Origin of the sequence: Rhizobium sp. B230/85, assembly GCF_019355735.1 — a bacterium.
Taxonomy (GTDB): Bacteria; Pseudomonadota; Alphaproteobacteria; order Rhizobiales; family Rhizobiaceae; genus Rhizobium; species Rhizobium rhododendri.
In genome coordinates this window covers 288,357-346,027 of record NZ_CP072157.1, presented here as the reverse complement: position 1 = coordinate 346,027, position 57,671 = coordinate 288,357, and the positions used below count along the sequence as shown (strand labels likewise).

General features: G+C 59.7%; 48 protein-coding genes and 1 pseudogene (2 of these 49 cut by a window edge). 26 read left to right on the top strand and 23 right to left on the bottom strand.

Annotated elements, in window-relative coordinates; all coding sequences use genetic code 11:
- The 9 genes from J5289_RS19755 to J5289_RS19715 form a co-directional block, all read left to right on the top strand.
- A protein-coding gene (locus J5289_RS19755; RefSeq protein WP_209185938.1) for a methyl-accepting chemotaxis protein crosses the window boundary here: on the top strand, positions 1–828 show its 3' portion. Its footprint begins 1,140 nt before the window's first position; only the last 828 of its 1,968 coding nucleotides appear in the window; its start codon lies off the left edge, out of view; it ends in the stop codon at positions 826–828.
- Entirely contained in the window at positions 828–1,298 is a 471-nt protein-coding gene (locus tag J5289_RS19750; protein WP_209185937.1) for a chemotaxis protein CheW, read from the top strand. The genes J5289_RS19755 and J5289_RS19750 overlap by 1 nt, the downstream gene beginning before the upstream one ends.
- A 328-nt stretch (positions 1,299–1,626) precedes the next feature.
- Positions 1,627–2,553 carry a LysR family transcriptional regulator gene (locus J5289_RS19745; RefSeq protein WP_142832245.1) on the top strand — a complete coding sequence of 309 codons (927 nt, stop codon included), beginning with the start codon at positions 1,627–1,629 and terminating at the stop codon, positions 2,551–2,553.
- Positions 2,554–2,861: 308 nt separating this feature from the next.
- Positions 2,862–4,016: a TIGR03364 family FAD-dependent oxidoreductase gene (locus J5289_RS19740; RefSeq protein WP_142832244.1), complete on the top strand. Its 1,155-nt coding sequence runs from the start codon at positions 2,862–2,864 to the stop codon at positions 4,014–4,016.
- On the top strand, positions 4,013–4,834 hold the full coding sequence (phnX, locus tag J5289_RS19735) for a phosphonoacetaldehyde hydrolase (protein WP_142832243.1): 822 nt from the start codon (positions 4,013–4,015) through the stop codon (positions 4,832–4,834). Before J5289_RS19740 ends, phnX begins: the two co-directional genes overlap by 4 nt.
- Before the next feature lie 106 nt (positions 4,835–4,940).
- On the top strand, positions 4,941–6,083 hold the full coding sequence (locus tag J5289_RS19730) for an ABC transporter substrate-binding protein (RefSeq protein ID WP_247749406.1): 1,143 nt from the start codon (positions 4,941–4,943) through the stop codon (positions 6,081–6,083).
- Positions 6,084–6,088: 5 nt separating this feature from the next.
- Positions 6,089–7,006: an ABC transporter permease gene (locus tag J5289_RS19725; RefSeq protein WP_161991026.1), complete on the top strand. Its 918-nt coding sequence runs from the start codon at positions 6,089–6,091 to the stop codon at positions 7,004–7,006.
- On the top strand, positions 6,994–7,902 hold the full coding sequence (locus tag J5289_RS19720; RefSeq protein WP_209185935.1) for an ABC transporter permease: 909 nt from the start codon (positions 6,994–6,996) through the stop codon (positions 7,900–7,902). The genes J5289_RS19725 and J5289_RS19720 overlap by 13 nt, the downstream gene beginning before the upstream one ends.
- Complete coding sequence (locus J5289_RS19715) at positions 7,899–8,936, top strand: ABC transporter ATP-binding protein (protein ID WP_209185934.1); 1,038 nt, start codon at positions 7,899–7,901, stop codon at positions 8,934–8,936. The genes J5289_RS19720 and J5289_RS19715 overlap by 4 nt, the downstream gene beginning before the upstream one ends.
- 767 nt (positions 8,937–9,703) lie before the next feature.
- Here the strand turns inward: J5289_RS19715 and fhuB are convergent.
- The 6 genes from fhuB to J5289_RS19685 all read right to left on the bottom strand — a co-directional run bounded on the left by fhuB (position 9,704) and on the right by J5289_RS19685 (position 16,959).
- On the bottom strand, positions 9,704–11,668 hold the full coding sequence (gene fhuB, locus J5289_RS19710; RefSeq protein ID WP_209185933.1) for a Fe(3+)-hydroxamate ABC transporter permease FhuB: 1,965 nt from the start codon (positions 11,666–11,668) through the stop codon (positions 9,704–9,706).
- Entirely contained in the window at positions 11,665–12,549 is an 885-nt protein-coding gene (locus tag J5289_RS19705) for an iron-siderophore ABC transporter substrate-binding protein (RefSeq protein ID WP_209208009.1), read from the bottom strand. The genes fhuB and J5289_RS19705 overlap by 4 nt, the downstream gene beginning before the upstream one ends.
- 13 nt (positions 12,550–12,562) lie before the next feature.
- Entirely contained in the window at positions 12,563–13,339 is a 777-nt protein-coding gene (locus J5289_RS19700) for an ABC transporter ATP-binding protein (protein ID WP_247749392.1), read from the bottom strand.
- Between the two features lie 32 nt (positions 13,340–13,371).
- Entirely contained in the window at positions 13,372–14,301 is a 930-nt protein-coding gene (locus J5289_RS19695; RefSeq protein ID WP_374108303.1) for an alpha/beta hydrolase, read from the bottom strand.
- A gap of 135 nt (positions 14,302–14,436) precedes the next feature.
- A complete protein-coding gene (locus J5289_RS19690; RefSeq protein WP_247750850.1) occupies positions 14,437–16,503 on the bottom strand; it encodes a TonB-dependent siderophore receptor in 2,067 nt (688 codons plus the stop codon).
- A 120-nt stretch (positions 16,504–16,623) separates the two neighbouring features.
- Positions 16,624–16,959 (bottom strand): hypothetical protein, encoded by a 336-nt coding sequence (locus tag J5289_RS19685; protein ID WP_209185929.1) that lies wholly within the window; start codon positions 16,957–16,959, stop codon positions 16,624–16,626.
- Between the two features lie 186 nt (positions 16,960–17,145).
- On the opposite strand from J5289_RS19685, the gene J5289_RS19680 reads away from it, so the two are divergent.
- Positions 17,146–18,285, top strand: coding sequence for a hypothetical protein (locus tag J5289_RS19680; protein WP_209185928.1), 1,140 nt, complete (start codon positions 17,146–17,148; stop codon positions 18,283–18,285).
- Here J5289_RS19680 and J5289_RS19675 read toward each other — a convergent pair whose 3' ends face one another.
- Genes J5289_RS19675 through J5289_RS19660 form a run of 4 tightly spaced genes read right to left on the bottom strand, consistent with a single transcriptional unit; the run spans position 18,286 to position 22,988 of the window.
- Positions 18,286–19,812, bottom strand: coding sequence for a sugar ABC transporter ATP-binding protein (locus J5289_RS19675; protein WP_209208011.1), 1,527 nt, complete (start codon positions 19,810–19,812; stop codon positions 18,286–18,288). It lies immediately after the preceding gene.
- Positions 19,812–20,771 carry a sugar ABC transporter substrate-binding protein gene (locus tag J5289_RS19670; protein WP_209185926.1) on the bottom strand — a complete coding sequence of 320 codons (960 nt, stop codon included), beginning with the start codon at positions 20,769–20,771 and terminating at the stop codon, positions 19,812–19,814. Before J5289_RS19670 ends, J5289_RS19675 begins: the two co-directional genes overlap by 1 nt.
- 22 nt (positions 20,772–20,793) lie before the next feature.
- Positions 20,794–21,780, bottom strand: coding sequence for an ABC transporter permease (locus J5289_RS19665; RefSeq protein ID WP_219258877.1), 987 nt, complete (start codon positions 21,778–21,780; stop codon positions 20,794–20,796).
- 8 nt (positions 21,781–21,788) lie between these two features.
- Entirely contained in the window at positions 21,789–22,988 is a 1,200-nt protein-coding gene (locus tag J5289_RS19660) for an ROK family transcriptional regulator (RefSeq protein ID WP_209185924.1), read from the bottom strand.
- Positions 22,989–23,099: 111 nt separating this feature from the next.
- Here J5289_RS19660 and J5289_RS19655 point away from each other — a divergent pair, with 111 nt between their 5' ends.
- The gene (locus J5289_RS19655) at positions 23,100–24,341 is read left to right on the top strand and encodes an amidohydrolase family protein (RefSeq protein ID WP_209185923.1); all 1,242 of its coding nucleotides are present in this window, start codon (positions 23,100–23,102) and stop codon (positions 24,339–24,341) included.
- Between the two features lie 102 nt (positions 24,342–24,443).
- Here J5289_RS19655 and yghX read toward each other — a convergent pair.
- The 4 genes and pseudogenes from yghX to J5289_RS19635 form a co-directional block, all read right to left on the bottom strand.
- Positions 24,444–25,330 (bottom strand): annotated as a pseudogene (gene yghX / locus J5289_RS19650) (YghX family hydrolase).
- Between the two features lie 110 nt (positions 25,331–25,440).
- Entirely contained in the window at positions 25,441–27,417 is a 1,977-nt protein-coding gene (locus J5289_RS19645; RefSeq protein ID WP_209208012.1) for an alpha/beta hydrolase domain-containing protein, read from the bottom strand.
- Positions 27,418–27,678: 261 nt separating this feature from the next.
- Entirely contained in the window at positions 27,679–28,821 is a 1,143-nt protein-coding gene (locus tag J5289_RS19640; RefSeq protein ID WP_209208013.1) for a mandelate racemase/muconate lactonizing enzyme family protein, read from the bottom strand.
- Complete coding sequence (locus J5289_RS19635; protein ID WP_209185919.1) at positions 28,818–30,131, bottom strand: MFS transporter; 1,314 nt, start codon at positions 30,129–30,131, stop codon at positions 28,818–28,820. Before J5289_RS19635 ends, J5289_RS19640 begins: the two co-directional genes overlap by 4 nt.
- 111 nt (positions 30,132–30,242) lie before the next feature.
- Here J5289_RS19635 and J5289_RS19630 point away from each other — a divergent pair, with 111 nt between their 5' ends.
- Positions 30,243–31,142, top strand: a complete 900-nt coding sequence (locus tag J5289_RS19630; RefSeq protein WP_209208014.1) for a LysR family transcriptional regulator — start codon at positions 30,243–30,245, stop codon at positions 31,140–31,142.
- Between the two features lie 210 nt (positions 31,143–31,352).
- On the opposite strand, the gene J5289_RS19625 is transcribed toward J5289_RS19630, so the two are convergent.
- Positions 31,353–32,021 carry a GntR family transcriptional regulator gene (locus J5289_RS19625; protein ID WP_247749393.1) on the bottom strand — a complete coding sequence of 223 codons (669 nt, stop codon included), beginning with the start codon at positions 32,019–32,021 and terminating at the stop codon, positions 31,353–31,355.
- Positions 32,022–32,149: 128 nt separating this feature from the next.
- Between J5289_RS19625 and J5289_RS19620 the strand changes: the two genes are divergently transcribed.
- From J5289_RS19620 to J5289_RS19595, 6 genes are read left to right on the top strand one after another with little or no spacing between them, the layout of a single operon-like run.
- A complete protein-coding gene (locus tag J5289_RS19620; protein WP_209185917.1) occupies positions 32,150–33,067 on the top strand; it encodes an oxaloacetate decarboxylase in 918 nt (305 codons plus the stop codon).
- Positions 33,068–33,083: 16 nt separating this feature from the next.
- Positions 33,084–35,726 carry an aconitate hydratase AcnA gene (gene acnA, locus J5289_RS19615; protein ID WP_209185916.1) on the top strand — a complete coding sequence of 881 codons (2,643 nt, stop codon included), beginning with the start codon at positions 33,084–33,086 and terminating at the stop codon, positions 35,724–35,726.
- Positions 35,723–37,129: an MmgE/PrpD family protein gene (locus J5289_RS19610; protein ID WP_209185915.1), complete on the top strand. Its 1,407-nt coding sequence runs from the start codon at positions 35,723–35,725 to the stop codon at positions 37,127–37,129. Before acnA ends, J5289_RS19610 begins: the two co-directional genes overlap by 4 nt.
- On the top strand, positions 37,123–38,223 hold the full coding sequence (locus tag J5289_RS19605) for an ornithine cyclodeaminase family protein (protein WP_209208015.1): 1,101 nt from the start codon (positions 37,123–37,125) through the stop codon (positions 38,221–38,223). The genes J5289_RS19610 and J5289_RS19605 overlap by 7 nt, the downstream gene beginning before the upstream one ends.
- A complete protein-coding gene (locus J5289_RS19600; protein ID WP_209185912.1) occupies positions 38,208–38,744 on the top strand; it encodes a tripartite tricarboxylate transporter TctB family protein in 537 nt (178 codons plus the stop codon). The genes J5289_RS19605 and J5289_RS19600 overlap by 16 nt, the downstream gene beginning before the upstream one ends.
- Entirely contained in the window at positions 38,744–40,090 is a 1,347-nt protein-coding gene (locus J5289_RS19595; RefSeq protein ID WP_209185911.1) for a tripartite tricarboxylate transporter permease, read from the top strand. Before J5289_RS19600 ends, J5289_RS19595 begins: the two co-directional genes overlap by 1 nt.
- On the opposite strand, the gene J5289_RS19590 is transcribed toward J5289_RS19595, so the two are convergent.
- The gene (locus J5289_RS19590) at positions 40,073–41,152 is read right to left on the bottom strand and encodes an IS630 family transposase (RefSeq protein WP_219276603.1); all 1,080 of its coding nucleotides are present in this window, start codon (positions 41,150–41,152) and stop codon (positions 40,073–40,075) included. The genes J5289_RS19595 and J5289_RS19590 overlap by 18 nt on opposite strands.
- Before the next feature lie 92 nt (positions 41,153–41,244).
- On the opposite strand from J5289_RS19590, the gene J5289_RS19585 reads away from it, so the two are divergent.
- The 5 genes from J5289_RS19585 to J5289_RS19565 all read left to right on the top strand — a co-directional run bounded on the left by J5289_RS19585 (position 41,245) and on the right by J5289_RS19565 (position 45,650).
- Complete coding sequence (locus J5289_RS19585) at positions 41,245–41,412, top strand: hypothetical protein (RefSeq protein ID WP_209186719.1); 168 nt, start codon at positions 41,245–41,247, stop codon at positions 41,410–41,412.
- Positions 41,413–41,434: 22 nt separating this feature from the next.
- Positions 41,435–42,283, top strand: coding sequence for a tripartite tricarboxylate transporter substrate binding protein (locus J5289_RS19580; protein WP_209207553.1), 849 nt, complete (start codon positions 41,435–41,437; stop codon positions 42,281–42,283).
- 9 nt (positions 42,284–42,292) lie between these two features.
- On the top strand, positions 42,293–42,430 hold the full coding sequence (locus tag J5289_RS19575) for a hypothetical protein (RefSeq protein WP_209186721.1): 138 nt from the start codon (positions 42,293–42,295) through the stop codon (positions 42,428–42,430).
- 127 nt (positions 42,431–42,557) lie between these two features.
- Positions 42,558–44,237, top strand: a complete 1,680-nt coding sequence (locus tag J5289_RS19570) for a thiamine pyrophosphate-binding protein (RefSeq protein ID WP_209186722.1) — start codon at positions 42,558–42,560, stop codon at positions 44,235–44,237.
- Positions 44,238–44,276: 39 nt separating this feature from the next.
- Entirely contained in the window at positions 44,277–45,650 is a 1,374-nt protein-coding gene (locus J5289_RS19565; protein ID WP_209207554.1) for a DHA2 family efflux MFS transporter permease subunit, read from the top strand.
- 337 nt (positions 45,651–45,987) lie between these two features.
- On the opposite strand, the gene J5289_RS19560 is transcribed toward J5289_RS19565, so the two are convergent.
- The 7 genes from J5289_RS19560 to J5289_RS19530 form a co-directional block, all read right to left on the bottom strand.
- The gene (locus J5289_RS19560) at positions 45,988–47,109 is read right to left on the bottom strand and encodes a tyramine oxidase subunit B (protein WP_209186724.1); all 1,122 of its coding nucleotides are present in this window, start codon (positions 47,107–47,109) and stop codon (positions 45,988–45,990) included.
- A gap of 21 nt (positions 47,110–47,130) precedes the next feature.
- Positions 47,131–48,444: an enolase gene (locus tag J5289_RS19555; RefSeq protein WP_209186725.1), complete on the bottom strand. Its 1,314-nt coding sequence runs from the start codon at positions 48,442–48,444 to the stop codon at positions 47,131–47,133.
- A 1-nt stretch (position 48,445) separates the two neighbouring features.
- Positions 48,446–49,855, bottom strand: a complete 1,410-nt coding sequence (locus tag J5289_RS19550) for a glycerate kinase (protein WP_209186726.1) — start codon at positions 49,853–49,855, stop codon at positions 48,446–48,448.
- 185 nt (positions 49,856–50,040) lie between these two features.
- Complete coding sequence (locus J5289_RS19545) at positions 50,041–51,105, bottom strand: ABC transporter ATP-binding protein (RefSeq protein ID WP_209186727.1); 1,065 nt, start codon at positions 51,103–51,105, stop codon at positions 50,041–50,043.
- A 12-nt stretch (positions 51,106–51,117) separates the two neighbouring features.
- Positions 51,118–51,951 carry a carbohydrate ABC transporter permease gene (locus tag J5289_RS19540; RefSeq protein WP_209186728.1) on the bottom strand — a complete coding sequence of 278 codons (834 nt, stop codon included), beginning with the start codon at positions 51,949–51,951 and terminating at the stop codon, positions 51,118–51,120.
- Between the two features lie 2 nt (positions 51,952–51,953).
- Positions 51,954–52,877 (bottom strand): carbohydrate ABC transporter permease, encoded by a 924-nt coding sequence (locus tag J5289_RS19535; RefSeq protein WP_209186729.1) that lies wholly within the window; start codon positions 52,875–52,877, stop codon positions 51,954–51,956.
- Positions 52,878–53,026: 149 nt separating this feature from the next.
- Positions 53,027–54,283, bottom strand: coding sequence for a sugar ABC transporter substrate-binding protein (locus tag J5289_RS19530; protein WP_209186730.1), 1,257 nt, complete (start codon positions 54,281–54,283; stop codon positions 53,027–53,029).
- Positions 54,284–54,478: 195 nt separating this feature from the next.
- Between J5289_RS19530 and J5289_RS19525 the strand changes: the two genes are divergently transcribed.
- The 3 genes from J5289_RS19525 to J5289_RS19515 all read left to right on the top strand — a co-directional run.
- Positions 54,479–56,461: a cellulase family glycosylhydrolase gene (locus tag J5289_RS19525; protein WP_209207555.1), complete on the top strand. Its 1,983-nt coding sequence runs from the start codon at positions 54,479–54,481 to the stop codon at positions 56,459–56,461.
- Between the two features lie 86 nt (positions 56,462–56,547).
- Positions 56,548–57,267 (top strand): GntR family transcriptional regulator, encoded by a 720-nt coding sequence (locus J5289_RS19520; RefSeq protein WP_209186732.1) that lies wholly within the window; start codon positions 56,548–56,550, stop codon positions 57,265–57,267.
- Positions 57,268–57,325: 58 nt separating this feature from the next.
- Positions 57,326–57,671, top strand: the start of a protein-coding gene (locus J5289_RS19515) for a PLP-dependent transferase (RefSeq protein ID WP_257623451.1). 824 nt of this gene lie beyond the right edge of the window; 346 of the gene's 1,170 nt are visible here — the first part of the coding sequence; it begins with the start codon at positions 57,326–57,328; its stop codon lies off the right edge, out of view.

Sequence of the window (57,671 nt, the reverse complement as noted above, 5' to 3'; positions counted from 1 at the left end):
GAGGAGACGGCCGCAGCGCTCGACCAGATCACCACGAACGTGGCGAACTCTTCCAAGCGTGCCGAAGAAGCCCGTCACGTGGCGAAAGAGGCCAACCAGTCTGCCCGTCAGTCTGGTGAGGTGGTTTCGAATGCTGTGGACGCCATGCAGCGCATCGAACAGTCGTCGAGCCGGATCTCGAACATCATCGGCGTGATCGACGAAATCGCCTTCCAGACCAACCTTCTGGCGTTGAATGCCGGCGTCGAGGCGGCGCGGGCCGGTGAAGCGGGCAAAGGATTTGCGGTTGTCGCCCAGGAAGTGCGTGAACTGGCGCAACGCTCGGCCCAGGCAGCTAAGGAAATCAAGGAACTGATCCGCAACTCGGCTGGCGAAGTCAGCAACGGTGTGACGCTGGTGCGCGCGACCGGTGATGCTCTGAAGGCGATCGAAGGCCACGTCGTCACCATCAATGTCCAGCTGGATGCCATTGCCCTGTCATCGCGAGAACAGTCTGTCGGTCTCTCCGAGGTCAATATCGCGGTCAACCAGATGGACCAAGTGACCCAGCAGAATGCGGCGATGGTCGAGCAATCGACTGCCGCAAGCTCGTCACTGGCGTCAGAAGCCGTTCGCCTACGCCATCTGATATCGCAGTTTCAGATCGGTTCCGCGCAGGGCAATTCAGGCAATGGCCTCGGGAAGGCCGCTCGGACCCAAAGCAAGCCGACTGTCGTCGGCGAACAGCACAGGCCGGTTGCCTCGCCAGCACGGCGGATGGTGGCGCAAGTCGTCCGGGCCGTGAGTCAGCAGGCGGCCGCAAAGGCCGACAACTGGGAGGAGTTCTGATGCCGAATAATTCAGCCAATCCCGCATCTCTCGAGATCCTTGCCTTTCGGCTGCACGGACAGGAGTTCTGCGTCAGGACAACGTCGATCCGCGAAATTCGCGGATGGGCACCTGTGACGCCGCTGCCTCAGGCGCCAGACGAGGGCGTCGGCGTGATCAACCTCAGGGGAACCGTCATTCCCATCGTTGAGCTTGCCATCAAGCTGGGCATGGACGGTACCCAGGCGAACGAGCGCAGCGCCATTGTCGTTGCTGAGGTCAGCAACGGTGTTGTTGGCCTGTTGGTGGATGCCGTGTCAGACATTCTCACCGTACCCGCCGACCTTCTGCAGCCAGTTCCTCCTGCCACTGATATTGGTGCCGACTATTCCGATGGCATCATCGTCCAGGGCGCAGACATGGTTTGTTTTTTAAATCTCGACCGGATGTTTGTGCGGGATAAGCCCGAACAGTGGTCGGTGGCCGCCTGATACATAGCTTTATGGTACAGGGTCGAGGTTGCGTCTGCACGCCAGCCTCGACCCCATTCGTGAACGGTACCGCGCATCTTGCGCAAACGAAATTGAGAACGGGGCATATAATATTAGCATGCTATAAATCTTAGCGTCTAACTAAAAACGACGCCAACACAACTGGTGGAGGTCGCCTTGGACTGTGTTAAATTGCATAAGTCGCTTGAAGAAAAGATCTAAAAGCTGGTACGTAAGCGACACTGTCATAATTGATAACCTTCAGGTTCCCGCCCCAACGAGCACCGGAAACGCCGCGGGCATTTGCCGATATTGAGGGGTTCTTGCGATGGCGTCTGTCACATTGGCTCAGATGCGAGCCGTCGATGCGTTGGCTCGCACCGGAAGTTTTTCACGCGCTGCTGCGGCGGTGGGTGTCAGTCAGCCCACGGTTTCAACGCAAGTTCAGGCTTTTCAGGATCTCTGCAGCTCACGTATTTTCATCCGTGAAGGTCACGCGATACGGGTCACTCCGGATGGGGAGGCGCTTCTTGCGAAAATCCGAGTTGCGCTTAATTGCGTCGATGAGGTCGATCGGGCCCTTGGTGACAGCGGTCGCCTGGTCGGTGGACAGTTGTCGATCGGCTTCAGCGCCCACAGGCTGATCATGCCGGCACTGGCCACCTTCGTGCAGGCCTTTCCGAAGATGCGGCTGAGTACGCGTGGCGGACCATCGCTGGAACTTGCCGCTGCGGTCTTCAAAGGCGAGCTGGATGTTGCCTCGGTCTCGCAAGCGGGCCCCGATCCGCGCTTTGAAAATCTGGAACTCCGCCGGTGCGGCATCGTCATCTATGGGAAAAAGGGCCATCCGCTGCTCTCAACCGGCACGATTGCCGTTTCCGATCTGCACAGGCAGGACATGATCCTGTGGAACCGTGCGTCCGGTACCCGAATGAAGGTAGAAGCGCTGGCAGCCCAACATGGCGTTATCCTCAAGCCCGTGGTCGAGGTGGCAACGCTCGACGTCGCCTATGCGGCGGCAGCAGCAGGCATGGGTCTCGCCGTGGCGATCGAAGGGGAGGTGTCACAGGACGAGTATATCGACATCGCCCTCCTGTCCGACGCCGCGGCCAATATCGGCCACTATATCATCGCGCTGCCGAGTTGCACGGATCACCTAGCAATCGCCGCCTTTCTCAAGATTGCCGCCCAGCATCGTTTCGTCGCATCCGGCGCAACGCCCCGTGCGCAGGAGCGCGCACGCCCGAAACTGTGAAGGCGTGCGTGGTAGCGGCGCTCAATAGACACAAACGGGAATGATATAATTATAGGTTATATCTATATATATTGCTCATTATTAAAACTGTCACATAATCTGGCTAGCGTGGGTGCACTGCCAGATCAGAGCGGGATCGGACGCCCGGAAGAGCGCTCCACCCGCTTCTGGCGAGCGAATATCAAATTTAGTCAGCTTGCGGCCTTTGTTTTTCAAGATCGCGCGCCTTGCGGTACGCGGTGATCGCGCAACCGTGCCGGCGCTGCGCTTACGATGACGGGTCGAATGAGATTTTCAAGGAGCCGTGTGTGCCTTATTCGTATGACGTTGCCGTTGTCGGCGCTGGAATTGTAGGACTTGGGGCAGCCTTGGCCGCTGCCGCACAGGGCCGAAAAGTTGTCGTGATAGAGCGCAACCCGGCCGCAGTGGGCGCATCCATTCGCAATTTCGGCTTCGTCACGGTTACCGGGCAGCAGGCCGGCGCCCACTGGGCGCGGGCGATGCGAAGCCGCGACATCTGGAAAGACCTCGTCGTGCAGGCCGGCATCGCCGTGCATCATCGCGGCCTTGTCATGCCGGCCCGGCGAGCAGAGGCCGCTGCCGTACTCGAGGCTTTCCTGGCGACGCCGACGGGCGAGGATTGTCGCATGATCGGCAAAGCGGAGGCGCTGGATATCGTGCCGTCGCTGCGTTTGGACGGGATCGAAGCGATCCTCCACAGCCCGCATGAGCTGCGCGTCGAATCCCGCGAGGCCGTTGCCAAGGTCGCAGCCCATCTCGAGAATGCGTATGGCGTCGATTTCCTTTGGGGAACGGCGGCCCGGGCGGTGAGCGACCACGGCGTCGAGACCAGTCGCGGCATGGTCAGCGCAGATGCCGTTGTCGTCTGTCCAGGCGACGATTACTCCGGCCTCTATCCCGAACGGATCGCCGCCTACGGGCTCGATGTCTGCACCCTACAGATGCTGCGTGTAGCCCCTGCGACACCAGCGACGCTCGGTGCGGCTGTCATGTCCGATCTCAGCCTTGCCCGCTACGAAGGCTTCTCCGCCCTGCCCGAAGCCCAGGCCCTGGGTGCCCGCCTGGATCTCGAAGACGCCGAGAAGCGCGCGGCCGGTATCCACCTCATTGCCGTCCAGTCGGCTGACGGCTCCCTCGTCGTCGGCGACACCCATGTCTATGGCAACGCCCCGGCGCCCTTCAGCAGCGCGCGCTTCGATGACCTGATGCTCGACGAATTCGACCGCGTCTTCGACATGCCAGGCCGAAAGGTCATCGAGCGCTGGACAGGCTCCTATGCGCACGCAGCAGACAGGACAGTGCTGGTCGACGCTCCTCAACCGAACGTTCGCCTGGTCATTGTGACGGGCGGCACCGGCGCATCCACGGCATTCGCGCTTGGCGAGGAGGTGATCGCGGACCTCTACGGATCGGCACATTCACAACACGGAGTCCTCTCGTGACACACCTCAAGGCTGCAGTGTTCGATTGGGCCGGTACGGTCATCGACTTCGGATCGCGGGCGCCCATGGGCGTCTTCGTCGAGGCCTTTGCGAAATTCGACATCGAGGTCAGCGTCGTGGAGGCCAGGGAGCCGATGGGCCGGCCGAAATGGGATCATATTGCCGCCATGCTCGATCAGCCGCGCATCCGGCAAGTCTGGGCGAACAAGCACGGCACGGAGCCGACGAAGGCCGATATCGACCGCATCTACGCCGTCTTCGTGCCGATGAACGAAGCGGTCGTTCACAAGTTCGCCGATCTCGTTCCGGGCGCCCAACAGATTGCGGCCCGTTTGCGCGACATGGGCCTGAAGATCGGCTCCACCACCGGATATACGCGCTCGATCATGGAGCGGCTTTTGCCGCTGGCAAAGGCGCAGGGCTATGAGACCGACAATCTCGTCTGCGCGGGCGACCTGCCGGAGGGCCGGCCGACGCCGATGAACATGTATCGCTGCTTCATCGACCTCAATGTCTGGCCGGCCTCGGCCGTCGTCAAGATCGACGATACCGGTGTCGGTATCGATGAGGGCGTGGCAGCGGGATGCTGGACGGTCGGCGTCGCCCTCAGCGGCAACGAAGCCGGCGTCACGGTCGCTGAACTGGCAGCAATGACGAAGGCCGATGTCGATGCCCTGCGCGAAAAGGCAACGCGAACGCTGACGTCGCACGGTGTCGACTACGTGATCGATACCGTCGCCGATCTCATGCCGGTCATCACGGACATCGAAGCGCGACTTGCCCGCGGCGAGCGGCCGGGAGGCACAACATCCATATGACGGAGTGATCCGGCTGAGGCCGTGACTTGACCTGCAAGAATTTAACCATCGGGCCAACACCGACCCAAGGGTGCGGCCTTTTCAACGCCCAGGAGAAACCTTGACCATGACTCGTTTTCCGAAATCCCTTTCGACGCCGGCACTGCACCGCCGCGACTTCCTGGCCGGCGCGACGGTCCTTGCCGCCGGCGCAAGCCTCGGCCTGCCGCTCTTCGGCGCAAACGCTGCACGCGCAGCCGCCGATGCCGACTGGTCCGCTCCGGTCGATCTCGCCAAGGCAAAGATCCAAGCCGCTCAGTTCGATAGCTATGGCATGCCCGACAACTGGGCGAACTACGGCGAAGTCCTGAAGAAGATGGCCGAAGCCAACGGCTTCTCGTTGACCCACGTCGATACCGACATGAGCTCGCTCGAGGAGATCACCAAGTTCGACGCCGAAAAGAACAATCCAGTCGCGATCTCCGCCGATATCGGCATTCTCTTCGGGCCGGTTGCCGAAGCCCGCAAGGTGGTGCCCGACTATATGCCGCCGCGCGCAGCCAAGCTGCCGGTCGGCCTGAAGGGCGCCAATGGCGGATGGGTCGCGACCTACACGGGCGTGCCGGCCATGGTCGTCAACACCGACGTCATCAAGAACGTGCCGAAGACCTGGGATGATCTGCTGAAGCCAGAATATAAGGGCAAGATCAATGCGATCAACGCCGGTGGCTCCAGCGGCACCGATGTCGCCATGTTCATCGCATGGGCCTATGCCAACGGCGGAAGCGAAGTCGACATCGAAAAGGGTGTCGACTTCGCAAAGAAGATGCTGCCGCAGTTCTCGTCTGCTGCTTCGAACGCGCAAACGCTGGAACGCGGCGAACTGCCGATCCAGCTGAAATACGATTTCAACTGCATCGCCGCCGCCGAGACCGTGCGCGCAAAGGGCGTCAAGGCCGAAGTCGTCATCCCGACCGTATCGATCTACGCACCGTCGGCGTTGATGATCAACCGCTACAACACGGCTAAGATGAACGCAGGCAAGCTGCTTCTCGATTTCGTCCTGTCCGACGAAGCGCAGATCGCCTTTGCCAAGTTCGGCGCCCGTCCGATCCGCTGGGTGCTCGGCGAATTGAAACTTCCTAAGGAAGCAACGGCCGGATGGTTACCGGATGCCGACTACGCCGGCGTCAAGATCATTCCTGATTGGTCGAAGGTATCCGTCGAAAAGATCGCCGCCGTTTGGCAGGAACAGGTCGCGGAAGGCTGATCCCGATGACCGATATCGGCAGGTCTGTTTCCACCGCCGCATCGCGAGGCCCCACAAGGGCCTCGCCTTGGCGCATCATCAAGCGCTGGTTCGTCGACTGGTCGCTGGCTCTGCCGATCATCATCGTCGCCACTTTCATGCTGTTCGTGCCCTGTCTGGTCATGCTGCGTCAGAGTTTCGCGGACGCGACGGGAGGCGGCTTCACGCTTGCCAACTGGATAAGCGTCTTTTCTGCCAAGACGCTGCGCGCCGCGATGATCAACAGCCTGATGCTCGGCTTCACTGTCGCGACGATCGCGCTTCTCGTCGGCGCGCCGCTTGCCTGGATCGTGTCGCGCATGACCCGGCTGAACCGGGCGATCCATCTCGGCATCCTCAACGTTGCCACCAATTTCAGCGGCATCGGCCTCGGCTTTGCCTTCGTGGCGGCGCTCGGGACCTACGGCATGGTGACACTGTCGCTTCAGGCGCTGGGCTTGCCCGTGCAACCGCCCGCACCCAACACGTTCTGGGGGCTGGTCATAGCCTACGAATATAGCAACGTGCCTCTGTTCGTCCTTCTGTGCCTGCCGGCGATGAGCCTTCTGCGCGATGAATGGTGGGAGGCGGCACAAACCTGCTCGGCCTCCCGTCTGCAGTTCTGGAGCAGGATCGGATGGCCGGTGCTGCGGCCGTTCCTGCTCGCTTGCTGGCTTCTGATTTTCACTTGGTCTGTCGGCATGTACGGGGTGCCGGTCGCGCTTCTCGGTACATCGCCCACGGCTTTTCGTCTCGTCACCGTCGAGATGAGCCAGTCAATGCTGGGTTCGCTGTTCGGGTCGCAGCGCATGCCGGTTCTAGCCGTCATACTGATGCTTCTCGCGGCATTCAGCCTCACCCTTTACCGCATTATCGTTCGACGAGGGACGCAATGGCTGAGTTGAGCCTCCAAACCACACAATCGCCGCATGCCACGCCGACGGTCGCCGTTGTCGGTCTGCTGGCGCGAACGCGGCGGTTACCGGTTGCTGCCTTTCTGCTGCTGGTACTGACGATCGCCTATATCATGGTGCCGATGCTTGCCGTCTTTTTCTATGGCGTGGCCACCCGTTGGTCGACGAGCATTCTGCCGGACGGATATACGCTCGCCCACTGGAGAGACGCCTTCATCGACATGCGGTTTCTGTCCGTTCTCTGGCGTTCCGTATGGCTTGCCGTGCTTGTCGCTGCTATCGACGTGCTGCTAGTGGCGCCCGCGGTCTACTGGCAGAGGGTCCGCAATCCCGCGATCCGACCGGTCCTGGAACTTCTCGCAGCCATTCCCTTCGCGGTGCCGCTCCTCGTCATCGCTTTCGGCTTGCTGAAGGCAACCGGCGATAACGCACCATTCCTGCAGGGAACGGTCGGGCTTGTCGTGGGAGCCCATGTCGCGGTGGCTTTTTCCTTCGTGTACTGGGCCATCGACGGGTCGATGGCTGCTGCCAACGTTCTGGCGCTTACCGAGGCGTCCCGGACCTGCGGCGCCGACCTCTGGACGACGATCCGCCGCGTTATCCTTCCCAATATCGGCCCCGGCATCGCCAGCGGGGCCATCCTAGCCTTCGGCATCAGCTTCAACGAAATCGCCATCGTGCAGGTGCTGGTCGGCAGCCGCTTCGAAACCGTGCCGCTTTACACGCTCAACCTCCTGAAGAGCACGGATGCCGACTTCAATATTCTCGCCGTCATGACTATCATCACCTTCTTCATCACACTGGCGCTATCGATCGGCGTGGTCGCGCTCAAGCTCGGGCGCGCCTCGACCGTCGGCACCCCCATGCCGGGAAAGGCTGGAAAATGAGCACGATCACCATCGACCGCATCTCCAAACGCTATGGCGGCAAGATTGCCCTGGACGATATCAGTCTTCAGGTGGAAAGCGGCGAGATGATCGCGCTTCTGGGCAGTTCCGGGTGTGGCAAGACCACTCTGCTGCGTTGTATTGCAGGCCTGGCACAGGCGGACAAAGGCCGTATTCTGTTTGGTGGCGAGGACGTGACTGACCTGCCAACCCAAGGACGACCGATCGGCATGGTTTTCCAGGCCTACGCGCTGTTTCCAAACATGACCGTGCGCGACAATATCGCTTTCCCGCTTAAGGTGCGGGGAATGGCTCAGGCCAAGATCGCAGCCCGTGTTGACGAACTTCTCGCGCTTGTCGGTCTCGACGAACGCGCCGATCACCATCCGAACACGCTGTCCGGCGGCCAGCAGCAGCGCACCGCGCTTGCCAGGGCGCTCGCACCCGATCCTGCGGTTCTCCTGCTCGACGAGCCGCTATCGGCGCTTGATGCCGTCGTGCGGGATTACCTGCGAGACGAAATCCGCCGCATCCAGCAGAGCATTCGAACCACCGCCATACTTGTCACCCACGACCAGTCCGAAGCCCTGGCCGTCGCCGATCGTGTCGTCGTCATGCGCAGCGGTCGAGCCGAACAGGTTGCGACGCCTGCCGACCTCTACAATGCGCCGGCGACCGATTTTAGTGCCGGTTTCATCGGCAATAGAAACCGGTTTGATCTGCCGGTACGCGACGGTTCTGTCCAGTTGGGCAAGGCTCTGCTGTTTTCGGTCGGCGCCATTGGCGACAGGGCGCAGGTTTTCGTGCGTTCCGAGGACATCCGCATGATGCAGCTCGGTCAAGGCCATCCGGCGCGCGTCGATGCGCGTATGTTTCAGGGGCAGACAACGCGCTTTTATCTGCAGCTTGATCTGGAAGAGGGCCCGGTACGGCTGCGCGTCGATTGGCCGAGCCGTAGCTGCGCAGATGTTCAGGTCGGAAGCCTCGTTCATGTAACGATAGATCCGGCCGATGCACATGTATTTCCAGCCTGAGCCACGACCTCTTCGAGAGATTTTCCTAAAAGGCTGCCTTTCTTGAGATCACTTAAGACCGCTTATCTTGGGTATGCCGAAACTATCAATTCGTGCGGCAAATATTTTGATCCGGGATGGTTCTAGCTTCGGTGGCAGACCAGAATATCCGCAAGACTCGAGAGGTGTGTCCGTTCTCCAGACAACAGACAGGGCGTCAAGACGGATCCGCTTGTGCAGTTTGCGTCGAAGCGATTTCACTGAGCAGGCCATCGCGGCGCTCGAAGAGATTCGAACTGAATTGGAGCCGGCCGCTCGTCGCTTTCGTGGGAGCTATCCAGTCAAAGTATCCGAGTAGGTGGCATCCTCTGGAAATTGGCTGTCTGCTGACGCACCCACGGGCGGCTACGAGACCAACGGCGCCTCAGTGGCGACAACCTAGGCCGTCTTTGCAAGCCTTATCGCACTTGCCATGGCCATCGCCATTGCCGTTGAGGCCAAGAGCATGACAGCTGGATAGATATAGATAAGCCCATTTGAGCTGGTGGGCGCCTTGAGAGGATCTGAACCTACGGCCCACCAATTGAACGCGGAAATTATTTCCGGATGTTGCCGCGCAATGCGTCATTGCGCCGTGACGGTTTGGAACCGTCGACCACATCGCCTGCAAAGACACACTTGTAAATCGCTAAGTTTTTCTGCAGCTTGGAAATATGGCCGCCGCTCATCCGCTGAGCAGTCGCCAGCAGTGATACCGATTTCCCGCACGCAACGGCGCAAACCCTCGCCTAACGTCGTCTGCTCAACAAGAACATCAAGCAGGGAGCGCCGATAAGGGCCGAAACGAGCCCTGCCGGGATCTGATACGGCGCCGCGACCGTGCGGCCGACAAAATCTGCCGCCACGATCAGTCCGCCACCGATGAGGGCAGCGGCCACCATCTGCGGCGTTGCACGGGTCAGACCGGCTTCCCTGGCAAGATGCGGCCCCATGAGGCCAACGAAAGACAGCGGCCCGACAGTCAGGGTTGCTGCTGCGGTCATCAGACCAGCCAGCCCGAACAGCGCCAATCTCGATTTTGCCAGCGGTATGCCGATGGCAGCCGACGAAACCGGTCCGAGCGGCAGGATGTCCAGCCAGCGGCGTGCGGCAAATGCGACGGCAATCAGCGTGGCAGCGATTGCCACCTCCGCCGTGGCTGTCGCACCGGTCACCAGATAGGTTGAACCGCTCATCCAGCGCATCAGCAGGGCTGTCCTTGGGTCGCCCGTCGCGCTCAACACTCCGACGACGGCATCAACCATGGCGCTGAGCGCAATACCGGCAAGGAGAACCCGTTCCGGGGCAAAATTGGAGCGCCGCGACGTCAGCAGAATAGCGGCGAGCACGAGGATTGCGCCGGCGCCAGCGAACAAGAACTGGCTGAAAAACCCCGAAGAGACGGCAAACAGCGCGATAGCGAGGCCAAAGGTCGCGCCAGCGCTGATGCCGAGAACTTCCGGGCTTGCCATCTCGTTGCCGGTCAATCGCTGGAGGATCACTCCCGCCACGCCGAGCATGGCACCGGATGCGAGCGCGGCGAAAATTTTCGGAGCGCGGATTGAAAGGATGTCATCGAAGAATTCGCCGGACAATACAGTCCAGCCCCCCGGCCCGCGACCGACAAAAAGGCTGACACTCACAAGAATGAGGACGGCGACGATAGCAATGGCGACGGGCACCTCGGCACTCCATCGGCGCGGTCGATGCCATGATGCCAATTCTTGGATCCTGTGGCGTATCTTCATTCGCGGCAATAGCGCCAGCAGCAGGGGCGAGCCAAAGATGGCGGTTGCCGCACCGGTCGGAATAAAATCGCCAAGCGCGCCCGACGCCAGTTGCAGAATGGCGTCGGCGAGGAAGAGCAAGCCCGCACCGATCAATGGTGACCAGAAGATCAGCTGGACCGGCCGCCGCGCGCCGGCAAGCCGCGCAAGCGTTGGTGCAACCAGTCCGATGAAGCCGATGACGCCAACAGCGCTGGTGATGAAGGCGGCAAGCATCACCGCGCAGGCAACGACCAGGACACGAAGCCGGGCCAGCTTCACCCCGACGGCCGCGGAACTGCTTTCCCCCAGATCGATGAGCGAAAGCGGCCGAACCAGCAAGGCGCAGATCACTGCAATAGCGGCTATTTTCCAAGACAGCGCCATGGGAATGACCCAGCTCTGCTGGGCAAGCGACCCGGCGCCCCAGATGAACAGGCTCGCCAGATAGCGCTGGTTCAGATAGGTCAGGATCGCCGCCAATCCCCCGCACCAAAGGCTCAGCACCAGACCCGACAGAACCAGGGAATAGGGAGAGAAGCCGCGTCTGGCGCCGAAGCCGACGACAATTGCGGCAGCCGCGGCACTTCCCAGCAGGGCGACAATGTCGCGACCCGCACCGAGAAGGCCGGGCATGAACAGCGAGACCACCACTAGGGCGAGATTGGCGCCGGCCGAAACGCCGAGCGTTGTCGGATCGGCCAGCGGGTTTCGAAGCACCTGCTGGAAAAGCGCGCCGGACAATGCGAGCGCAGCACCGGCAAGCAAGGCCGTCGCCAGGCGGGGCAATGTCGAATAGCAAAGCACCATTCGCTGGATGTCGTAGCCTTGGCCCACCGCGCTTGACAGCGCCGGCGCTATCAGAAACCAGGACGCCAAGCAGCCGCTGCAGAGCAGCAGCAAGAGGACCAGCGCCGGTCCCCGGTTGTCGCGAAAAAATGCATTCATGGCTGTTGGTCCATAAGGTCGGTCACGATGCCGGCAAAACGCATCGCCTCGTTGACCATGCCGAACATCAGCGCCGGCGGAACGATTGACAGCTGGCCGGGCCGGGAGAACGGCAGCGCCTGCCACAAGGGGCTGTCGGCAAGTTTCGGCAGGACGTCGGCGGGGACGGGATCGAAGGCGATGAGCCGCGCCCGCGGATCGGTGACACTGGCAAGCTCCTCGATGCCGATCGTCTCGAAGCCCCAATAGTTCGATTGCCGCGTCCAGGCGTTGCGCAGGCCGATGCGCTCGAGCGTATTGTGAAACAGACCCGGCGCCGAATAGACGCGGGCATGGCGGGCATCCATGAAGGTCACCAGGACGACGGGCGGCATGGCTCGTCCCGCCAACCGCTGGCGGCATGCGTCGAAGAATGTTTCGGATCGCGCCAGAAAGAGCTCTCCCTCGCGTTCACGGCCGAGTACGGCAGCGAGCTTGCGCGTCGCCGCGATCACGGACGGCAGGATCGGGCCGGAATCGGGCGTGAAAATCTCCATTCGCAGCACCTTGGCAATTGGCTGGAGTCTCGGCAGCAGATCGTCAAGGTAGGGCGTCGTCAGGATGACGTCCGGCTTCAGCTGCATGAGGATCTCGAAGTCCACCTCGTAGGAACTGCCGATATCGACGACCGATAGCGGCATGGCGGGCTCGACGACCCATTTGTCCCAGTCGGCGCGATCCGACATCCCGACGGGTGGCAATCCAAGCGACAACAGCGTCGAGGCAAGTCCGTAATCGAGGCTGACGACCCTTTGTCCCGCGACCTCGGCCAGCAGTGGCGTCGAAGCAAGTATGGCTGCGGCAGCAGCGCCATGCAGAAATGCGCGTCTTGAAATGTCCATTTTCGACCGGGCCTCAGCAGGCATAGGCGAGCGGATGCGACAGGGTCGGAACGGCAATCACATCCATGTTGATCCCGTAGATGGCATGAAGCGTGTCAGGCACGAGTATTTGCTCCGGCGTGCCACTGGCCACGACCCGGCCGCCTTTCAGCGCGTGGATTCGATCGCAGAAGCGGGCAGCCATGTTGATGTCATGCAGGACGACGATGATGCTTCTGCCGCCTTCATGCGCCAGCCGCCGTACGAGCGACAGAATTTCGATCTGGTGCGCGATATCCAGAGCGGCCGTCGGTTCATCGAGCAGCAGGCATTGGGCATCCTGGGCGATCAGCATGGCAATCCAGGCCCGCTGGCGTTCGCCACCGGACAGTGAGCCCACGAGCCGCTCGGCAAAGGCCTCGATATGGGTGGCGGCAATGGCTGCCTCGACCTTTTCCCTGTCACGGCTGGAGAAACGACCGAGTGCCCCGTGCCACGGGTAGCGTCCGCAAGCCACAAGTTCGCGGATCGTCATCTCCGACCCCGTGCCCAGGTCCTGCGGCAGATAGGCGACCGACCGTGCAAAGTCACGTCCTTGAAAATGTCTGAGATCGCGACCGCCGTAAGCCACCGACCCGGCGGTCGGCGTCAGCTGCCGCGCCAGGATCTTGAGGAGACTGGACTTGCCCGACCCGTTATGGCCGACAAGCGCCACGACTTCGCCTGCAGGAAAACTGAGGCTGACGTTCGACAGGATCGCATTTCCGTCAATGGCAAGGTCGATATTCTCCGCCTCGAAAGCCTTCGTCATTTCCAACATATCGTGGCCAAGCTGCATTGAGATCACGCCGTCCCCTGTTCAGTTGCTGAGCGCGCGCCGGGAGCGCGGCTATCCCTCACCCGCGGCCCGCCGCTCCGAAATGCGATGCTGACGGCGCGATTGACTGCCGGCCCGAGCACAGACATATGGGTTTCGCCCATAAATAGTTCGAATTGCGTCTGAATGCCGTCTTCGGACCCGTTCAGACGATCGGCCATTTCCTGTGCCAACGCGACGGTCCGTTCGACTTTCCGCTTCTCCAGACGCGATGCAGCGTCGTCGTTCTGGTACTGGAAGGGGGCCAGTCTATCGCCCTCATATTCGCCGGCCGAGAGATGCAGGAAGGCCGCGTTGCCCGCCGGACGCTGGCGGCGCGCCTCGTTGTTCAGAATTTCGCTGCCTTCCCAATGGATGGAAGGGCTCGCCGCAATCCAGTTGGCAAACAGGCCCGGGCGTTCGAAAAGCGCGTAGAGGGTGAAAAGACCACCGAAAGAATGCCCGAAAAGCGACCGCCGCGTCGCGTCAAGCCGTACCATTCCGTCGAGATGCGGCAAGAGTTGCGTCTCGATGAAGTCGAGTAGTTCCCCCGTTCCGCCGATGCGGACAGCTGGACCGCCCTCAAAATAGGCCGGATAGGATTTGATCGGCGGCGGCCCCAGATCCCACGCTCGTCGGAATGCATCATAAGGCTCGTCCGACGGATAGCCGATTGCCGCGACGACGCCCCAGCCGACATTCGTGCCTGATGGAAAAGGCGCCTGCGTCACCAGGCTGGCAAAGGCGAAGGGAAAGGTCGCATTGCCATCGGTCAGAACCAAAAGCGGCCATCCCTCCGCCGGCGGCTCACCCTTCGGCCTAAACAGGAAGATCCGATAGGGCTCGCTGCCGGCAGTTGGTGCCAGGTCGAAATAAAGGGTCCCGGGCAACCCGCAGGCTGGTTCAGTCATATTCATCTCGTTGTCTTTTTTGAGCCAGGTGACACCGTATCAGACGGGAAGAGTCTCAATGCGCTCTTCCCGAGTAAGAAGTCGTGCTGCCTGGCCACAAGACGGCAAGGCGCGCTGTCCCCGGCGCCAGGATTCGGACAATCACCACTTGTATTTCAGCGTGGCTAAGGCCGTGCGGCCCTGGCCGAAATAGCAATAACCATCGTTGCAAACCTGTTCTTCGCGGTTGGCGAGGTTGGTTGCGCTGAGAGCAAGCGAAAGCCCCTTCAGGTCAGGCGATTTTACCCCGAAGTCGTAGGAGATCGACGCATCGAAATAGACGGCGCCGGCATTCTTGGCGGTGTTGTAATCGTCTGTGTAGGACGTGCTCGTGGCGCGGACACCGCCGCCGATGCTGACGCCGCTCATCGCCATGTCGTCAGGCACATCATAGTTGACCCACAGCGAAGCGACATGCCGCGGCGTCGTTGTCGGTGTGTTGCCGATGATGGCGCTGTCGAGATTGTTAGTGATTTCGCCATGGGCGTAGGTATAGGCAGCGATAAAGCTGATGCCGTTGTCGAAGCTCTTGCGGCCTTCGAGCTCGAAGCCCGTAAAGGTGTTTTCACCGGAGTTCTCGTAGATGTAAATCGGACCGGAGGCACCCGCATATTGCGGTTTACCCGTCTCCACGAGGCGGTAGACCGCCGTGCTGAGGGAGAAATCTCCACCGTCTGGCTGGTACTTGATGCCTGTTTCTATCTGGCGACCCTTTGTCGGATCGAGCACGCCCCCGTTAGCGGAGCGCTGTGTCGAGGGCACGAAAGAGGTACCGTAGCTGACGTAAGGAGCGATACCATTTTCAAAGTGGTAAAGAAGGCCGACCTGGCCCGACAGAGCACCATCGCTTTTCTCGGCGCCGGTGTCTGCAACCTTGTCGGTGGTCTCTTGATGCAGCCAGTCGTAACGCAGGCCGCCAACGAAGCGCCAGTTTTCGATTGCTGCCTGTTCCTGCGCATACAGGCCGGTCTGCCGCAGATCATTGCCGGTGAAGCCGGTGAGCTCCGGGCTCGGCGCGCTGCGGATATCGCCCGGCAAACTAGAGCCATAACCGTCGGCGAAATCGGAATTGACGGCTGTGTAGTCGAGCCCACCAAGCACGGTATGGGATATGGCACCCGTGTCGAACTTGGCTTGAAGCTGATTGTCGATCTGGAAGGCGCGCACGTCGTCAGTAACCGCCGCGGTCGGCCACGCTGCGGTCGGGTCACTGAACATCGTCGTGCGGTCGGCATACCGCGCCTTCAGATGCAGATCGCTCACCCTTGCATTCTGCCGGAAGGTCAGGCCATCGTCGAATTCATGTTCGAACTGATAGCCCAGCTGGTACTGCCGAACTTTCTGATAATCGTATTTAGGATCACTGACGCGATAGATCTTGTCGTCGTTCTTGAAGGTCCAGGCGCTCGCGTCGGTTTCCGTATTCTGCGCAAGACCATAGACGGTCAGCTTGGTGCTTTCATCGGGCTTCAACGTGAAGGACGGCTGCAGCAGATAGCGGTCGTCGGCGATATCGTAGTTGGTCTCCCCCTGTCGGACCAACCCCACCACGCGGTAGAACATGTCGTCGCTCTGACCAACCGGACCGCCGAAATCGAACGCGGCCTGCTTGCGGCCGATCGTCCCATATTGAAGCTCGACTTCGTGGTGAGCCTCTTCCAGCGGCAGCTTGGAAATCTTGTTGACGATACCGGCGGCGCCGGCCGCACCATACATCACCGATACCGGTCCCTTCAGAACTTCGACGCGGTCGAGCGTGTAGACGTCCGTCGTGAACGTGCCATAGGTCATGACCGGCTGGCGCAGGCCATCGCGGAAATCGCCGTCCGTGGTCGTCTCGATGCCGCGGATGTTGATTTGATCGAAGCGCGGGTCGTATCCGAAGCCACCGGTTCCAATACCGGAGCTGTAGCGTGTCGCCTGGATCAGATCGGTGGCACCACGCTCCTCCATCTCCTTACGCGTTACCACGGCAACCGAGCGCGGCGTCTCGACGAGCGGCGTGTCGGTCTTCAAGGCAGAGACGGCACGGGTTGGAATGATCGTGTCGTTGTCCTCGCTAATTGTCTTCGCTTTTTTGGAACTATCGACAACGATCGGTGCAAGTTGCGTTCCGCCATCAGTGGCATCCTGGGCAAAAGCCTCGACCGGCAGAAATGCGACAGCCATGGCACCAATCAAAATGGTGGAGCTCAAAAGCTGTTTGCTGACAGGGAACTGATTGAACCGATACGTCATTGTTAGATCCTTGAAGGCAAGCGGTAAAATGCAAGAAATGATCCCGAGAGATCACGGATGTGAGACGCAGCGATGAAGTTCGCCGGGCAAGGTTTTCTCGCCGAGCGCAGCTATATGAACTCGAACTGCGCCAATCAATAAAATATGAGAAATTTTGTCATCTTTGACAACGGTGTAGTCAAATTTGCAACGGTTGCCACAGGGAAAGCTAAATAAAGCTGCGGATGTTGGTTGATAGACGCCTCGCGACGCGGTGGCATGCCACGTTACAGCATATTCGGCATCAACGCCGTCAAGGCGGACATCATTTCCGCCTATCGCCGCCCGCTTGAACGTTTTGCGCTTGAAGAGATACGAGCCGTCGACCCGGTTATTATCGCTGAACAATCGTTTTCTGAGTTTTTGCCGAAACACGAATGCTCGATGGCGTGAGATTCAGGACGGCTGGTTCCCTGTCATGTTAGATAGCCGCGCGACCAATTTCCAATCGCTCGCAAAAATCGAAGCAGTTTTCTTGCCAAGACCAATCCACCACCGCTAAAAGGTGCAACGCATTTATTCGGGGGGAACGAAGTGGATCTGCGATACGGCGTCAAGATTTACGATAATGACTGGTATCTGCGCCATAAATTGACGATCGTGGAGGCGACTAATCTGCTCGCCGATTGGGGTGTCACCTATGTCATCGCCCAGAGTAAATTCCTGCCGATGTCAAACTCCGCAGTACCCAGCAGCGTCACAGCAGCCGACAAAGATGCGTATGAGTCTCTTGACGACGTCGCCTTCCGTGAATTGCTGCGACAGCGCGGCATTGCCTATTTTGCCTGCCTCAATATCTGTTTCGACCCGGCCTTTTCGACGGCAAACCCGCAGCTTGCCGCAATTGACCAGCACGGCGATGCCGCCATTCAGCAGGACTGGTACATCGGCCTGCCGCCTGTCAGGCATGAAAACCTGACGCACAAGATTAGTCTGCTGCAAGAGGCGGTTTCCAAGCTCAAGCCGGACGCGGTCCATCTTGGCTTCATTCGCTGGCCGGGGTTTTGGGAGACGTGGCTGGATGGCGACGACCGGACACAGAAGGCGGAATACTGCTTCGCGGCCGAAACGATCGAACTGTTCAATGGCGATACCGGCTTGTCGATCCCTTCCAGCGATCCCGTCGCAGCCGCAAAAATGCTGACAGGCGCGCATCGCCAGGCTTGGACCACGTGGAAATGTGCCAAGACAGTCAAGGCCATTGCTGACATCCGGCACTCACTATCGTCGGTTCAGAGCGGCCTCCAATATTCGATCAACACGCTGCCGTTGTTCAGAAGCGATTTTGACAACGCCGTCGAAGAAGTCTTCGGACAGAACATTGCGATGCTGGCGGAGGTCGTCGATATTTTCGAGGTGATGGCCTATCACCAAATCCTCGCCAAACCGCCGACATGGCCTGCGGCCATTGCGACCGATATTGCCAGCCGCAGCGGCAAGCAGGCGATCTGCACGCTGCAGGTTCGCGCGCTCTATCTCGAAGGCATGCATGCGGGGCGCGGGCGAAATCCGGTGATCACCGAAAACGAATTTGCCTCAGCGCTCGACGCCCTTGCCCCGACGCCGGTGGACGGTGCCTGCGTTTTCACATTCACCGATCTCATCGACATGCGCGAGACGGAAGCGGGACGCTCCATGCTCGCGCATCTTAGCAATTTCCGGCGCGCCGGCTGATCAATTGCCGGCGGTGGACTTGCTCATCGCCGCCAGCAGGCTGGCGCGCGTCAGTTCGCCCTTGCGATAGGTTCCGGTCACTGCGCCGGCTGTCAGCACCAGGACCCGGTCGCTAAGATCGAGCAATTCGTCGAGATCGTCAGAAATGACCATGATGCCAGCCCCCTGCTGGGCCGACAGCCGGATCTGGTTGTGCAGTTCAGACTTGGCGCCGATATCGACGCCGGCGGTCGGCTGGTCGAGGATCATCACCTTCGGCTGCGAAGCAACCGCGCGTCCGAGCAGCACTTTTTGAGCATTGCCGCCACTGAGGTTGCCGACGATTTTCTTTCTGTCCGGCGGTCGGATGACGAAGCGTCTGATCATCTCCATGGCAAGCCGCGGCCGGCTGCCCGGGTTGACAATACCACCGGTCGACATCAGCTTGGCAAGGGCGCTGACCACGACATTCGCCTCGATCGACGACGACAGCGCAAGCCCGGACACCTTGCGGTCTTCTGGCACCAGCACCAATCCGCCGCGGGTCGAGCGCTCAGGATTGCGCCTTTTGATGACCAGTTTTCCCACGGCGACGTCGCCGGAACTGCGGACATCGCCAATGATGGCGCGCGCCAGGCGGGTTCGGCCGGAGCCGACCAAGCCGGCCAGGCCGACGATTTCACCCTGCCCGATGGAAAAGCTGACCTCGGGCCTGCCGACAACGCCGACGTTCTGTACGGAAAGTGCCTCGTCGCGGCCCTCCTGCGCGGCATAATCGACGGCAGCGGCACGGACGCCGGTGGCGTGATCGTTGCCGACCAGCTGCTGGGCCAGGCTCTCCACGGTGTAAGCATTGCCCGGCTTGGTTTCGACCACGGTGCCGTCGCGCATGACGGTGATGCGATCGGCAAGGCTGCAGACCTCGTCGAGGAAATGACTGATGTAGATGATGCCGACTTGCCGCTCGTTGGCCATGCGCCGCATGGTCTTGAACAGCAGTTCGCGTTCGGCCGGTGCAAGCCGCGCCGTCGGCTCGTCCATGACAAGGATGCGCAGATCCTGCGAGCAGGCCCGGACGATCTCGGTCAATTGCTGGGCGCCGACACCGAGGCGACGGACGGCGACATCCATCGGCAGGCTGATGCCGAGGCCGTCGGCCTCCCGCCGGGAGCGCTTGCGCAGCGCAGCGTAGTCAATCGTCCCGCCCAGCTTGCCGCGCGGCTCGCGGCCGAGCGCGATATTTTCTGCGACGCTCAAGTCCGGAATCAGCGAAAAATCCTGGTATATGATCGCCACGCCGCGTTTCAGCGCATCGGCCGGGGTCGTCCAGCGAACGGCCTCCCCGGCGACGCGGATATCGCCCTCGTAGTCGGCATAATTGCCGCCGAGGATTTTCATCAGCGTACTCTTGCCGGCCCCGTTATGGCCGACAAGAGCATGGATTTCGCCTGCCTTCAGTGAGAAGTCGACGCCACGGAGGACCTGGACACTGGAAAAGCTCTTCCGGATGTCATGCATCTCCAGAAGCATCGTCTCACCGTCTGACATCAGCCACCCCAAGCCGCTTTGTACTGCTCGACATTGTCTTTGGTGATCGTCGGCAGTTCGAGATAATGGTTGGGCGTCGGGATCTTGTCCGGCGTGCCCGCGAAGAACAACAGTGCATCCTCGATCGCGACCTGGCCCTGAGGTGCAGGATCCTGGTCGACGGTGCCGTAGACGGTACCCTTAACGATGGCATTGCGAACGTCGGCCGGGTAATCGCCCATGATGAATTTTACATCGGTACGACCGCTGGAGGCAGCAAAGGTCGCCCCATTGACGCCTTCAGGTCCCTGGTCGACAATCGCGTCGACAGAACCCTGCGGATACTTGCTGAGATAATCCTGGGTGATCGCCAGCGCCTTAGAATTGTCCCAGTCGGCAGCCTGCTTCTCGATGATCTTGATGCCCGGATGCTTCTTCAGTGCGTCCATCAGGCCGGCTTCGCGGTCGAGCTGGGCCGAGGTGCCGAGCTTGCCGACGATATAGGCGATCTTGCCATTCTCGCCGACGGCCTTGGCGACCAGCTCGCCCTGGGCCTGGCCGAAGGCAAAATCGTCGACGCCGACATAGGTCAGAACCTTGGCGCCGCTGCTGACGTCAGCCTTGGTGTTGACGGCCATGACCGGAATGCTGGCGGCATTGGCCTGCCGGATGATCGGCACGATGCCCTTCGGGTCGCTCGGCGCGATCATGATCATGTCGACCTGCTGGGCCATGAACTGCTGCACGACCGAAATCTGCGTCGACAGATCGCCATTGCCGCTCTGGATGTCGAGCTCGATGCCGTTCTTCTTGGCGGTTTCGGTCGCCGTCTTGATCAGGTTCGAATAGAACGGAACGGATGTGTTCCAGATCATGAAGCCGATCCGCTTGGCGTCGGCGGCATGGCCGAGGGTGGTGCCCATCATCAGGGCAAGGGTCGAGGCGGCAATCAGCACCGACCGGCGTTTGTGATTCTTCATAAGTTTCCTCCTCCGTTGTGGTTCAGCGCAGTTCGCGCTGTTTGCGTTGATAGCTGTCCAGTCCGACGGCGACGAGAATGACCGCCCCCGTTACTGCTGGCTGCCAGAATGGCGAGACACCCAGCAGATTGAGTGCATTGGCGATGATGCCAAGCAGCAAGGTTCCAAGCACGGCGCTCCAGATCTGGCCGACACCGCCGCTGAGCGGCACGCCACCGACCACGACGGCGGCGATCGCTGTCAGCGGCCAGTCGCCGGCGCTGGCCGGCTGGCCGATATTGGTCTGGCCAAGCAGGACGATGCCGGCGATGGCGGCAAACAGGCCGCCGATGCCGTAAGTTGTCAAAAGCACGCGGTCGACATTGATGCCGGCCAGCCGGGCGGCCGCCTTGTTGCCGCCGACGATGTAGATGTAGTGGCCGAGCGTCGTGAAGCGCAGCATCGCCCAGGTGACGATGACGACGGCGGCAAAGATGATCGTCGGCACTGGCACCGGACCGATGCGGCCAAGACCGAGGAAGGTGAAGGATTCAGGCACGCCGTAGACCGGCTGCGCCGATGTTCCGACGAACAGGAAGCCGGTCACCAGCACCTGCGTTGCGAGCGTCGTGACGAAGGGATTGATGCCGATCTTCGAGATGAAGAAACCATTGGCCAGGCCAACGCCGAGCCCGAGCAGCAGTGCGACGATGATGCCGAGCGGCATCGAATAGTTGACGATGACGGCAGCGGCCACCACCGACGACATGGCGCCGACGGCGCCGACGGACAGATCGAAGCCGCCGGTGATGATCATCAGCAGCATGCCGCAGGCAACGATGCCGATAATCGAATTGCGCTGCAAGACGTTGGACAAATTCGCCCAGGTGGCGAAATGCGGCACGGTGAGGCTGAAGCCGATCAGGAGCAGAATGAAGATGATGAAAATCCCGTACGTCGACAGCGACGACCAGGGCAGATTGGCCCAGGGCGATTTCTTATCGGGAACAGCTTCGTTGGTGGATGCCATGTCTGTCATTACGCTCCAATTAACGCGATCGGGCCTGCACCCGTCTTCAATTTGCTGGCCTGGGCGGCCCGGGATTTTTCGCCGGCAAACAGCAAGGTGCCGATCAGTTCGGCCTGCTCGCCCAGGGAGGCGGGCACGACCCGCACATTTTCCGTGGCCCGGGCGATCGAAAAGCGCCGCATCGATTCCCGCAGCGGAACCAGGAGGTTATCGCCGGCCCGCATCAGTTCGCCGCCGACGATGACAATTTCCGGATTGAAATAGTTGCACAATGCGCCGACCGAGCGCCCGACCAGGGCACCGGCGTCCGCAAGAATCCGGTTGGCGCCGACATCGCCGGCCACGGCCATCTTCAACATCTCGTCGGAGGAAATCTCGCCATGCGAGGCGCTCAGCGCTTTCGACAAGGCGTTGACCGAAACCTTGGCTTCCAGGCAGCCGCGGCTGCCGCAGCGGCAGACATCGCCGTGCTCGTCGACGACGACGTGACCGAGTTCGCCGGCGATGCCGCTTGCGCCGCGAAACACCCGGCCATTGATGACAACTCCAAGCCCGACGCCAACGGAGAGCAGCACGTAGAGCGCCACCGTCGTCTCCTTGGCCGCACCATAGGTGCTTTCGGCTAGCGCGCCGAGATTGGCGTCATTGTCCATATAGACAGGCAGCCTCAGCCGCCTGGCAAGGCCACCGGGCACATCGGTGCCGACCCAGCGGGCAAGGATCGAACCGGCATGCAATTGGCCGGTCGCCGCATCGACGGGACCGGGAACGCCGATGCCAACGCCCCTGATCTGCTCGCGGTCGGCGCCGGCCGCAGCAATGATCTGCTCGACGGCCGCAGCGGCGAGATCCAGCGCAGCGTCGGCCGGAACTTCGATGTCGAAATCGCAGGAGATCTGCTCGATGATCCGGTAGTTGGCGTCGGATATGGCAGCCTTGATGAAGATGCGGCCGAAGTCGATGCCGATGAAATAGCCTTTGCGGCCGGCAAGTTCGATCAGCGTTCCGGGCCGTCCGGCCACCTTCTGGCCATCGCTGACTTCAGTGCTTTCGAGAATGATTTCATCGGCGACAAGCGACGAGACAAGCGAAGACATGGTGGAGCGGGAGACGCCGAAGAGGCGGGCAAGTGCCGCCCTCGATTGCGGGCCGCCATGGGTAAGCGCATCGATCACACCAGCGCGAAGACGTGTCTGTAGTGGCGTCATTGAAGAGCTCCTCCTTCCCTAGACCTCGTTTGACACAGGCAAATACATCTGTCAAACCCGTACAAATAAATAGCTTTATATGTCCAAATTTGGACAAATGGGGAGATGGATGTGAGTGTATTGCGGATCAAGGCCGGGCGAATTCTCGCCGGCGCAAAACTCGATTCGATCGAGAACGCAGCTCTCGTCGTCGCTGCCGGCAAGATCGTCGCAATCGAAACCGAAACGGATGCTGGTGGCCATGTCATCGATCTCGGTACGGCAACAATGATGCCTGGCATGATCGACTGCCATATGCATACCTTCGGCGTCGACAGCATGCGGCTGAACACACTTGCGACCGAGCGGGAAGCCTATCGCGCGCCGCGGGCGCTGTTCGAATTGCGGCAGATGCTGGAAGCAGGCTTCACCTCGGCGCGCTGCCTCGGATCCACGATTGGCACGGAAGTGCGCCGCGCAATCGACGAGGGCTTTGCGACAGGACCACGGTTGAAAGTAGCCGGCGCCTTCATCTCCTCGACCTCAGGCACCTGGGATTCCAAGGAAGTGCCGCTCGCAGCCGCTCGGCGCAGCGGCGAACTGGCCGATGGCGTCGACGGTGTCCGTCAGGCTGTCCGTGAACGGGTGCGCGACGGTGCCGACTTTATCAAGCTTGGCCTGTCGAAGGGCGGAGTGCACGACCGCTATCATGCCTGGGGCGACGATCCGCTGGCCCAGATCGCGACGTATAGCGCCGACGAAGTCCGGGCCGCTGTCGATGAGGCCCATCGCAATCGCCTGAAGGTCAGCGCCCATGCCATCGGCGAGGCCGCAGTCGCCCTTGCGCTAGAATGCGATGTCGACATTGTCGAGCACGGCTACGGCATATCCGAGGCGACACGCGAAAAGCTGGTCAATACCGGTACCATCGTGGTCTCGACCATTTCGCAGCTGCATTTCCATCGCCTTGCTTACGATCTCTTCCATTATCCAGACTGGGAACGGGCGGTTTACGAGCGCCATTGGGATATCATGAAGCGGGATTTCCAGCTCGGGCTGAAGGCCGGCGTCCGCTTTGCCCTTGGCACAGACCTTGTCGGCGCGCCGACCCATCCTCTGAAGGAAGCGGCGAATGAGTTCATTCTGGCTGTCGACTGGGGCATGACAGCGCTTCAAGCGCTGCAGGCCGGAACCGTGCTGTCCGCCGAAGTGCTGGGAATTGCCGGCGAAACGGGCACCATCGAACCAGGCAAGGCCGCCGATCTTGTCGCCTTTGCCGGCAATCCGCTGGACGATATTTCGGTCGTAATGCAGCCTTTGTTTGTCATGAAGCAGGGTGTAACGATCATTCAGCCCTCTCGGCAGCCGCAATAGCGGCTGCATGCCTTCTTCTCGCCGGCTGATAAATCTTTCTCCGGCAGGCCTCCTTTGCGATAGGCTGAGGCGGTTGGATAAAATCTGCTCCTGGCCCCGAGATCAGGCGAGATAGCGGTTGAACCAGGCAATGGTCCGCTCCCAGGCAAGCTTGGCAGCAGCCTCGTCGTAGCGCGGTGTCGAATCATTGTGAAAGCCGTGATGGACGTCTGGATAGATGTAGGCCTCGTAGGTCTTTCCGGCTTGTTTGAGGTCTGCCTCATAGGCCGGCCAGCCGGAGGTGATACCTGTGTCGAGGCTGGCGTAATGCAGGAGCAGCGGCGTCTTGATGCGGGCGACATCCTCGGCGCGCGGCTGTCGACCGTAGAACGGTACGGCAGCGCTCAACTCCGGGAAGGCCACGGCCGCCGCGTTGGCGACGCCACCGCCATAGCAGAAGCCGGTGATGCCGACCTTGCCGGTCGTCTCGTCGTGATGCATGAGAAAATCGACTGCGGCAAAGAAATCGTTCATCAGCTTTCCCGGGTCGATCTGCTGCTGCAGTTCCTTGCCCTTCTCATCATTTCCGGGATAGCCGCCGACGGCGCTGAGGCCATCGGGTGCCAGCGCCACGAAGCCGGCCTTGGCGACGCGACGTGCGACGTCCTCGATATAGGGATTGAGACCCCTGTTCTCATGACGACGACGATAGCTGGCACCTTGCCCTTGGCATTGACCGGCCGCACCATGTAGGCGCGGATCTGGCCGTTGCCTTGGGGGGACGGATAGCTGATGTACTCGGCGAGAATGTCAGGATCGGTGAATTCGACCTGCTGGGCGAGCGCATAGCCCGGGCTCATCGAGGCGAGGATCGCCGCCGCTGTCAGGCCGCCGATGGCAAATTTTGCGGCGCGATCGAGAAACTCGCGCTTGGTGATTTTTCCATGGGCATAGTAATCGTAGAGTTCGAGCAGCTCTGGCTGAAAGTCCTTTGCGGTCAGGCGGGTCATTGCACTCTCCCTTGGTTCGAACGATCGATGGGGCCATCGCCGGTGTCAGTCAATGCCAGGTCGCAGGACATGGCGGAAACAGCCACTGGCGTCGCTCCCGCCCTCCGATGTCAACGCCCAACGTTGCTGTCTTCTGCCAGCGTGATGTAGCGATCAGCGTCTTCCTGCAGAAGCACATGCGCCTTCAGCGACGCCGTGGCAGCCGTTGACACCGCCTTCACATAGGCGGCATGTTCCTCCAGTGACGGACGCGGATCGTTGTTGGCGATGCGCTCGGCCTTGGTGGCGGCAAAGGGCAGGAAGCTGCCGAAGCCGTCGCAGCCATCGAGTATCGGGTTAGCGCGATTGTTCCAGCCGGTGTAGGTGCCGATCGGTGCCGCGATGTCGGGCAGCCGCATACCGGCGATCGCATTGCCGTCGGCGTCCACCGCTGGCACCATCGTCGGGTATGGCATGCTCACCAGTTTCGGCGGCCAGGTGGTCAGGATGCCGCTGGCTGCCTGTGGGCCGTAGTCGAACAAGTCACCGGTGTGCATCCGGCCTGTCAAGGTGACGCCCGCGATATGCGGGAAGGCAGCGGCTGCTTGCGTCGGCGCGATCAGCGTGCCGTTGTCCTTGCGCGGCACGAGGCTTGGCGGCGGCGTGGTGCCGTTCGAAGTCCATTGGTCGAGCGCCGTCAGCAGCGCCCGTACCGCCTGGTTGCCGACCAACGGATTGCGTTCATAGGCACACACGGCCTTGCCGGTCACCGGAATCCCATCGCCATGTGGCGGGCCGGTGATGAAAGAGATGCGGACGCCGTCTATGTCGGCAAGGTCGTTGCCGACGGTGTCGGTATGCGCCAGCGCACCGTCCTTCGCCCAGTACTCATTCTCGGAGTTTGCATCGATTACCAGCGGACAGGTTTTGCTCCTGGTGCAGGCGTCCAGCCAGCCTGCGGTCTTGCCGGTCACCGTGTCCTTCGTATCCTTGTAGGTAAAGGGGAACTCGAATTCGGGGAACCAACGATTGATGCGCTGGCGGTGTGTCCGGTAGGGCTGGGCAAAGCGGTAGTTCAAGTACAGGCCGCTACCACCGCCTTCCCAGTTGAGGACGCCATCGATGGCCCGGATGCCCGTCTCGCTTTGGTTGAACCCCAGTTCGACGTAGTCGTGCAGAAAGCGGCAAGGCTGGGAATCGCAGGTCGCCAATATTTTGTCGACCTTGGGGATCGGCGAGCTCTTGTCGCTGCGCAGGAAGACGGCAAAATCGCGCACGGCGGCGTAGCCAAGGCCCGCGATCTTCGGGTTCTTGGCCTGGTAGACCAAATTGAAGAGTTTGCCCGCCTCGAATTTCGTGCCCGATGGCTTGAGGCTGATGCTCATGCCATCCGGATCGAACTGCCATTTGTCGGCAGCGATCGTCGTCGGCTGGTCATCGACCAGGGTGCGCACCATCAGCGACGCCGTGGCGGTGTCGCTGTCGGCCGTCTGATAGGTCAGCCTGCCCTTCTCGGTCTTGCCATCGTCGACCGCATATTCCTCCATGGCCGGCCCGACGATCGGCGAGCCGTCGGCATTGACGGCAATCGGGACCGTCAGCTTGAAGGGGCCGGCGCCGATGCCGGGCATGTCCGGTGAAACCGAATCCCAGCCGCTGACGGCAATCGTATAACCCTGGCGCATCAGAAAACCGTTGCCGGCATCGGCCTTGCTCAATGGATCGTTGTTGTATTTCGGCGCATCATTGAACAGGCCGAAGGTCAGCATGTTGCCACGGTTGTTGATGTCGTAGACGACCTTGTGGTTGCCCTTCGACGCATCGACGGGCCGGAAAATCATGAAATTCGCCGAATAGCCAACCGGCCCTCCGCTCTTGTCAGCGCCTATATCTACGATTTTCGAATTCAGCGGATTTTTTGGATCGACTGCGCCCTTGATCGTTCCCTCGACCCGCTCATAGGCACCGGCGCTGCCGAACGACTGGCCCTCGAAGGCCGGTTGGACTTTGGTAATGGTGATTTCCGTGACCGCCGCATATGCCGGTATCGCAAAAGATCCAAACGACAGAAAGGCGGCGCACAAGGCCAGCCACTGCAACTTCTTCATAAAATCCCCCCGCTGGGCCAAACCCAGGCATTATCAATTTCACTTCGGACGGCGCGGCTTCTTTCCCGAGGGAAGGTGCGCAAGCCGGCCCAGCGACACTCCTCTATCGCTGTCCGTTAACCTTACTTTGGCGGACCAGGCCCGCAACACACTTTTTTGGCATAGGGCAACGCGCCCAATGACAGTGCCGAAAGTCACGGCAGGATGATTTTTTAGGGCCGGCTTTGCCAACGGTTTCCGGCAACCGAACGCGTGGGCGCACTACCCCTGCGACGGGCCAATGGTGATATGGGCGACCCTCCAACGTTCGATGACCTTGGCGTCGAGCGCGATACCGAGGCCCGGCCCAGTCGGGACGCTGATCGTGCCATCCGCGTTGAGGGCCGGATGGCCGGCAAGATCAAGCAGCGGGTTGGGGCCGACGTCGTATTCCAAATAGGGAAAGGCCGATGTCGGTCCGGCCCGGTGCGTCGCCAAGGTCGACAGCAGATGCAGCGCGGCGTGAAAATTCACCGTGCTACCCCAGATATGAGGGATGACCGGTCGATCGAAAAGTTCCGCGAGGGCGACGACACGCAGCACGCCGGTCAGGCCGCCGCAGATGGCGATATCCGGTTGCAGCACATCGAGGGATCCCCGCTGCAGGAACGGCAGGAAGGCTGCGGCGGAACGATAGGTCTCGCCGCCGGCCAGCGCCGACCGCACTTGTTCGGACACCAGACTGTATCCTGCGACGTCCTGTGGGCTGGCCGGCTCCTCGATCCACAGCAGGTCGGCTTCCTCCATCCGCAGGGCGGTAGCGATGGCATTACGCGGCGTGACCGACTGGTTGAAGTCGACCATGAGCGCGGCGTCCTCGCCGATCTGGCGCCGCGCCGCGATGGCAGCGGCCGCATCGTCAACCGGACTAAAACCGCTACGCATTTTGAAGGCACGGAAGCCGCTGGCGAGATAGCCGTCGATCTCCGGCTCGAAATTGCGATAGGGATGGCCGCCCGGCTTAAAGAATGGACCGCTGGCATAGGCCAGCACCTGTTCGCGCACCGCGCCGCCGAGCAGGGTCGACAGTGGCACGTCGTAGAGGCGGGCGGTAAGATCATGAAGCGCCATGTCCATGGCCGCCACCGCCGTCATGCCCGGCTCACCGCCGGCCGCATCCCGCAGGGTCTGCCAGAGGCGGCCGATATGCGACGGGTCCTGGCCGATAACGCAGGCCGCCAGGCTCGTCTCGATCAGTTTTGCCGCCACCACCGGCGCCACCCAGGCCTCGCCCCATCCGGACACGCCGTCCGCAATGATCTCGACAAGCAGCGTATCGCGGCTGGCGAAGAACATCAGCGCGTTACCGATCGGCTCCGACAGCGGCGCCGACAGAAGATGGAGTTTGACCTGGGTGATTTTCATGCGGTTGCTCTGATGTGACGAGGATCCGGTTTGGGCTTCAGCAGGTCGCGCATGCTATGGCCTAGAACCAGAATGGCGACGGCCGTGACCGCCATGGAGACCGCCAGGAACAGCAGCGATCCCGTAAAACTTCCGGTGGCATCGCGCACCCAGCCGATGATTGACGGGCCGAAGAAGCCGCCAGTGCTGCCGACCGAGTTGACCAGGGCGATGCCGGCGGCAGCGGCGGTGCCGGTCAGCAGCGTCGACGGAAAGATCCAGATGTTCGGCGATGCGCCACCGATGCCGGCAGCGCCGATCGTCAGGCCGATCAGCCCGAGGATCGGATTGCTGGAAAAGGCCGCCAGCGCAAAGCCGATCGCACTGGCAAGAAAAGGACCCGCCGCATGCCAGACGCGGTCGCCGGTCTTGTCGGCATGGAGTCCGACCAAGATCATTGCCAGCACGGTGAACAAAGCTGGAATGGCCGTGACAAATCCCGTCTGCAGGTTCGAAAGGCCAAACTGTTTGACGAATTGCGGCATCCAGACCGCGACCCCGGTCGTACCCATGACCAAGCCAACTGCAATGAGGCACATCAGCAGCACCCTTGGATCGAACAGGGCTTTTTTCACGGAAAAATGCTCGACCGTCTCCTGGGCCTGACGCTCACTGTCGATCTTCGATGCCAGCCAGCTTCGCTCGTCGGCGGTTAGAAAGCTGGCTGTCTTTGGTGAGTCTGGCAGGTAGAAGAGCACGGCCAGTCCCATGATGACCGCCGGAAACGCTTCGATCAAGAACATCCACTGCCATCCAAAAAGTCCGCCTGCGCCGTTGAGGCCCTCTATCACCAGACTGGAGACCGGCGCGCCGATCATCGAGGCAAGTGGCACGGCAATGTTGAAAGTCGCGAACATGCGGGCGCGATAGGCTTTGGGAAACCAAAGCGTTAGAAAGAAGATCATGCCGGGGAAAAACCCGGCTTCTGCAGCGCCCAGCAGAATCCTGACAATGTAGAAGCTGGAAGGATCCCAAACGAAGGCGGTTGCGGCCGACAGTATACCCCAGCTGATCAGGATGCGGGCGATCCACAGCCGGGCGCCGACGCGCGCCAGGATCAGGTTGCTCGGCAGTTCGCAGAGCACGTAGCCAAGAAAGAAGATGCCGGCGCCGAAGCCGAAGGCCGTGGCCGAAAAGCCGAGGTCCTTGCTCATCGTCAGCGCTGCAAAGCCGATATTGACGCGATCAAGAAAGGCGGCGAAATAGCACAGCATCAGAATGGGCAGGATGCGTCTTGCCGCCTTGGCGATAATATCTTTCCGGTCGTCCATAATTTCGTCCCCCCTCAAGGCCCCTCCAGGCCGTTCCTCGTCGACTCGTATGCAACATTGACTTTGACAAACCAAATGAGTTTTTTAAGCGAGTTCACATAGGAATTTCCAATGACGCGCATAACGCTCGCCCAGATTGAGGCTTTCTTCTGGACTGTCGAGCTGGGATCCGCGCAGAAGGCCGCGGACCATCTTCATCTGGCGCAGCCATCCATTTCGCTCCGCCTCAAAGACCTTCGCGATGCGGTCGGAAGCGAGCTCCTGCAACGGACCGGCAAGGGCATGGTTTTGACAGCGGAGGGTCGTGCTTTTCTGCCGAGAGCCCATGTCATCATGACCGAGGTAGGGTCGATGCAGAACAGCGACGCCTCAAACGGCGTCGCCGGCACGATCCGGGTTGGCTTAGCCGAAGGTTTTGCTGTCAACTGCCTGGCACCGCTGCTTGCGGGCCTCCTGGAAGACCATCCGAAACTATCGCCCGAATGGGTGGTATCGACGAGCACGACTCTTGAGACGGCGTTGGTCGACGATGGATTGGATGTCGCCATTCTCCTCAATCCCATCGGGCACGAGAAGGTCACATTGAAGCCGCTCGGGCCGCAGCCGACGAGTTGGGTCGCACCAGCAGCATGGAAGATCGATCGCGCCGTCTCGCCGAAAGACCTTTGGGACAAGCCGATCATCTGCAATCCCTCGCCTTCGGCGATGCATCGGCAGATGAGCTACTGGTTTGCGAACGCCAACATACAACCTGTCAATGTCAGCAGTTGCACAAGCGTGGCGGTCATCGCCGAACTGGTGGCCTCCGGGCTGGGAGCGGCCATCCTGCCGACGCGCATGGCGGCCCGTCATCTGTCAGAAGAAACGATGCAACTGCTGCCGTCCAATCCCGGGATCGAGAACGGCAGACTGTTCGTCGGCTTCCGGAAAGGCACCATCGATCCGAAGGGCATCGCCGTGGAAACCACGACCGCACGGATTCTGGACAAAATCGGATACCATTTGGCCTGATAAGAGCAGGAACAGACAGAAAGCTGGATCCACCGCGACCGCCGCAAAGGCCGCGAAGTCCTCGCGCAGGCCCAGGTCCGCATCGTGCCTCGCCGCCGCCGCTCAGCGTCGTGGAAGATCGAGGCTCGAAACTCCTGATAGTTGCGGATGTCCGCCGGCTTGCATTAATTGAGCGAGTACTGGCCGTTCTAGGGTAGGCCCCCTTGCCCGTCAGCCTTCTTTTAGCGCTTCCGTTCGTCTGCTACGCGCTGCCAGGATATGCCGCCGCATTAAAATTTCGGCGAGCTCCGCGTCTCGGTCAGCGATTGCGTCCACAACGCGGCGGTGCTCGTCGATTGCCCGCAATCTGAGCGGCTTATGCCCAACCGGGGTCCCCCTGTAGAGTTTCAGCAGCGGATAAAGTTCGCCGCAAAGCAAACCGATCAGCATGGGATTCCGGCTGCAGTTTGCAACTGCCACATGAAAGTCCCGATCCAATTGTTCATAGGCACCGTCGGTGGTTTCCATGGCGCCGTCGGATACCGATGTTGGACCAGCGACGGCGGCACGCAAAGCAACAATCTCGGCCTCGGTCGCATTCAGTGCCGCCATGCGTGCTGCCATGCCTTCCAGCGCCTCGCGAACGACGAAGAGTTCCAAAAGCGCCTGTGCTGACGGCTTGATGACGCGCGGTCCCTGGTTGGCCGATCGGGTGATCAGTTTCCTCTCCTGCAAGCGGTGAAGCGCTTCCCTCAGCGGACCGCGGCTAACGCCGTAAGCACGTGCCAAGGCAGGCTCAGAGATCTTTGATCCAGCCGCGAGCTCACCGTCAAGAATGGCAGCGGTAAGGCGTTGGTAGACCTGTTCAGCCAGCGTCATCTCTTTATTGGTTGTTTCCATATCAGTTCCAATCTGTTGACACTTTTGCTCACGAACGGCTAATTACGCCTCAAAACTGAACGATTTACCAAGAAGTGTTGACAACTCAAATCCTGGAGTAGAATATGACCTATCATTGGGAGGATACAATGACGACACCTAAATCATCGACGCCAGCGGCACGACTGCGGGCTCTTTTGGCAGAGCCGGGCATCCTGGTCTGCCCAGGCGTCTTCGATGGCTATAGTCTCAGGCTCATCGAGCAGATGGGATTCAAGACCGCGAATATTACCGGCGCAGGTCTCAGTGAAAGCAATCTCGGTTGGGCTGACGTCGGCATCATGGGCTACGCAGAAAATGTTCGCGCTTCCGGTGCATTGGCTGCGATCAGCACGATCCCGCTGTCTGCAGACGGCGACACTGGATATGGCAATGCACTTAACGTGTATTTCACCGTCCAGGGGTTCGATCGCGCTGGCATCGCCTGCTTGCTGATCGAAGACCAGGTATGGCCGAAGCGTTGCGGCCACATGGAAGGCAAGCAAGTCATTTCCGCAGAGGAGCATGTCGAGAAAATCCAGGCGGCTGCCGAGGCTCGCATAGATCCCGACTTCGTTATCAAGGCCCGCACAGACTCGACCGCTATTTACGGTGTCGGTGAAGCTATCCGCCGCCTGAACCTCTACGCGGAAGCCGGTGCCGACATGCTTTTTGCCGATGCCTTGCGTTCTGCCGAGGACATAGCGACCGTCGCGCGGAACGTCAGCAAGCCGCTTTCCGTCAATATGGGTTTTGGTATCCGTCAGCGATCCACAACACCACTGCTTTCAGCCCGCCAGCTTGAGGACATGGGCGTTAAGGCAGTCTCTTATCCCCGCATGCTGACGGCTGCCGCGATTCAGGGCATGAAAAACGCTCTTGATGTTTTCGGCCAGTCTATCCGGGAAGAACGGGTCATCGAGCGGCCCGATCTGCTGGTCCCCTTCGACGAGCTGAACGATCTGATGGGAATGACCCATCTCGAAGAGCTTCAGAAGACCTTCGCACCCGTCGGACTCAAGCCATAACTGAGGGAGCGGCGACGTGGGAAATTCCTTCGAGACACTCCGTAATCTTAGTGCGGACATACAGTATCACAGCCTCGATGCGCTTGCTGAAGCGCTTGATGTCGATCTTCGCAGAATGCCGGTATCGCTCAAGGTACTTCTGGAAAATCTGGTTCGTTACGAAGATGATGTCACTGTTTCCCGTGAGGACATTTCGACGCTCGCGCGCTGGCCTGCAAACGACGCACTGACGCGAGAACTTGCCTTCCATCCGGCGCGCGTTCTGATGCCGGACTCATCGGGTGTTCCGCTGCTGATCGATCTGGCCGCAATGCGGGATGCCATGGTCGCCCGGGGTCTCGACCCTCGCCGTGTCGATCCGGTGGTGCCGACGGAAATGGTTATCGATCATTCCGTGCGGGCAGACTTCACCGCATCGGCCGACGCGTTCGGCAAGAACCTTGCCAATGAGCTTGAGCGCAATAAAGAGCGGTATGGCGTGGTGCGTTGGGCCATGTCGCAATTCAAGAACCTTCGTGTCGTGCCGCCGGGCAACGGCATCGTCCATCAGGTGAATATCGAATATTTCGCCCAGGTGGTGTCGCTTGCGCCGCATGGAAATGGGCGGATTGCCTTTCCCGACAGCTTGGTGGGAATGGACAGCCATACGCCGATGGTCAATGGCATGGGCGTCTTCGGATGGGGCGTCGGCGGCATCGAGGCAGCAACGGCGATGTTCAACCAGCCGGTCGGCTTGCAGACGCCGAGGGTGGTCGGTTGTCGCTTGGTTGGCGAGCCGCGCCCCGGGGTGATGTGTACCGATATCGTTCTGTCCCTGACCCGCTTCCTGCGGAACGCCAATGTACTCGCGGCAGTCGTCGAATTCTGTGGTCCGGCAGTCGGGCACCTGACACTGCCTGACCGCGCGACGATCGCCAATATGGCCGCAGAATACGGGGCGACGATGGGATTCTTTCCTGTCGATGCCGAAACCCTCCGCTATCTCAAGCAAACCGGCAGGACTGCCGAACATATCGATCTGGTCGAGCGCTACACCAAGGCCCAGGGCCTGTGGCGTTCGGAAGAACCGCTGTTTCAGGACATTTTGGAATTCGACATCTCTGGCGTCGAGGCCTGCCTCGCCGGGCCCTCGCGACCCGAAAGCCTCGTTCCGCTTAGGGATGTTCCGGATCGCTTTCGCAGCGCCTATAGCGAGTTCGGCGCGGGAGAAACACCGCCTCCGAGCCCGAGCATCGCGCGGCGGCCGCTGCAGCATGGTGATATCGCCATAGCGTCGATTGCATCCTGCACAAACACCGCAAATCCGCATCAGGTCATTGCCGCCGGTCTTCTTGCCCGTAATGCGGTCGCCCGTGGCCTGGCAGTCAAGCCGTGGATCAAGACGTCCTTTTCGCCGGGTTCGCGCGTGGTTCCGGCGATGCTCGACAAAGCAGACCTTTCGTCGTCTCTTGATGCACTCGGATTCAACGTCGTTGGCTTCGGCTGCATGAGTTGTGGCAGCAGCGCCGGCGCGCTGGCAGCCGATGTGGCGGCCGAAATTGCCGACAGCAAATTGGTGATGGCCGGCGTCATATCGAGCAACCGCAATTTCGATGGGCGTCTCAGTGCTTCCGTGCGCGGCACGTTTCTGGCCTCCCCGCCGCTTGTCGTCGCCTATGCGTTGTCGGGCTCGGTGCTTGGCGATCTGACGACGATGCCGCTTGGAGAAGATCGATCCGGCATGCCGGTCTACCTTGCCGATATCTGGCCCTCGGACTCCGAAATTCAGCGTGTCGTTGCAGCGTCTTTGACCGAGGACCTGTTCCGAAATGCTTATGATGTCTTTGCGGATCCAGGTCCGGAATGGTCGCGGATCCAGTCCGGAACGGAAAACGTCTTTCCGTGGGATCCGGAAAGCATGTTTTTGCGGGCGCCACCCTTTCTGGATTTGCCCGGTGAAACGGACGCGCCCATCCTGGATGCGCGCATCCTGCTGCTGCTCGGCGACGACATCAATACGGATCACATATCCCCCGGCAATCTCATTCCGGCCAACACGGATGCCGGTGTCTATCTTTCCGAACATGCCGTCGCGCCGGAGCGGTTTGGCACCTATATCAGCCGTCGTGCCAACCATGAGGTCATGGTTCGCGGAACCTTTGCCAATCTCAGGCTCAAGAATGAGATGCTGCGGGGGCGCGAGGGTGGCTTTACGCGCCATCAGCCCGACGGCGAGATCATGACCGTGTTTCAAGCGTCTGAACGCTATGCCGCCGAGGGCCGGCAGGTCATCGTCGTTGCAGGCCGAAATTATGGTTGCGGATCTTCCAGGGATTGGGCGGCGAAGGGCACGCGCCTGCTTGGGGTGCGTGCGGTCATTGCCGAGAGCTTCGAGCGAATCCATCGGTCCAACCTGGTGGGAATGGGTGTCTTGCCGCTGCAATTTCCGCTCGGCATGAATCGCAAGACGCTTAGACTGACCGGCGCCGAGAGCTTCGATGTTCCCGATATCTCCGTCGCCTTGATCCCGGGCGGCAGGGTGCCGGTAGTGATCCATCGCCCAGGTGGCGAAACGGAGACCATTCATCTTGTTTCACGTGTTGACACCAAACGGGAAGCCGAATGGGTTTGCCATGGCGGTATCCTTCCCTATGTTCTCAATCAGTTGGTAGCAGCATGACCACGACGCGTCCCAGTCTGACTTCCCGCATATGCGACGAGATCGTCACTGCGGCTTCGGCTCCACTTGCGGGAGACGTCCAGCGAGCTGCCCGGCAGCTTTTTCTCGATGGCATTTCGGTTGCCGTGGCTGGTGCCCGCCTGGAGGAAGCGCCGCGCCTGCTCCTCGATCATTTCGAAGATTCGTTGACCGGCAACGGCGGCGGCAGCACCGCGAGCGTGTTTGGGCTCAATACACGGCTTGGCACAGTCCCGGCAGCGCTTGTCAACGGCGCGTCGATGCATGTGCTGGACTTCGAGCCCATGTGGCTGCCGGCGACACACGCCCTTTCGCCGGCACTAGCCCCGACGCTCGCCCTTGGGCAGGCGCTGGGTGGCGATGGTGCCAAGATGCTGAAGGCCATCGTCCTCGGTATCGAAATCCAGGGCCGCTTGCGCCAGGCCGCCGGCAAGCTGCAGTCGCACGAGCTGAAATTCCATCCGCCGGGCTTTGTCGGACCGATCGGCGCTGCCGTTGCGTCCGGTTTTCTGCTCGACTTTGACGCCGGGCAATATGCCAATGCGATCGGCATAGCTGGGTCCCGTTGCGGTAGCCTATTCGCCAATCTCGGCACGATGACAAAGTCCAGTCACACTGCATATGCCGCAGCGATGGGGCTCGAAGCGGCCCTGCTGACGCGCCGCGGCTTTACCGGCACCAAGACCTTGTTCGATCCTGCTCCGCAGAGTTATGGGGAAGCCTTCTTCCCGAACGGGTTCAATGCGGAGCAACTTCTTGATTTTGGAAAGCCGTTCCGCGTGGTCGATCCCGGCTATGCGATCAAGATCTTTCCGGCAAAATTCTCGACGCATTATGCGATCACAGCTGCGTTGATGGCACGCCCGCAGGTCCCGGCTATTGAGGCAATCAAGACCGTGCGGATTCGAGCAGCTGACGTGCCGTCCAGTGATCGGCCCAATCCCGCTTCTGGGCTGGATGGCAAATTCAGCCTCCAATATACGGCAGCTGCCGCTTTGCTGGATGGCAATGTCGGCCTTGCCAGCTTCACCGACGACATGTTGAGAAGACCGGACATGCAGGCATTGCTCGGCAAGATGCAGGTGACATTGTCGCGAGAGATCCCAAGCATATACACCGACGGCCGATACCTCGATCTTGAGGTGGAGTTGGAAGACGGCCGCATCATCGCGACGCGGTGCGACAGACCACGCGGCTCCTGGGGTGCGCCGCCGATCACCGAGGAAGAACATCACGGCAAAGCCCGCGATTGTCTCGCAACCTGGTTGGACGCTCAAAGCGTAGAGCGTTTCGTTGATGGTTGCGACCGCATTGCCGAGCTTGATGCTGCCGAAGTGTCGATGCTTCTGGACCTTGCGAGTACGGGAGGTCGCGTCGCATGCTGATGATCGACAATGAAGTCGTCGCCAAGGTGCTGACCACCAGGGACTGCATCGACATCCAGGAACGCGCTTTTGCGGGCATTCTGACCGGGGCCTCGGTTTCGCGTCCGCGGCTCGACACCTTCATGCCGGCAGCTGACGACGATTCTTACTACCGTTTCGGATCAGTGGAGGGCGCTGCGGAAGGTGTGCATGCCGTGAGACTGAAATCCGACGTGATGAGCTGGCCGCGCCGCCCGGATGGTAGCTGGTCGGAAAAGAAATATTGCATGCAGCCCGGCACTTACTGTGGGCTCGTGCTGCTGTTCAGCACGGCAGACGGAGAGCCGCTGGCAATCATAAGCGATGGCCACCTTCAGCATGTGCGCGTGGGTGCTGCTGCCGGCCTTGGCGCGAAATTGCTTTCTCGGCCGGACTCCCATCGTCTTGGCCTGATCGGATCAGGCGGAATGGCCGAGACTTTGCTGGAAGCCATGCTCGCCATCCGACCGATCGACACCGTCCGTCTCTACAGCCGCACCGAGGCAAACCGCCAGGCATTTGCGGCGCGAATGGGTGAAAAGCTCGGCGTACGAATAGATGTTGTCGATAGCGCGCAAGAAGCGGCACAAGGCGCAGACATCCTGGCCGCGGCGACCGACAGCATGTCACCGGTCATCGAAGCCGAATGGTTGGAACCCGGCATGCATGTCGTCGGGATTGGTCCAATCGATCTCGCCCCGGCCTGCGAGGCCCGTATCGATCTCGTAGTCCGCCAGGGCGAGGAAGCCTTTGATATGCCGGAGAGCGGAGCCTTCCGTCGAGATCTGGGCCACAGCCGAAGCGCCTTTGTTGGCGGCAGTCCGGAAGAGCAGCGCCGCCTGCCGCCGGTTATGCCAAAGCAGCGATCCCACCGAACCTGGCCATTTTATGCTGATGTAATTTCAGGTCGGGCAGATGGACGGACGAGTCCTGACCAGATCACCCAATACCGACCGGTTGGCAACTGGGGCATCCAGTTTGCAGCCTGCGGTGCGCTCGCCTATCGCGAAGCCAAGGCCCGTGGCCTTGGACGCGAATTGCCGACAGAATGGTTTGTGCAATGCATAAAGAACTAGACCCCGCCACGGCCACGTCCCTGCCTGTTATAACGATTGGCCTGCGCCGTGTTGCCGTCGATATAGCGCATCTCGCTTTCGCAACCGCAATCGCCGCCTGGTGTGGCTGGTACGCATTCGATGCATGGAGCGCGCAAAAAACCGTTGCAAACCTGATCATGATCGTGCCGTCCACGGTCGGCGGCATCATCCTCTATGTGTTTGTGGCGGTTGGCTGTTTTCACAGCCTCAACTTGCGGCAGCCTGAGGTCCTTTGCGAGCGCAGTCCGCTGGAAAGGGGCAAGGGACTGAAGATTGCCGGAACGATGGCGATGCTGTTCGGCTTCGTCATCGTCAGCCCTACTGTCGGGTTCGACGTTGCCTGTCTTCTTTATGTCGGCGGCATGCTGATTTTCCTGGGTGAGCGGCGCCCGCTTCCGCTGATCCTCATTCCGGTCATCTTCTGCGCTATTGCCATCTACTGCTTCAGCCAGATCCTCTACACACCTCTGCCACTCTTCTTCTTTGGAGGAGACAACTGATGATCGATTTCAACGCGCTCATGTCGGCGTTCCATCTCCTCGGTGGCTCATGGGAACCTTGGCTTGTTGTGGTTCCCGGCATTCTCATCGGCTTGGCCATCCATGCCGTTCCGGGCCTGACCACCTCTATGGCGCTGGCCATCTGCCTGCCGCTCATTCCGTACATGGATTTCTTGCAGGCGCTGATCTTCATGACGGCCATGTATGGCGGCGCATTGTTCGGTGTGGCCATTCCAGCGGTGCTCCTCAACGTTCCGGGTTCCGCCGCGGCGGTTGGTACGACGTTCGACGGCTTTCCGATGGCACAGGCCGGCAAGCACAACGAAGCGCTTGGGCTGGCGCTATGCTCGTCCTGCCGTGGTCAATTGCTCGCTTATCTGATCCTGCTCGTCCTTGCCGAACCGATCGCCAATTTTTCGATCAAACTCGGCCCTCCTGAAATGCTGGTGGTCTCCATTTGGGGGCTGACACTAATTGCCCGCCTGCGCGGCAGGCATCTTGCCCGTGGCCTGTTTGCCGGCATTTTCGGATTGCTGCTCGGCACCGTGGGCATGAGCGCCCAAGGTGCTGCACGCGGCACGTTCGGTATTGCGGAAATGCTGGACGGCGTTCCCCTCGTACCCGCAATCGTCGGCCTGTTTGCGGCAGCCGAGCTCTTCAATCTTGTCGGACGCGACTACATCATCACGGACACCACGCGGCGCGGTGTGAACGCGCGGCGGATCCTCGCCGGCGTAGCGGAAACCTTTCGGCATCCCGGCACCGTTCTTCGGGGCGCGTTGCTGGGTACGGGCATCGGCATATTGCCGGGCGGCCACGCGATCGCCAACCTCCTGTCCTATTCCGAGGCGCGTCGCGCCGCCAAGGATCCGGAAAGCTTCGGCACTGGCGATCCGCGCGGCATCATTGCAGCCGAGTCCGCCAATGCCAGTTCGGAAGGAGGTTCGATGGCAACGCTGTTGGCCCTCGGCATCCCGACCGGCGGTGCCACAGCGGTGATGCTGGTGGCTTTTGGCATGCATGACATTACCGATGGCCCCGCTTTCATGCGTGACCACAAAGACATCGTCTACGCTGTTATTCTCTCAAGCCTGGCGCAGGTCTTCATTCTCGGCATCCTTGGTTTCTGCTTCATTTTCGTCGCTGGTTTCATCGTCAAGGTCCGACTGCGCGCATTGGTGCCGATTGTTCTGGCACTTGCGGTGATAGGGAGCTTCGCCCTCGCGCAAAACATGGCAGGGCCCATCACACTGGCGATATTCGCGATCATTGGTTGGCTGATGCAGCGGTTCGACTATCCAGTTGCGGCCGCCGTCGTGGGACTGCTGCTAGTGGATGGAATCTAACGCTTGGTGCCCGCGTTTAACGGCGGCGATGATTTTGTCGGGATCGGCGGTCCAAGTGAAGGGCTTTGGCTTTTTGTTGTGCTCAACGAGGAAACGGTTGATGGCGGCCTGGAGATCGACGACGGAATGGAAAACGCCGCGTTTCAGACGCCGCTTCGACAGCCTGGCGAAGAAACCCTCCACCGCGTTGAGCCATGAGCTTGAAGTCGGAGTGAAGTGGAAGGTGAAACGCTCGTGACGGTCGAGCCAGGCTCTCACCTTGGGATGCTTGTGGGCAGCATAGTTGTCGAGGATGACGTGGACGGCCTTGTCGTCCGGCACCTGGGCGTTAATGGCGTTGAGGAAGCGGATGAACTCCTGATGACGATGACGCTGCATGTTGCGACCGATGACGGTGCCGTCGAGCACGTTGAGGGCGGCAAACAGCGTGGTTGTGCCGTGCCGCTTGTAGTCGTGGGTCATGGTGCCGAGCCGACCCTTCTTCATCGGCAGGCCCGGCTGGGTGCGGTCGAGCGCCTGGATTTGGCTTTTCTCATCGACCGACAACACGACGGCGTGGGCTGGCGGATCAACATAGAGGCCGACAACGTCTCGCAGCTTGTCGACGAATTTCGGGTCGTTGGACAATTTGAACTGCCGCCACCGATGAGGTGCGAGGCCATGCGCTTTCCAGATACGCCTGACTGCGCTGGCGCTGATGCCGGCGGCCGTCGCCATCATGTCGGCCGTCCAGTGCGTCGTCTCGCCCGGCGGATCAGCCAGCGTCAGGGCCACCACACGCTCGGCGACATCGGGTCCGAGCCGCACAATACGCGACGGCCGCGTCTTGTCGCGCAGGAGACCCTCGACGCCTTCTGTGGCGAAGCGCTCTTGCCAGCGCCATACGCAGGTCTTCGATTTGCAGGTCTGGCGCATAATCTCGACAGTCCCGACGCCATCGGCACTCAGCAGGATGATCTCGGCCCGCCAGACGTGCTTTTGGGGCGCATTGCGATCCCTGGTCAAGGCCATCAGGCGTTGGTGATCTGTTGGCGAAACGGTGAACGATATTCCTGTGCGCATGCGCCAGACTCGCATGCCAACCCAGCAAATGGAATCCCATACAGGACTCTTATGTCAGGCGGTAACCACTAGGACGGCTGACGGAAGGCGCCATGTTGAGAAGCTATCAGATGAGTGGCGGCGATGCCGGGTTCTTTCTGACCCGGCCCATCGCGCTCGTCATGCTGGCCTTGCTGGTCGCGCTGCTGGTCTGGCCCGCAGTCCGCGCTGCCATCTCAAGATCACGACACACGAAGGTCAATAGCAAGACGACTTCATAAGAACCAACGGGAGGAGGACTTTATGATTATTAATCGCAGAACTTTTTTAGGCATTAGTGCGACCGCCTTGGCAACGCCCTACATGATGCGCAACGCTTCCGCTGCCGCTCCGTGGCCGCGCCGTCCTATTTCGATTCTGGTGCCATTCGACGCCGGCGGTAGCGTTGATCGCATGGCGCGTGGCTTTGCGCAATATATGCCAAAATACCTTGGTCAGCCGATGACAGTCGTAGACCGCGCCGGCGCCGGAGGCATGATCGGCACAACTTGGTTTTTGCAGCAGCCCGCTGATGGCTACAACGTCATGCTGACGCCAGCAACACCGTTCATTCCGGTCAATATCCTTGTGACGAAAGCACCGTTTACGCTCGACTCCTTTACCTTCGTCAACGCGCAATGGTCGGACGACACGATCCTGCTTGTTCCAAAAGACAAGCCGTGGAAGACCGCGAAGGAACTCATCGACGCCATTCGCGCAAACCCTGGCACCATCAGCACCGGGGTCGATTTCGGCTCCGTTGGTCACATCACGACCATGGCGCTACTGAGTTCACTTGGATTGAAACCAGATGCGGTCCGCATCGTCACATTTGACGGCGCAGGTGCAATGCGAACGGCACTCGCAGGTGGACAAGTCGACTTCAACATCGGCCAGGCTGAGGGTGCCGACTTTATCCGAGAGTTTATCCGACCCTTGGCAGTGTTTCTCGATCATCGCCGGCCCGACTTCGATGCGCCGCCGATCAACGAAGTTCTGAAGGAATACAATACCTCTGTGCCGATCATCCCCGGTTCGGTGCGAACGTTTGTTTTTCCGGCGGCCTTCAAGACGAAGCATTCGGCCGATTACGACAAATTCATCACCGCGTAGAAGGCGACCATGGCGGACGAGGGTTTCAAGAAATTCCTGATCGACAACAAGATGGGCGACGATTGGGTCGGTGAAGAAGAGACAACGAAATTGATGCATGCAAGCTTTGATATTCTCAAACAGTACAAAGACTTGATTCAACCGTAAGGTTGGCCGGCCTTGTCTTGACGGACTGGCTCACGGCGGGGCGTTCCTGACGAGGGATGCCCCGCATCACTGTCTGATTGGCCGCTCCAATGGCCGCCACTTTCCAATTCCCAAGGAGCTGAATTCCATGGAACTGCGCCAGAACACGATGACCGGAGCGCGACTGCTGGTGAACGCACTGGTAACGCAAGGTGTTGACAGGGTTTTCTGTGTGCCCGGTGAAAGCTATCTTGGCGTGCTGGACGGTTTGGCGGATGTGCAGGATGTCATCCAGACCATCACCTGCCGGCATGAAGGCGGTGCTGCAATGATGGCCGAGGCGGATGGAAAACTGACCGGCCGGCCCGGGATTTGCATGGTAACGCGCGGGCCGGGAGCGACCAATGCCAGTGCAGGCGTCCACGTGGCCTTTCAGGATTCCACGCCGCTTATTCTGTTCATCGGTCAGGTCGGCAATGACGTCATGGAGCGCGAAGGCTTTCAGGAGATCGACTACCGGCGGATGTTTGGCCAGATGGCCAAATGGGTGGCGCAGATCGACCACGCAGACAGAGTTCATGAATTCGTTGGGCGCGCTTTTGCCGTGGCGACGTCCGGCCGCCCCGGCCCGGTCGTCTTGGCGTTGCCGGAAGACATGCTAGTTGCGGAAGCACCCCAGCCGGCGACCAAGCGCGTACGCCCCTTTGAGATATCACCATCCGTTGCCCAGATGCAGGATTTTTCCGGGATGATTTCCGCTGCGGAAAAGCCCGTGATTGTCATTGGCGGCAGTCGGTGGAGCGAACCCGCCAAACGTGCCGTTGAGGAGTTCGCCGAACGGAATGCGCTTCCTGTCATCGCGGCTTTCCGGCGCCAGGATAAGTTCGACAACGATCACCCCTGCTATATCGGCGAGATCGGCCTCGGCGTGAACCCCGCCTTGCGCAAGACTATTGATGACGCAGACCTTGTCATCCTGTTGGGAACGCGAATGGGGGAAGTTGCGTCCAGCGGATATGCGATGCTCGACGTGCCCTCGCCCCGTCAGAAACTCATTCACATTCACGCCTCGGCCGACGAACTCGGTCGGGTGTACGCGCCCGATCTGTCAATCAACGCTACGCCGCAAGGCTTTTCGTCGATGCTTTCAGCCTTGCCGCTTCTGAAACATAACACTTGGCCAGAGCGCACTGCAGCGGCGCGAAGCCAGTACGAAGCGTGGCAGCTTCCAAAGCCGGTCCCGGGCGCGTTCAATCTCGGCGAGGCAATCCTGTGGCTGCGGGATTACCTCGGAGAGGACGCCATCCTGACAAACGGCGCCGGCAATTTTTCGGCCTGGCTTCACCGCTTCCATCGCCACCGGCGTATCGGCACGCAATTGGCGCCGACAAGCGGCTCCATGGGATATGGCGTTCCTGCTGCCGTTGCAGCCAAGCTGCGCTTCGCCGACCGCCAGGTCGTCTGCATCGCCGGCGACGGTGATTTCATGATGACCGGTCAGGAACTGGCGACCGCCATTCAGTACAAGATCGCGCCCATCTTCGTTGTGGTGGACAACGGCATGCTTGGAACGATCCGCATGCATCAGGAGAGCCGATTTCCCTCGCGGCCGATGGCGACGGATCTCGTCAACCCCGACTTCGTGCTGCTTGCTAGGGCTTACGGCGCGCACGCGGAATATGTCGAGCGGACCGAGGATTTCACCGCTGCTTTCCAGCGGGCCGAGGCGGCCGGGCGGGTTGCGCTCATTCACGTCAAGGTCGATCCCGATGCATTGACGGCCAATCGTTCCCTGACGCAAATACGGAATGCCGCGCTCGGAACATGATGCAGATGGCGATTAAATCATCCGGCGGGAAATAAGACATTGGAAACACGAAAATTTGTGCCGCTGATCGTGGCGTGTGCCATCATTATGCAACAGGTCGATTCGACGGCAATCACCACCGCATTGCCGTCGATGGCCAAAGCTCTGAATGTTTCCGCGCTCAGTCTTCACTCGACGATTACCGTTTATCTGCTGGCGCTCGGCATCTTTCTGCCGATCAGTGGCTGGCTCGCGGATCGCTTTGGCGCCAGACAGCTGTTCATTGCCGCCATCGGTATCTTCACGCTCGCTTCGTTGCTGTGCGCGGCAACGAGCAGCCTGACGACATTGGTAATCGCGCGGCTGATTCAAGGTTTCGGTGGCGCGCTCATGCTGCCAACAGCTCGCCTCATCATCGTGAGATCAGTGCCGCGCACCGAATTGGTTTCTGCCATGCTGTTGATGAGCATGCCTGCTGTCATAGGGCCGACCATCGGTCCACTCATCGGGGGATTTATCGTCAGTATCAGTTCCTGGCGCTGGATATTCTGGATCAATCTTCCCTTTGGCATTCTCGGGATACTGCTAACGTGGCTGTTTATCGAAACCATTCCACTTGGCGATCGGAAGCCATTCGATTTTATCGGATTTGTCCTTTCAGGCTGCGGCATCGGGGCCGTCATCCTCGGCTTTGATCTTTTCTCTGACGGTAGGGGTTTCGCCTCGCTTCTGCTTGCAGCCGTAGGCATGCTGTTGCTCGTCGCATACATGCTTTATGCCCGAAACCGAAGGGATCCCATCCTCGATCTGACGCTGTTTCGCTATCCAACGTTCCGATCTAGCCTGTTGGGAGGCTCGCTGTTCCGTATGGGCTTTGGGGCAATACCTTTCATGTTACCTCTCATGATGCAGGAGGTATTTGGTTACAGCCCGCTGCAATCGGGCGTTGTCACGTTCGTATCGGCCATAGGCGCCTTTGGCATGCGAACAATCACGAAGCGCATCTTGCACCGTTTCGGCTTTCGCAGAGTTCTGTGCTGGAATGCAATCATTGCCAGCGCCTCCATAGGTCTTTGTGCTCTTTTCACGCCAATGACCGCACCAGCGTTGATGATGCTCGTCATTCTGCTCGGGGGCGTGTTCCGGGCATTGCAGTTCTCAAGCATCAACACCCTGGCTTTTGCAGATGTCGAATCGTCCGAGATGAGTCACGCCACAACATTATCACAGATGGCACAGCGGTTGGCTCAAAGCATGGGCGTGGCAGGCGCCGCAGCAATGCTCAGCATTTTCTCCGACCAGTCAGGCGGTCTGACTGGTTCAGCGTTCTCAAAATCTTTCGTTATCGTTGCTGTTTTCTCAGCCCTATCGTTTTTCTCGTTCTCTATGATACCGAGAAGAGCAGGTGACCTTCTCGCCGGGCGAGCTAGTTGACGGCGGAAAGACTGGTGTTCAATAACTTTGCTCGGAAATACGCTGCATCAATCACGCATTCGCCAATGTATCCGGATACGCTCGGGCATCCAACTCACTTGCGCTTGATTGGATTCGAACCTGCGGCACCTCACCCAAGAAATGTGATGGCGACCCGATTAGTGTGCGACTTGAGGGGATTGCAACTTCTGGTGCCAAGATTGTAGCAGACCAGACAAAATCAAGCAGGTGCATGGCAACTCATGCTTCTGCCGCCACCGGCAACAGAAGCATGAGTGGATGAATAGGCGTGGCGACGACCTATCGTAACTATTAAGACTTTAAGCGCGTCAAGGGCTCAGCCTTGTTTTGGTTGTTCCCAAAGATTCAGCGACTGGCCAATGTCTCTCCTCATCGCATTTTCGTAAAGCTCGTACCCCCAGCTAATATCGAATACAGCCATGCCGCAGGCGATGAAAATAATGCGATCGTCCGCCGCTTCGCGTCCGGACTTTTGGCCGTTTACGACATCACCCATTCCTGTGGACTCATGTAGCTGTGGCAGCTTAGCGGCGTCTATTAGGCGATAGAATGGGCCGCCGATGACCCCGCTATAGTAGGCCTCCTTGTCGCCTGATCCGATCGCGTCTTCGACGTAGGCCTCATGGAGAGGGGTATGATCGTATACAATCTTGCAACTGGTCAGGAAAGATTCGTCAGTGTTGACTGGGCCAGAAACGAGGATTGTTGCTCCCTTCTTGATCCACCTGTCTTCAAAGAATAGCGGTTTGAGGCGAGAGGCCGCGACCGTAATGACATCCGCGTCGCGGAAACCGGCCTCCGCATTGTCAACTCCGATGGCTGGTATCCCATATTGCTGACTTACCCAGCTGGCAAACTCGTTGGCCCTTTCGAGGAAGAGGTCGAAACAGATAACCTTCTCGATCGACTTCATCTGAGTCATCATTGCAACGAAGCAGGCCTTGTTGATAGGGCCACAGCCGACAACCGAAGCGACCTTAGAATTCGGATTTGCTAGATGCTTTGCGGCGACGCCCGGCACGCCGCCGGTCCTGGCCGCGCTTAGAAGGTTTGCCGACATCAGCGCGAGCGGTGCGCCCGTTTCCTTGTCATTGAGCATCATCGTCAGAATCGAGCGCGGCAATCCCTTGCCGGCATTCGCATGGTTGGAGCCGTACCATTTGTTACCGCAGACATCGAAGCGTCCACCGAGATAGCCTGGCATGGCAGCGAAGCGGCGGTCGGGGCCGGCTACCGGCATGTTTGGGAAACGTGTCTGCTTCGGAAACATGATATTCAGGCCGTGACTGTTGTGATTGGCACCACCCATGAGGTAGTCGCCTTCACCCAGCAGGCTGAAGGTCTCTTCGCAGACGCGAACGCATTCTGCCGCGTTGAGAACGCCAGCTTCGATCATGTCAGGTTCGGAAAGATAGAGAAAATCAATTCTGGGATACATGTTATTGCCTTGAACTCGGAGTTAAGCGCTTGCTGTCTGAAGGTTTGAACTTGACGCTTTTGCAAAGCGGAGAAGCGGGGAGATGTCGAAGAGCCGGCAGCCGGGACTGCGGGCATTGGCGCGCATCAGGAAGTTGAGCTTTTCGATGCGTTCGCCAGAGCGCGGCGCGCCGTTCTTCTGGAACGGCACCTGCAGGCCAACGGAAAAGTCCATGACCACGTCGTCAACGACACCGCCCGAGCGGCCCGACGGCACGGCAATCATCCCGTGATCTGTAGCGAAGCGGTAAGCATCCATGGCTTCCGTGATGGTACCGACTTGGTTCGGCTTGAGGATAAATCCCTCGACGGCGCGCGTCTGATGGGCACGGCGTAGCAGCGGCAGGCTTGTCACAGTCAGGTCGTCGCCGAGGACCAGCGTGCGCGGCAGCGCCTTGACGGCACGACTATAGCCGTCCCAATCGTTTTCATCGAGAAGGTCCTCGATGAAGACGAAATCGAAGGTTTCTGTCAGGCCCTTGACGTAGGCGATCAACGCATCGGCCGAAACACGTTCGCCCTTGAGCAGGTAGGTGTCGCTATTCTTGTCGTACATTTCGCTGGAGGCGCAATCGAGAGCAAACGCGACGCGACCGGCATAACCGCAGGCATCGATGGCCTTCTTCATTAGCGAAAGGACGATCGCTGGATCGTCGGAGGGCGCGGCGTAGCCATAGGAGCTTGCCACCTGAGGCATGTGGCCAAGATAGTCCGTGAGAATATCGGCGAGCTTGTGGAAGATCGCCACCGCCATCTCGATCGACGTGTCGATGCTGTCAGTGCCGTATGGCACGATCATAAATTCGTTGAACGGCTGCACCATGTTCTCATAGCGGCCGCCGTTGATGACGTTGAAGCAAGGCACAGGTACGGTCTTGAGGTCGCCACCGGCAATATGCCGGTAAAGAGGCATGCCGCGCGACGCCGCCGCCGCCCGGAACACGGCGATCGATGCGGAGTAGATCGTATTGCCGCCGAGATTGTGCTTGTCCGGCGTGCCGTCCAGCGAAATCATAGTCTCGTCAATCGCGCGCTGGTGGAAGACGTTCATGCCGATCAGGGCGGGACGAATAATCTCCAGCGCCTTCTCGACCGCGTTGTGAACGCCCAGTCCCTTATAGGAGGTCGGGTCGCCGTCGCGTAGCACGAATGCCTCGTGCATGCCGACGGAAGTGCCTGTCGGCGCGGCGCCGAGCCCTATGGACCCACTTTCCGTCCGGACCTCGATTTCGATGGCCGGACGGCATTTGCAGTCGATGATCTGTTGGGCGTGAAGGGAAACGATCTTGTCTTCCATTTTAGTTCTGACCCTTTGCTTCCGGAACGTACATGATCGTGAGATCGCACAAATTGGTGCCGGTATTGCCGGTGAAGACGGCCGACGAGACCGGCTGCAGCGCTTCGAAGCAGCTGTGCTCGCGAAGACTGTGGAAGAGGTTGATGCCTTTGGCCGCCGCGGCGCCCATTGTGGTCGAATCAGCAATCCCGCCGGCCACCTTCGTCGTGCCATCCGTGCCCTCGCTGTCGATGGACAGGAGGCAGGCGCCCTGCGTCTTTGCCGCGGTGATGGCGAAGCTGACGGCCATCTCCTGGCCGGGGCCACCATGGCCTCGGATCAGCGAGCTGTCTTCGATCAGCGTCGTCACCTCGCCTGAACTCAGCAACACGCATGGCGCCTTGATCGGATTGCCATAGGTTTGGATTTCGCGCGCCATCGCGGCAAAGAAGGTTCCGGCATCGCGTGCCTCGCCTTCGAGGAAGGACGAGACGATCATCGCCGGAATGCCCATCTCGTCGCAGATTTCCTTGGCGTAGATGCAGGAATCGGGGAGCGTGTTCAGCAGGAAATAGGTGTTGTCCGGAAACGCCTTGGGCGTCTCTGCTTCCGGCCCGGCATTCATCAGATGATTGACGATCGTTTTCGGCAGGCGATCGGCCAGATTGCGGTTGTTGATGGTGGCGCGGGCATCGTCCAGCGTCGTCGCATCCGGTCCGATCGGCGTGCTCTTGTAGGCGGCGTAGGGGACAGATATGTCGGCCGTCGCCGGATTGCCGACCGCATCGCTGATACCGAAGCCAATAAGTTCGGCGCCGACGTCCTGGATGCGCTTGGCAAGCATGCCGCCGTTCAGCGCTGATATGTGACGGCGAACAGCATTGATCTCATAGATTCCGGCGCCCGATTTCAGAAGAACATCGGTGGCATCGATCTCGTCCTGCAGCGAAATGCCATCGATCGGGCAGGACATCAATGCGGAGCTTCCGCCACTGATGACGCAGAGGAAGAGGTCGTCAGGCCCGGCCTGATCAATGATCTCGATGATCTTGCGCGATGCCCGGTGACCCTCTTCGTTGGGCAGCGGGTGGCCGCCGATAAAAACTTCGGTGCGATGAAAGCGGTCTGCCTCTTCCGCGACCTTGACGATCGCGATTCCCTTGGTCAGGTGGTCGCCGAGTACATGATCGACGGCCATGGCCATGTGATTGCAAGCCTTGCCGGCACCGAATAGATAGACGTTCCGCTTTTTAGAAAGGTCCCACGAGGCGGCGCCGATGTGGAGGACACTGCCCTCCATGCGCATGATCGCCCGCATGCGCTTGTAGCTGTCGAGCCGATCCAGTGTTCGGTCGGCGATCTCGAGGACGATCCGCCTTGAGGCGACGTCACCTCGCGAACATACCTCCTCAGAGTTCCTGATTTTTTTCATGACGAATCCGCTTTGTCTGGTTGAGGTGCCTGAGCCCACCCATTCTATAGAAATTGGCCAATGTCGATTGTCGCCAATTTCAGACCGTATGGGTTTGCTTGCAGAGTGCTCGTTCGAGGCTGAGATAGAGGCGTTCGCCGTGTTCGGCTCACAATCCGCTGTCGCTATCTCGAGATGGACCGTGGCTAGTCGATACGCTGACCATCCGCTCCGAAGAAATGAAGATGCGCTGCGGGCAGTTTGACGCGCAGCTTGGATGGTGCTGCCAGGACCATCTCGTTCTGAGTGAAGATTTTGAACGGCACATCGTGGAGCTTCAGGTGAAGGATGAAACCGAGGCCGGTCGGTTCGACAAGATCAACATCCACCTCGAGGCTGGCCTCAGGGTCGAGGATAACGCTTTCAGGCCGGATGCCGACCGTGAGTTTCGAGCCGGCCGGAAGCGGCAATGGCTTTTGAATTGGCAGCGCCGTTCCGTCCTTGAGGACGACGCAACCGCCGTCATTCAACGAGTAGGTCGCGTCCATGAAATTCATGCCTGGCGATCCGATGAAGCTGGCGACGAACAGGTTGGCGGGCCGCCGGTAAAGATCGAGAGGGCTGCCGACCTGCTGCACCCTGCCCTCGTTCATCGCCACGATGCGATCGGCCAGCGTCATTGCCTCGATCTGGTCGTGGGTGACGTAGACGGACGTTGCCTTCAACTCCTTGTGAAGGCGCTTGATTTCCGACCGCATCTGTTCGCGCAGGCGCGCGTCAAGGTTCGAAAGCGGCTCGTCGAACAGAAAGGCCGCCGGATCACGGACGATCGCTCTTCCCATGGCGACGCGCTGTCTTTGGCCGCCTGACAGTGCCTTGGGCCGACGATCCAGAAGTGCCGTCAGGCCAAGGACTTCGGCCGCGCCGGCGACAGCCTGGGCGATCGCGTCCTTCGGGCGCTTGCGCAGCTTCAGGCTGTAGCTCATGTTGTCGGCGACCGACATATGCGGATAAAGCGCATAGGACTGGAAAACCATGGCTATGTTGCGGCTCTTGGGTGCAAGATCATTGACGCGCGTGCCGCCGATCTTGATCTCTCCATCGGAGACATCCTCCAGCCCGGCGATCATCCGCAGCAAGGTGGATTTGCCACAGCCGGAAGGACCGACAAGCACGATGAACTCGCCATTCTCGATGGAAAGGTTGATTTCGTGAAGGACAGTGTGGTGGCCGTACGATTTACGGACGGCGTCGATGGTGATGGATGACATGTTCTAATTCTTTCAGCCTTTGACGGCGCCTGCAGTAAGGCCCTGGACGAGGAAGCGTTGAATGGCGAAGAAGAAGATCCCGACCGGAACGAGTGCCATCACGGAGGCAGCCATCATCTGGCCGAAGTCCACCGAGAACTTTGACACGAAGGTCAGGAGGCCGACCGGGAATGTCGATACCGACCCTTGCGAGATGAGCATCAGGGCGAGCAGCAACTCGCTCCAGGCAGCCGTGAAGACGAAGCCCAGGGTCGCGGCGATCCCCGGCAAGGTTAGCGGCAGGATGATGTGACGGAATGCCGTGAAGCGCGTCGCACCATCGATCATCGCGGCTTCCTCCAGATCCTGCGGCACGCCGTCGAAGAAGGACTGCATCAGGAAGGTGGCGAAGGGAATGTTGAAAGCGCTGTAGACAATGATAAGGCCAAAAAGACTGTTAGTTAGGCCCAGCGTCGAATACATCTTGAAGATCGGAGCAATCAGCATAGCCAGGGGAAACATCTGGGTCAGCAGCATCAGGGCGAGCATGGCGGCTTTGCCTCGAAAGGTGAAGCGCGACATTGCGTAGCCCGCAAGTGACGCGAGGACGGTAACCACAAATGCCGTCCCCAGCGATACGATAAGGCTGTTTTTGAAGAAGATCGGGAAATCGCTGTTGGTCAGCACATAGGCGTAGTGCTCGAACGTTGCCCGAGAGGGCCACAAACGAACGCCTTCGGAATAAAGGAGGTTGGTCGGCGTGACCGAGACCTTGATAAGCCAGTAGATCGGAAACAGGGCGAAGATCAGGTACGGCAGGAGCGCCAGCCTGTGCAGGAGGGTGAGGAGGAGCTTGGGTGTCTTCATTGTCAGTGACCTTTCAACAAGCTCTTCCGCAACACCATGATCAGTGCGGCGTAGATGAACAGCAGCAGCACCAGCACCACCGCGACGGCTGAGGCGTAACCAAAATCCAGCTGTTTGAACGCGATGGTGAAGATGTAGCTCGACAGGATTTGTGTGTGGTCAGCCGGTCCGCCATTTGTCATGACGACGATCAGATCGGCGAAGTTCGCGACCCAGATCGTTCGAAGAAGCACGGTGATCAGAATGGTGGGTGCCAGGAACGGCACGGTGATCGAGAAAAACCTCTGGATCGGCGAAGCGCCATCGATGGCGGCGGCCTCATAGAGATCGCGAGGAATGGACTGGAGGGCGGCAAGCAAGGTTATCGCGAAGAAGGGTATCCCGCCCCAAACGTTGGCGATGATCGGTCCCCACATTGCGGTCGCCGGATCGGAAAGGATGTTCTTGGGTTCCGACAGCAGGCCCAGCGCGCTCATCCAGTGCGGCAGCGGGCCGACCACCGGATTGAACAGCCATGCCCAGGTCAGGCCCATCAGCAGCGAAGGAACGGCCCAGGGCAGGAAAATCAGGGCCTGGGCAAGGCCACGGCCGAAAAATGGCTTGTCGAGCAGAAGCGCCAGAAAGAGTCCGAACATAAACTGCAGAACGACGGAGGCCGCCGTCCACCAGATCGTATTGAACAGAGCCCCATAGAAGATCTTGTCTCCAAGAATTTCACTGAAGTGTTGGAGCCCTATGTAGCCGCCGGAAAACGGATTGAGGATCTGCACGTCCTGAAAGGCGTAGGAAACGCCAAGTGCGAGAGGAACCAGGATGAGCGCGATAATCAGCAACACTGATGGTGCGGTGTAGAGATATGGCTCTATCATACGGCTCAGCCGCATGGACAATGGCGGCGTTCGACCGTTCGAGAACTGGGACGTCATGCGGATAACCTTTCTGAATGGCATCCTCATCGTGGCGGCTGGGTGCTGCGCTGGGAGTGCGCCGCCGCCTTGCCGCCACGACTTTGGAGCCGGAACGGAACCAAGGCAAGTACGTGTGCCCTGTCCCCATTCATGGTCGATCATCGAGCTTATTTAGTGGACAGGAACTTCTTCTCGGCTTTGGTCATGTAGTCCGCCCACTGATCTGCCATCGCATCACCAGAGATTTCGCCAAGCAAGGCTTGCTGCGACGTCTTGAGCGTCAGCACGTCCTTGAAGTAGGCAAACTCCTGCAAATACGTGGGCATCCGCATCGGCGTCATGTTCGGGTCTGCAAGCTCGTCGAACCAGCCCTTGAACTGGGGCGAAGCATAGAAGGGATCCTTCTGGGCCGACTTCAAAACCGGCAGAGTGCCGACCCGCTTGTTCCACTCCATGTTGCCCTCTGGGCCTTCAAGCGTGGAGAGCAGCTTCCAGGCGAAATCCTTGTTCTCGCTTTTGGCCATCATCGACCAGCCGACGTAACCGATCGTCGGGAAAGCCTTGCCGTCTGAACCCTTTGGCATGGAAGTCACGCCGAAATCCTCAGGCTTCATTCGATCCGCGATTGCGATGAGAGCGTCCGGATCCTGGTCCAGCATCGCGCAGGTGCCGGAATAGAAGCCGGCGACGACTTCGTTGAAACCCCAATTGACGCTGTCCTTCGGAGCAAGACCCTTCTTGTAGTAATCGACGAGGAAATTCAGGCCCTTTTTCCAGCCTGCATCGTTCAACGTCGAGACGCCATCCTTCGTGAAGAAATCGGATGAGCCGGCGTTGGAGGCACCAAACATCATCCAGCCGTTGAGGCCGCCAGGACCGCCACGCAGGCAATAGCCGGACTTGCCGGTCTTCTCGACAATCTTCTTGGAGACGTCGAGGAACTCATCCATGGTCTTCGGCGGCTCGCTCACACCCGCCTGAGCGAAAAGCTTCTTGTTGTAGAACATCGCCCGCAGATAAAGGCCGTATGGCAGCGTGTAGGCGGTGTTCTTGACATCGCGGCCCAGTGCAAGCGCCTGTTCGGTGAGATCGGACGTGTACTGCCACTTGGCAAGGTATGGCTCAAGGTTCTCGAGCTGGCCGTTGTTTGCGTAAAGCGACAGCCAATTGTCAGGCATTTCGACGATGTCCGGCACATCGCCTGCCGAAACCATGGTCGCAAACTTCTGGAATGCTTCACTCCAGGGCAGCGAGGTGATCTCGACTGTCGTTCCCGGGTTGGCCGCCTCGAACTTCGAGACGATGGACTTCAATGTGACGGTCCGTTCCGGACTTGTCAGGACTTCAACAATCTTAAGCTTCGTATCCGCGAACGCGGTGCTGGCCAACAACGACATTGCGGCCACAAGAATTAACCGTTTCATGCAATCCCTTTTTATTAGTATGATCTAAGCATGCTTGATGGCCAGGGGTCTCCAGGACATCTGAAAACTTTGTAAAGACGATTGGCGACAATTGTCAATCGACAATCTTGCGCATATTTATAAATCCGCTTATGCATTTGCTAGCGGGCCTCACCACGCCGGGCCCGCCACTGAAACAGCAAGCAGGATAGAATTATGAAGCTACTGCCTCTTACAGTCCGCGGCGCCTCCTTTCGCGATAGCGCAGGCCGAGAAGCTCTGTTAAGGGGCGTCAATCTTGGTGGCGATTGCAAATTCCCCTATCCCCACGGTGGCACCAATTACCCGTCAGATTTTTCCGACCATCGGACTGTCAGCTTCATTGGTCGGCCTTTTCCTCTGGAGGACGCCGGCGAGCATCTTGGCAGGTTGAGGCACTGGGGGTTCAACGTGCTTCGCCTGCTGACCACATGGGAAGCGGTCGAGCATGAAGGCCCGGGCATCTATGACGAGGCCTATCTGGATTATTTCACAGCCCTTTGCCGCAAGGCCGGAGAATACGGGCTGTATGTCTTTGTCGACTTTCACGAAGATGCCTGGAGCCGCATGACGGGCGGTAGTGGCGCTCCAGGCTGGGTGTTCGAAGCTGTTGGACTTGATTTCACCCAGTTCCACCCGGCGGGCCTGTCGCACGTCATGCAGCTGAAATACGATTACGCCCTGGGCGGTCGGCAGGACAGTTATCCCCAGATGACCTGGGGCTCCAACCATCGGCTTTCGCCCGGTGGCATCATGTGGACCCTGTTCTTCACGGGGCGGCTCTTTACGCCGGACTTTCTAATCGACGGCGTCAACGTTCAGGATTTCCTGCAGTCGCACTACATCGGCGCCATGAAGGCGGTCGCAGCGCGGGTCGCCGACTTCCCGAACGTGTTGGGCTTCGACACGTTGAACGAGCCCGTGCCCGGCTGGATCGGCAAGCAGATCAGCTATCGCCATTTGCGGCCCACTGCCGACAATCCCTCCAACCCGCGCATCGGCCTGGCTCTGTCGCCACTCGACAATCTGCTGGCCGCACAGGGAATCCCGATATCGGTTCCGCGCATCCTGCGCGACCCTGACACAGGTGCGTTTTCGGTCGGCGATGAGGAGATCATCAATCCCGACGGCATATCGATCTGGCTGCCGGGAAAAGCCTGCCCGTTCGAGGCTGCCGGCGCCTATACGGTGAAAGATGGCAAGGTTACCGCGATCGATGAAGATTTCTTCTGCGGTAGCAAGATCCGCCCGGTGAGTGCCGCCGAAGAAGCCTATGCACCGCTTTTCGACGGGGTTTCAGAGGCCATACAGGCCTTCAATCCGTCGTGGGCAGTGTTTGCCGAACTAGAGCCATACAGCATCTATGTCGGCGGTCCCTTCCCTAAGACCATGCCATCGCATTCGGTAAATGCCAGCCACTGGTACGACAGCTCGACGCTGTACACCAAGAGCTTCAATGCCGAGCAAGCCTATGACTTCACCACGCGCCAGATACTTTATGGCCGCGAAGCGATCAAAGCCAGCTATTTGAAACAAATGCAGGACATCGCCGATCTGTCCAAGACTTTAGGGCCCGATGGCGCTCCAACGCTGATTGGCGAATTCGGTATCCCGTTTGACCTCGATGGCGCGGCCGCATACCAAGCTTGGGAAAAAGGCGATCGAAGCAGCGCTCCCTGGCAGCAGCACATCGATGCATTGACGCTGACATATGAAGCGTTTGATGAACTGAAGCTGCATGGCACGCTGTGGAACTATACGGCGTCGAATCGCAACGCCTTGGAGATCGGCGATGGCTGGAACCAAGAGGATCTTTCGATCTACTCAGTTGACCAACGGGAAAATCCCGAGGATCCGAACTCGGGCGGTCGGGCCGTCGAGGGTTTCTGCCGCCCCTTCGTGCGCTTTGCGCAGGGAAATCTGATTGGACTGTCTTTCGCCGCCGACCAGCGTGTTTTCCATGCGGAGATCGAGGTCAACGGTGACATCGAGGCGGACAGCGAAATATATCTTCCGCGGCTCCATTTCGGCAACCAGCCAATCATCGAAACGGACGGCCCGTCGGCAAGCGTCGTCTACGACAGCGCGACACAATGCGCACTGATCCGCGCCGCACACGGATTGCTGCAAATCCGGGTGAAGCCCGAAACCAACTTGTAACACCGGGGCAGGTGTCGCAAGAAAGAGATAGTCATATCAGCCCGTTCGCGTCACTGAGACCGGGGATCGTGGAGGAGACAAATTCGATGGCACTGCGTTCTATTTCGCCGATCGTGAAGATGCCTATCGAGGTGCAGGCAACGGATGCCCTGCGCGACGCCATCGTCAATGGTGGCATCGCGCCGGGCGAACGCATCACGGAGCTCCAGCTATCGGAAGAAATGGGTCTGTCCCGGGCGACATTGCGCAGCGCTCTGCACCAGCTTGCCAAAGAAGGTCTGATGACCCTCATTCCCTACACAGGCTGGAGTGTCATCAGCATGACCTCCGTCGATGTCTGGGAACTTTACACGTTACGATCGGCTGTAGAGCGGCTCGCAGCCCAACTCGTCGCAAGAGCGATTGACGATCGTGGCACGAACGTCGTCCAGACCGCCTTCGCAAGCCTCGTCACCGCCTGTGAAACGGCGAACGGCAGTGCGATTGCCGCTGCGGACTTTGCCCTTCACAAAGCCATCATAGAACTGACCGGACATCATCGTTTGATAGCGCAATATGGCCTTATCGAGCAGCAGATACGGATATCAATCCGGTCCAGTGACGCGCTGATCGCCAGCGGCCACGAAATTATCGAGCAGCATAGACCGATCGTCGATGCCATCCTCGGCAAAAATCCGGAGCTGGCTGGGGCGCTCTCGGAGCAACATAACCTTACCGAGGGGCAGAAATTATCGGATCATCTCCGGTCGCGGGAGGAGACAACACCTCCAGCCGGCGAGCGGAAGCAGTTCATACGCGAACGGTAGAGCCCGTTCGACCATCCCAGACGGCAACGTCGTTGGCGTTCTTTCAAAGGAAATGCACGTGGATTTTGAGGATAGCACTCTCCAGCAAGCTTCCCGCATCGTCGCCCATGATGCGGCCCACGCTTACGATGCCGTGGTCCCGCCCATTGTGCAGACTTCGCTGTTCACATTCTCCAGCTATGAAGAAATGGTCTCGACATATCGCGGAGAGCTAAGCCGTCCTGTTTATACGCGAGGCCTCAACCCGACGGTTCGTGCCTTCGAAGACATGCTGGCAAAGCTGGAAGGTGCCGAGGACGCGCTCGGTTTCGCCAGTGGAATGGCGGCGATTGCCTCCACGGTCTTGTCTTTCGTCAAGCCCGGAGACCGGATCGTCGCAGTGCGACATATCTATCCCGATGCAT

Bases quoted from the DNA above. Each gene is read 5' to 3' on its own strand.
- J5289_RS19750 (WP_209185937.1), top strand. From the start codon at position 828: ATGCCGAATAATTCAGCCAATCCCGCATCTCTCGAGATCCTTGCCTTT.
- J5289_RS19745 (WP_142832245.1), top strand. From the start codon at position 1,627: ATGGCGTCTGTCACATTGGCTCAGATGCGAGCCGTCGATGCGTTGGCT.
- J5289_RS19730 (WP_247749406.1), top strand. From the start codon at position 4,941: ATGACTCGTTTTCCGAAATCCCTTTCGACGCCGGCACTGCACCGCCGC.
- J5289_RS19725 (WP_161991026.1), top strand. From the start codon at position 6,089: ATGACCGATATCGGCAGGTCTGTTTCCACCGCCGCATCGCGAGGCCCC.
- J5289_RS19720 (WP_209185935.1), top strand. From the start codon at position 6,994: ATGGCTGAGTTGAGCCTCCAAACCACACAATCGCCGCATGCCACGCCG.
- J5289_RS19715 (WP_209185934.1), top strand. From the start codon at position 7,899: ATGAGCACGATCACCATCGACCGCATCTCCAAACGCTATGGCGGCAAG.
- fhuB (WP_209185933.1), bottom strand. From the start codon at position 11,668: ATGAATGCATTTTTTCGCGACAACCGGGGACCGGCGCTGGTCCTCTTG.
- J5289_RS19705 (WP_209208009.1), bottom strand. From the start codon at position 12,549: ATGGACATTTCAAGACGCGCATTTCTGCATGGCGCTGCTGCCGCAGCC.
- J5289_RS19700 (WP_247749392.1), bottom strand. From the start codon at position 13,339: ATGACGAAGGCTTTCGAGGCGGAGAATATCGACCTTGCCATTGACGGA.
- J5289_RS19695 (WP_374108303.1), bottom strand. From the start codon at position 14,301: ATGAATATGACTGAACCAGCCTGCGGGTTGCCCGGGACCCTTTATTTC.
- J5289_RS19690 (WP_247750850.1), bottom strand. From the start codon at position 16,503: ATGGCTGTCGCATTTCTGCCGGTCGAGGCTTTTGCCCAGGATGCCACT.
- J5289_RS19675 (WP_209208011.1), bottom strand. From the start codon at position 19,812: ATGTCAGACGGTGAGACGATGCTTCTGGAGATGCATGACATCCGGAAG.
- J5289_RS19670 (WP_209185926.1), bottom strand. From the start codon at position 20,771: ATGAAGAATCACAAACGCCGGTCGGTGCTGATTGCCGCCTCGACCCTT.
- J5289_RS19665 (WP_219258877.1), bottom strand. From the start codon at position 21,780: ATGGCATCCACCAACGAAGCTGTTCCCGATAAGAAATCGCCCTGGGCC.
- J5289_RS19660 (WP_209185924.1), bottom strand. From the start codon at position 22,988: ATGACGCCACTACAGACACGTCTTCGCGCTGGTGTGATCGATGCGCTT.
- J5289_RS19645 (WP_209208012.1), bottom strand. From the start codon at position 27,417: ATGAAGAAGTTGCAGTGGCTGGCCTTGTGCGCCGCCTTTCTGTCGTTT.
- J5289_RS19640 (WP_209208013.1), bottom strand. From the start codon at position 28,821: ATGAAAATCACCCAGGTCAAACTCCATCTTCTGTCGGCGCCGCTGTCG.
- J5289_RS19635 (WP_209185919.1), bottom strand. From the start codon at position 30,131: ATGGACGACCGGAAAGATATTATCGCCAAGGCGGCAAGACGCATCCTG.
- J5289_RS19630 (WP_209208014.1), top strand. From the start codon at position 30,243: ATGACGCGCATAACGCTCGCCCAGATTGAGGCTTTCTTCTGGACTGTC.
- J5289_RS19625 (WP_247749393.1), bottom strand. From the start codon at position 32,021: ATGGAAACAACCAATAAAGAGATGACGCTGGCTGAACAGGTCTACCAA.
- J5289_RS19620 (WP_209185917.1), top strand. From the start codon at position 32,150: ATGACGACACCTAAATCATCGACGCCAGCGGCACGACTGCGGGCTCTT.
- J5289_RS19610 (WP_209185915.1), top strand. From the start codon at position 35,723: ATGACCACGACGCGTCCCAGTCTGACTTCCCGCATATGCGACGAGATC.
- J5289_RS19605 (WP_209208015.1), top strand. From the start codon at position 37,123: ATGCTGATGATCGACAATGAAGTCGTCGCCAAGGTGCTGACCACCAGG.
- J5289_RS19600 (WP_209185912.1), top strand. From the start codon at position 38,208: ATGCATAAAGAACTAGACCCCGCCACGGCCACGTCCCTGCCTGTTATA.
- J5289_RS19595 (WP_209185911.1), top strand. From the start codon at position 38,744: ATGATCGATTTCAACGCGCTCATGTCGGCGTTCCATCTCCTCGGTGGC.
- J5289_RS19590 (WP_219276603.1), bottom strand. From the start codon at position 41,152: ATGCGCACAGGAATATCGTTCACCGTTTCGCCAACAGATCACCAACGC.
- J5289_RS19585 (WP_209186719.1), top strand. From the start codon at position 41,245: ATGTTGAGAAGCTATCAGATGAGTGGCGGCGATGCCGGGTTCTTTCTG.
- J5289_RS19580 (WP_209207553.1), top strand. From the start codon at position 41,435: ATGATTATTAATCGCAGAACTTTTTTAGGCATTAGTGCGACCGCCTTG.
- J5289_RS19575 (WP_209186721.1), top strand. From the start codon at position 42,293: ATGGCGGACGAGGGTTTCAAGAAATTCCTGATCGACAACAAGATGGGC.
- J5289_RS19570 (WP_209186722.1), top strand. From the start codon at position 42,558: ATGGAACTGCGCCAGAACACGATGACCGGAGCGCGACTGCTGGTGAAC.
- J5289_RS19560 (WP_209186724.1), bottom strand. From the start codon at position 47,109: ATGTATCCCAGAATTGATTTTCTCTATCTTTCCGAACCTGACATGATC.
- J5289_RS19555 (WP_209186725.1), bottom strand. From the start codon at position 48,444: ATGGAAGACAAGATCGTTTCCCTTCACGCCCAACAGATCATCGACTGC.
- J5289_RS19550 (WP_209186726.1), bottom strand. From the start codon at position 49,855: ATGAAAAAAATCAGGAACTCTGAGGAGGTATGTTCGCGAGGTGACGTC.
- J5289_RS19545 (WP_209186727.1), bottom strand. From the start codon at position 51,105: ATGTCATCCATCACCATCGACGCCGTCCGTAAATCGTACGGCCACCAC.
- J5289_RS19540 (WP_209186728.1), bottom strand. From the start codon at position 51,951: ATGAAGACACCCAAGCTCCTCCTCACCCTCCTGCACAGGCTGGCGCTC.
- J5289_RS19535 (WP_209186729.1), bottom strand. From the start codon at position 52,877: ATGACGTCCCAGTTCTCGAACGGTCGAACGCCGCCATTGTCCATGCGG.
- J5289_RS19530 (WP_209186730.1), bottom strand. From the start codon at position 54,283: ATGAAACGGTTAATTCTTGTGGCCGCAATGTCGTTGTTGGCCAGCACC.
- J5289_RS19525 (WP_209207555.1), top strand. From the start codon at position 54,479: ATGAAGCTACTGCCTCTTACAGTCCGCGGCGCCTCCTTTCGCGATAGC.
- J5289_RS19520 (WP_209186732.1), top strand. From the start codon at position 56,548: ATGGCACTGCGTTCTATTTCGCCGATCGTGAAGATGCCTATCGAGGTG.